This is a genomic window from Rhizobium sp. CG4, assembly GCF_023701965.1.
GTDB lineage: Bacteria > Pseudomonadota > Alphaproteobacteria > Rhizobiales > Rhizobiaceae > Agrobacterium.
This window is the reverse complement of the sequence record NZ_JABAEG010000007.1, coordinates 26,624-84,294: the sequence shown is the minus strand read 5'-3', so window position 1 is coordinate 84,294 and position 57,671 is coordinate 26,624. Positions and strand designations below refer to the sequence as shown.

Here is a 57,671-nt window from a genome sequence, read left to right as displayed (position 1 = left end):
AGGCGTGGAAAGCATGAGCCGTGCGCCTTTTGTGATGCCCAAGGCGGACACGGCGTTTTCCCGTCATGCGGAAATCCATGACACGACGATTGGCTGGCGTTTCATCAATCCATTGATGAAAAAACTGTATGGCGTCGATTCCATGCCCGAAACGGGGGAAAATGTTGCGCAAGATTACCGGATTTCTCGCGAAGATCAGGATGCATTTGCGTTTCGCAGCCAGATGAAAGCCGCGGCTGCACAGGAAAATGGCCGACTTGCCCGAGAAATCATCCCGGTTTTTGTCCCGCAGCGAAAGGGCGATGCCATCATGGTGTCCCAAGATGAGCATCCCCGAGCAACAACGCTTGAAGCCCTTGCCAAACTCGGCACACCTTTCAGGAAGGAAGGGGGAACGGTGACAGCGGGTAATGCCTCCGGGGTCAACGACGGCGCTGCCGCTCTCATACTCGCTTCCGAGCAAGCCGCAAAAAAATATGGTCTGACGCCACGTGCCCGTGTTCTGGCCGGTGCGGCAGCCGGTGTTCCTCCGCGCGTCATGGGCATTGGCCCAGTACCGGCCTCTAAGAAGCTGATGACGATGCTCGGCCTCACACAGGACCGCTTCGATGTCATTGAACTCAACGAAGCTTTCGCATCACAAGGCCTGGCAACGTTAAGAGAGCTCGGCATCGCCGATGATGACCCGCGCGTCAATCCAAATGGCGGCGCGATAGCGCTTGGCCACCCGTTGGGTATGTCGGGCGCCCGCATTGCAGGAACAGCCGCGCTTCAACTTTCTCTGGGCAAGGGAAAGTATGCGCTGGCAACAATGTGCATCGGCGTGGGACAGGGTATTGCGATCGCTTTGGAACGGGTTTGACGAACAAAAGACACGCTCAGGGTTTTGAGAGTTTCGCAGCAAATTTGGCTCCGCTTGTGGTGTGGCTAAAGTCATATTAAGCGAATAGCCGCGTCAACACCTTGGCCATTGGTAAGTTCCATAATGCGGGAAACCGCATCTTCCTTCCCGACCTACGATCGGCGAGCTGACACTTGCATCGATTTGGCTCATCGTCGCAACTTTCTGGTTTATAACCGACTTCTTTAATTTCGAAGTCCTCGCATCAATTGTCTCGCGTCGATGAACCAGTTGGTAACCAAGAACAATTTCGAGCTGCCAAGGTCGCCCAATAAAGCTTTTCGAAAAGCCAAACAGACTTTAAATCCGGATAAAATTCATCTTTAGGTTTTAGAGTTTTACACATGGCACTCGTAGGAATTGATTTGGGAACATCTAATTCCCTCATTTCATATTGGAATGCAGACAGCGCAGAACTTATTCCAAATGCCCTAGGCGACTACCTTACGCCATCCGCAATCAGTATATCCGATGATGGTGAGATCATTGTGGGACAACCAGCACTTGATCGCCTGATAACACACCCCGACAGAAGTGTCGCATCGTTCAAGCGCTGGATGGGAACTGACCATGAGGTGAAACTCAAAGGAAAACAGTGGCGAGCTGAAGAGTTGTCAGCCATGGTTTTGAAAAGCCTGAAGGATGATGCTGAAACATTTCTGAAAGAGAAAGTGACCGATGTCGTAATCTCTGTACCGGCATATTTCAGCGATCCGCAACGTAGGGCAACGTTGAATGCCGCTCATTTGGCCGGACTGGCTGTTTCACGGCTTATAAACGAGCCTACGGCTGCGGCGCTTGCGCACGGTCTGGAAGCTACAGCTGACGGCCAGTTTTTAGTACTTGATCTTGGCGGAGGCACTTTCGATGTGTCGTTGCTGCATAAGTTCGACGGGGTTATGGAGATTTGTGCGTCAACAGGAGATTCCCTTCTGGGTGGCGATGATTTCCGCGATGTTTTATCCAAATTCATTCTCGACAATCATAAACTGGATTTTGTGTCCCTACACTCCGGAGACAAACAGCGCCTTCTAAAGGAGGCTTCTGCTCTAAAAAACGCCCTAACGGATCGTCCGGAATGTGAGTATTGCATTGAACTAGGGCAAACGCTTTTAGAAGGTGTGCTGCTGCGACAGCAGCTTGAGGATGCTTGGAAGCCACTTATAAGTCGGCTACGCCATCCTATAGAACGGGTTATTCACGATGCGGGTGTATCATCGACGTCCATTGATCAGATCGTATTGGTCGGTGGTGCGTCACGCATGCCACTTGTAAGGAATCTTGTAACCCGCCTGTTCGGCCGTTTTCCTTTAACTTATCCAAAACCGGATCACGCTATCGCCCTTGGTGCCGCCATACAGGCAGCTCTTCACGCTCGCGATGGTGCGCTCGACGAAATTATCATGACGGATGTGTGCCCTTTTACATTGGGGATCGCGGCTACAAATACCGATTACAAAATAGACGAGCCTATCATGTCGCCGATAATCGAGAGAAATGCGTCTGTTCCCCAAAGCCGTGAGCAGTTCTACTCCACACTGCATAATCAGCAACAGAGAATAAATGTCGAGGTTTATCAGGGTGAGAACATACGCCCCTCACAGAATATTCTGATCGGCAGGATCGACGTCGCTATACCGCCTGACAGGGCTGGCCATCAGTCGATTGGTGTCCGATTTACCTATGACGTTAATGGCGTGCTCGAAGTGGAAGTACGTGTAATGTCGACTGGTGAAGTGCATCGCAAGATGTTCAATAATCAGTCTGGCCTGTCTGATGCAGAGCTGGAACGTAGATTTGCGGAGCTGAGCAAGATCAAGGTCGCGCCTCGCGAGCAGCAAGAAAATATCGCGCTGATTGCTCGTGCAGAGCGCCTATACGCGGAAACCATTGGGGAAAACCGGCATGAAGTATCGGCAACTCTTATCGAGTTCCTGTCGAGCCTAAATGATCAACATTTGCGAAACGTCGATGAGCTTCGGGCTCGTTTTACTCAGCGGTTGAATATGTTCGAAGCCAGGAGCAGAGGCTTATGACAGCGAGTTGCTGGGCTCTGCTTGAGATCGAGGCGACAAGTGATGAAGGAGTTATTCGGAAAGCATACGCTCGGAGATTGCGCGACTTTCGGCCTGATGAAGATCCTGTCGGCTTTCAGAGGCTTGTCGAAGCTCGGACGTCGGCGATCGCACAGGCTAAATGGCAAAGGATGCGCAACGAAGACACAGCAGACACGTCGCAGGATGAGCATTACAATGATTTCTGTGTTTCATCCGATGTGGATGTCTTAGTTGCGGACGAAGATGTAGTTGAGCCCGGTACCCTGAGAGCTGTACCTCAACAGCGTACGGATTACTCGCCGTTATTTCGTCAACCAACCGGAGAAGTGATCGATCGCACAGCGGATGCGGAGAAGCTCTTCGAGTCGCTGGAACAACTGCTCGCTGAATGTCGTAAAAAAAGAACTAGATTGCAGGAAGATGCAATGTGGTCAGCAAGTCCTTGGACTGAGCTGTTTGATCGTGCTGCCAGCGAGTTGGCTCTAGCCAGCCATGATGCGTTTATTGTAGCTGTTGCTCGCGGAATAACTGGTTTGTTCCCGCCGTATAAAACTAACGAGCTAGATCGTCTGGACGGCTACTGCGCGGGGCAGGGGATTGCAGCCGTCGTCAATGCTATTGAATGCAGCGCTCGCTTTTCCGAGCGTGGCGATTTCCTGTTTCGCGTATGCGATATAAGGTCTGCGCAGATTTACTTCGAGTGGGCACACATTGCGCGCCAGGGAAACGACATCCTGCATCGGAGTGCGGTGGGTCGTGAAGCGTACTTCAAAGGAAAAATACCTGTCTTTCCAATCGGCGAACAGCCTGGCGACGTGGAGGACGTCGACCTCGGGCGGTATCATGAGCGCGCGCTTGAAGACGGCCGCTGGCCTTGGATTTTCAATCCTCTCAGAGCAGTTTCGACTGCTTACACAGTCACACGGTATGTCGATAGAAAGATTGGATTGTCGCTGCTTGTGCTGAGCGTGATGGCAGCATCTTTGCCATTAGTCTCGCAGACAAGTAACTACCTGTTAGCCGGGATAACCAGCTTACTACTGGTCGTGGCTTTGCGTATTCTATTAGCGTTCAGGTCAGAGGAACTCATTCTCAATAGGCTGATTCACAACGTTATTGATGTTGACCGGAAGAAAATCTGGAACAGGGAGAAGCGATGTGTTGGGATCAGTTTACGAATACCGTACAGATTAAGTGGACTTGGCGCTTTCGTCTCAACTATTGAAGTGGGCGCGCTTTTCATCACTTTGTTTTTTGGAGGTATTCAGGTCGCTTGGATCTGGGAAGTGCGGCACTTGTACTCCAGTCCGACCGAGCAGATTATTGCGGATACATTTGTTTCCGCGTTAGAGGGGCCTGCAAAAGGCTTTGGCCTTGATTACTCAAGATTTTTCGGGTTTGTCTCACGTATCCAATCAGACCACCCTGACGGGGTTCCCCTGCGTTCTCTTGGCGTCAATACGACGGCCGGCGCGTTGCAGAATAAACTCTGGCTGCCCAAGCTATTTGTCACACACCAAGGCGTTCTTACCCAAGTAAAAATTTCGCCAATTGAATTGTATCAGCGACGAAACAAGGCCCAGCTCCTCTCGACCAAGCTCTGGTGGAATGAACAACGCGACGAGAAACTGCGGGTCTTGTCGTTGCTTTACCGCGCGAGAGATTCGGCACTCCGAGTGTCCATTGAGGAAATGTTGTTGCTATTTTCCGCGCTCATCAACGAACCTAACAGCGATGAGTCAGCGTTAAGGCAGCAGCTGTTATGGAAAGTAATGCCTCCCCAGCATCACTCAAGTCTATCAGAAGCCGATGAAGAGATGTTCCAGGCGGTAGTGTTGGAACATTTCATGAAACAAGTTGGGACACGTGTGTCGAAGGTGTCCGAACGGGAAATTTTTTCGCAATTTTATTGGTTGATGAACCAGCAAGGCTCTGAACTTTTGGCGTCGCTTGCGCTGCGGAAATATTCTCCTCTAGCGATTACTTCGACCATGGTTCAGAGTTTGGAATACGGCAATTTACCATCGGATCGACTTTTGAAAAAACTGCTTAAAGGGTGGCAGAACGAGGCTTCAGGCCAGATTGTTTTCCCAAACCAGCGCCAAGCTTCTTTCCAAAAATTTCCTCCCTCCGAAATCATCAAGGTTCCGGATATAGATGCGTCGGTTGCTCGTCGGGCTTTCTTTGAGATCGCTTCGTCAATGTTAAGCAAAACAAGTCCCCAGCTTGGTCGAGAACATCTGCTGATTGCCATGGGTCAGGTTCCGCTTCAGCTTCGTCCAAGTGATGCCGATTTCTGGACGACGGCTACTGTTAATCTTCTCAGAGCTATCGCCGGTTCCGCGGAGCCGGGTTATTCGATGCGTATTTATGTTCGCAATGACAGCGAAGAGGTAGAAATCCTTGTGCAGCAACTCATCGCGCAACGCCTGTGACCTCTGCCGCATCTTGAATGGAGATATAGTGCTCAAACCCACAACCAATTGATTTAGTGTCAGCCTCTCTTCCAACTGACTTAGTCAGCCATCGCCGCTGTCGGTGCACGTGGTTTTTTGCCGATCCGTTCCAATCAACTCGAGGCACCAGGTCGCAGCAACTATTCGTCATCGCAATTCGGCGCTCGTAGTGGCAATCTCGCGTATGTCCCACATCAGCGCGTTTCGATTGCCCGGGCTCCATATGGCGTGAAGCTCGGCAATACATTCGTGCTTCAGATCCAGTGCACGAAATACGACATTATCGAAGCAAGCATTTTGGGTGCCAGCGGGTACGATTGCCAGACCGATACCTGCGCTGACCAGTGACAATATTGCCTGCGAATGTGTCATATTCTGCACGATACGCGGTGTGACGCCGTTTTCCGCCATTAGCCGAGCGAGTTTGTCGTGCAGATAACGTGCTGCAGACGAAAACATGATGAAGGGCTCGCCATTGAGGGCATCCAGCGGCGACCGGCGTTTGGCCGCTAGCGGATGGGTGCGGGGAATGGCCAGCATCATGGTTTCGCGCGCGACACAAAGACTTTCAAGGTGGTGCGCGCCGGTTAGCGGACGAGACAAGCCAAGATCAATTTCTCCGCCATTGATAGCCTGAAGCTGTTCGGCCGTTTCCATTTGCACCAGTTCGAGTTCAATTTGGGGAGCAAGAGCGCGGGCCTGACTGATGAAGCCCGGCAAGAAGCTGTAAGTGGCGGCACCAACAAATGCGACCTTGACAGATCCGGCGCTGCCGCGAGCAGCCCTTCTGGTCACCGTGACAGCGGCATTGCCGATTTCCAGGAGTTTCTGGGCCTCGACTAGAAATGTCAGGCCTGCAGGTGTCAGGACGACACGTCTGCTATTCCTTTCAAAAAGTGTAACATCCAGTGTTTGCTCCAGCAACTTGATCTGCCGACTGAGCGGGGGCTGTGTGATGTTCAGACGTCGGGCGGCACGGCTGAAGTTCAGTTCAGAGGCCACCATAACGAATGAACGGACCTGTCCTAAATCAAGCATCTATTCAAATCCGGTATAGATATTCAACAATAATCAACTTGGACTTAAATGGATTGGCGCGTTATCAGTCAAGCATGACAGCTCTACAGAAGCTCGAAATCGGGAGGCGGATAGATGGATATGCATGCTTTAAAGACAGGTCAGCAGGGACTTCAGCCCGCTGGGGACAGTATTGCCTGGATAAAGCTGTCGTCGATCTTCCTGCCTTTGAAAACACCGTTCAGTGACGCCAAGGTTTTAACAGGCAGACAAAAGCCGCTGACGGAAGTAGCATTCCTGTTTGCGGAAATCGAAACGAAACAAGGACATAGCGGGATCGGTTTCAGCTATTCAAAGCGAGCTGGCGGACCTGGGCAATACGAGCACGCCAAGGAAATCGCACATGTCCTGATCGGCGAGGACCCCAATGACATCGGCAAGTTGTGGAACAAGCTTTGCTGGGCAGGTGCCTCAGTCGGCCGAAGCGGACTTGCCGTTCAAGCCATCGCGGCCTTTGATGTGGCCTTGTGGGATCTCAAGGCCAAACGTGCGGGACTGCCTCTGGCGAAGTTGCTGGGAGCGCACCGTGATTCCGTGCAGTGCTACAATACGTCAGGCGGCTTCCTGTCATCGCCGATCGAAGAGGTTATTGACAACGTTGAAATGTCAATTGCGTCAGGTATCGGCGGCATCAAGATCAAGGTTGGTCAGCCCGATATGAGTGCTGATCTGAAGCGCGTTGCTGCAGTGCATGAGCATATTGGTGGGCGGGCAGCGATGATGGTTGATGCAAACCAACAATGGGATCGCCCAAGCGCTATGCGTTTTGGACGCCTTATGGAGCCCTATCTCCTAACCTGGATCGAAGAGCCGCTCGATGCCTATGACGTGGAAGGCCATGCCGCCCTCGCAGCACAACTCGATACGCCCATTGCAACAGGCGAGATGCTGGCAAGCGTTCTCGAGCACATCGCGCTTATCCAAAACAACGCTGTGGATTTTATCCAGCCGGACGCACCCCGTGTCGGTGGTATCACCCAGTTCCTGAAAATTTGCGCGCTGGCGGAGGCCAAGAAACTGCAGCTTGCCCCGCACTTCGCTATGGAAATTCACTTGCATCTGGCAGCAGCCTACGAGCTGGAACCGTGGGTAGAGCATTTCGATTGGCTTGATCCGCTATTTAATGAGCGGCTGGAGATTAAACAGGGGCGTATGCTCGTTCCAACCCGACCGGGGTTGGGCATTACTCTTTCAGAGCAGTCCGGGCATTGGACGCGCGGAACGGCTGAATTTGGCAAACGTCCGTAACCAAGATGCGTCAGGCCGTTCCTCGGGCAACGATGTGGAAGTCTACATTGATCATGGCGTCGACGTCTTTGTCGCCTTCGATCTTTCTGAGGATTGAGCGGGCAGCCTTGGTGCCGATCTCTCGGCGATCAATGCGAACAGTGGTTAGTGGCGGGTGTGTGTGGGGAGCGAAATCGAAATCACCAAAGCCCACTATTCCAAGTTTGTCCGGCATACTGCATCCGCGGGCGTGGGCTTCCGCCAATGCGCCGTGAGCGACCACATCTGAAGAGCAGAACACGCCAAGCGTACCTTCCCCACGATCCAAAAGCTGAGCCATCGCCATTCTTCCGTCACGGAAAGTGGACGGCGAGTTCATTTCGAGTTCGGGCAATTCGACATCAGCAATACCCTTGAGGCGTCCAACAAAACCGTCACGGCGCTGGACAGCGCGAGGATCGTTGGCGCCCACCTGTGCATAACGGTCATACCCCTTGATCAGCAAATGTTCAGCCACCAGAACGCCGACCGCTGCATGAGAAAAACCAACCGCTGTATCGAGTGGCGAGGGTGTGGAATCCCAGATTTCGACAATGGGCAGGCCAGCCCCCGTCAGCATGGCGCGGGTCTCTTTAAGGTGAGTGATGCCGGTCAGAATGATGCCGTCGGGGCGTCGTGCCAGGATCGCACGGGTTAGTTCCAGTTCCCGGCTGGCATCATAACCGGAAAGACCAAGAAGCAGCTGATAGCCGGCGGAAACGAGTTCCGCATTCAGACCTTCGATGGTTTCGGCAAAGATTGTACTCGCAACCGAGGGAACAATGGCAGCGATCAACCGGGTCCGCCTGGACGCCAAACCGCCGGCCAGAAGATTTGGCACATAACCGGTTTTGGCGATCACTCGCTCAATGGCTTCCAGCGTTCGGGGTTTAACGAGGCTAGGCGTGTTGATAGCCCGTGAAACTGTTACTGGCGACACACCTGCCAGCTTGGCGATGTCGGCAAGTGTCACTGGACCGTTTGCAACATTGTTTTTGGTCTTGCCGTGTTCGGTCATCGTGATAGTCCCCATTAAAATGATTTACGCTTTCATTTTATGTATAATCAAGTGGCAATATAAAAAATCTCATAGTTAACGTGTTAATCCGTTGATTCAAAATACTTTAAAAAATACCCCCGCTGGTTGAAGTTCAGGATTTTGATTTTATAATGAAAGCGCTTCCATTCCTTCGTCGGAGGATTTCGAAGGGTGGGTAGGTAACGCTGGCGGGAGGCCAGAAAAGAGGAGGAATTATAATGAACCTCAAACGTTTCATGACGTTGGCGGCCGCTACCGCCATATTGGCTGTAGCTAGCTCACAGTCGAGCCAAGCTGATGACTATCCATCCAAGACCGTTACGGTTGTCGTTCCATTTGCCGCTGGCGGAAATACGGATACCTTTGGCCGTCTGGTTGCCGAGCAACTGGACAAGAGGCTGGGGCAACGTTTTATCGTTGAAAACAAGCCCGGTGCCGGTGGCAATATCGGTCTTGGTGATCTGGCCCGTTCGAAGCCGGATGGCTATACGATTGGCATGGGTACGGTGAGCTCCAACGCCATCAATCAGACGCTCTACAAATCTTTGCCTTATGACAAGGAAAAAGGCTTTGCGCCAATTTCGCTGATTGCGAGCCTGCCCAACGTTCTGGTTGTCAATCCAGACAAGATCAAAGCCAACTCCGTTGAAGAATTGATCACTTTCCTGAAATCCGAGCCGGGAAAGCATACATATGCATCGTCCGGGGTTGGTACATCCATCCACTTGGCTGGCGAGCTTCTGGCAACCAAGGCTGATCTTAAAATCACCCACGTGCCGTACAAGGGCAGCAGCCAGGCCATTCTCGATGTCGTGGCCGGTCACGTGGACATGATGTTTGACAATATCCCGACCGCGGCCCAGCAGGTGAAAGCCGGAAAGGTCAAGGCGCTCGCTGTAACAAGCCTGGAAAAAGCCAGCCTGTTGCCAGATGTGCCGACAATGGCAAGCGTTATTCCGGGATTTGAAGCAACTTCATGGCACGGTCTGTTTGCGCCCGCCGGTACTCCGCCTGAGATTGTTGAAAAACTGAGTAAGGAAGTTCAGGCGATCATTGCAGATCCGGCGATGCAGGAGAAACTTAAAGCCATGGGCGTAACGCCTGTCGGCAATACGTCGGCTGAATTCCAGGCCTTCATCGACAGTGAAACGGTCAAATGGGCCGAGGTTATCAAGGCTGCCAACGTGCCGCTGCAGTGATGTTATCTGCCGGCAGGAGTTGAACGCAGTTCCGGCCGGTACATTTTACACACGCGAGTATCATGCCATGCTGAAGATAAAAAACGGCCGCGACTTCGTCGGCGGCGTAACGATGATTTGTACCGGTCTCCTGTTCATTTGGTTCGGGCGGGATCTACAGGTAGGCAACTCTTTCCAGATGGGGCCTGGCTATTTCCCAACCATGCTGAGCCTGCTGCTGATGGCCCTTGGAACTCTGATCATTGTGCAGTCACTGATAGTTGAGGTGGAAGATGATGGGCCTGAAGCGTGGAACTGGATGGCCTATTTTCTGGTCATTCTCGCGCCCATCGGCTTCGGACTTCTATTGGCCAGACTAGGTCTTGCCGCCACAATGTTCCTGCTCATCGTCGGGGTTGCCACGGCAAGTCGTTATGCGAACTGGCGTCATGCCATCTTACTTGGTTTGTTTCTCTCTGCCTGTTCTGTTCTGCTTTTTACGAAGCTCTTGTCGCTTCCCGTCAGTGCCTTCGGGCCTTGGATTCCTTTCATCGGTGACTTTTTCTAAGGTTTGCCAGCCAGCCGCGCAACCGGATTGGATTACACATGGACATCTTCTCTAACCTCTGGCTCGGTGCCTCAACGGCCTTCATGCCGATGAACTTGTTTTACGGTTTTATCGGCTGTCTTCTCGGGACTGCGATCGGCGTGCTGCCGGGCCTTGGTCCGACCGCCACAATTGCAATGCTGTTGCCGATTACCTTCGGGTTACCGCCGGAATCTGCGCTTATCATGTTGGCGGGCATATTTTACGGCGCGCAATATGGCGGATCGACAACCGCAATTCTGATCAATCTTCCAGGTGAAAGTTCTTCTGTCGTTACCGCCATTGACGGGTATCAGATGGCACGAAATGGCCGTGCGGGTGCCGCGTTGGCAACCGCAGCCCTTGGTTCATTTTTTGCCGGTTCGGTTGCGACCATCCTGCTTGCTGTAGCCGCGCCGCCACTGGCATCCGTTGCGCTCAAATTTGGGCCCGCAGAATATTTCTCGCTGATGGTGCTGGGGCTTGTCGCCTCTGTTGCACTTGCGAGCGGCTCACTGCTGAAGGCCTTTGCCATGATCGTGTTTGGTCTCGTCCTCGGCACCATCGGCACTGACGTGGAAAGCGGTACGCCACGCTACGTGTTTAATGTCCCGGAGCTTTATGACGGCCTGAATTTCGTGGCAGTCAGCATGGGAATTTTTGGAATCTGTGAAATCCTGCGCAATCTGGAAAATGAGCAGGAGCGTTCGGTCGGCGTCAAACGGGTCACAGGACTGATGCTGTCGAAGGATGATTTTCGGCGGATTTGCGCGCCGGTTCTGCGCGGCACCGCACTGGGGTCTTTTCTGGGCGTTCTTCCAGGTGGTGGCGCGATGCTTGCGTCCTTTGCTTCTTATGCGGTGGAGAAACGGATTTCTCCCAACAAAGCCGAATTCGGCAAAGGCGCAATCGAAGGCGTTGCTGCCCCTGAATCTGCAAATAATGCCGGTGCGCAGACATCGTTTATTCCGATGCTTACCCTTGGCATTCCCGGAAACCCTGTCATGGCGCTGATGGTTGGTGCGATGATCATTCAGGGTATCACACCCGGACCGAATGTGATCTCGGATGAACCGGCGCTGTTTTGGGGCATGATTGTCTCAATGTGGTCGGGCAATCTTATGCTCGTCATCCTGAACCTGCCGCTGATCGGGCTTTGGGTGCGCATGTTGACGGTGCCGTATCACTTGCTGTTTCCGGCGATTATCGGTTTCTGCTGTATCGGCGCCTATAGCATCAACAACAGTGTGTTTGATGTCTTTGTCATGGCTGCCTTCAGCGTTATCGGTCTTGCGCTCAGCAAGATGCGCTTTGAACCGGCACCATTGCTCTTGGGTTTTATCCTCGGGCCGATGCTGGAAGAAAATCTGCGGCGAGCCATGCTGATCAGCCAGGGTGATCCGACCATCTTCGTACGCAGCCCTCTTAGTCTGTCATTGCTGGTCTTTGCCGTTGTCGTACTGGCTCTCGTATTGTCGCCGAGCATCAGTCGCAAGCGGGATGAGGCATTCACTGAATAACGGATATTATCGATCCAGCTTGGGTGCCCTGTGGCACGGGAGTATGAAATGGCAGACCGGAAAACCTACAATGGGTTGCGCTCAGCGCGCTGGATGATACCGGACGACCAACGGTCGTTCGGACACCGATCGCGCACCATGCAGATGGGTTACGCGCCGCAAGATTGGGAAGGTCGACCAATCATCGCGATCATCAACACGTGGTCGGATGCGCAGCCCTGTCACATGCATTTCCGCGAGCGCGTTGACTGGGTCAAGCGCGGCGTACTGCAATCCGGAGGTTTTCCGATGGAGTTGCCAGCGCTCTCATTGTCGGAGAATTTCGTGAAACCGACGACAATGCTTTATCGCAACATGCTTGCGATGGAGACAGAGGAATTGCTGCGTTCACATCCGGTCGACGGCGCCGTGTTGATGGGTGGTTGTGACAAGACCACGCCAGGTCTCGTCATGGGCGCCGTATCGATGGGCATTCCGTTTATCTATCTGCCTGCAGGACCGATGTTGCGTGGTAACTATGCAGGCAAGGCACTGGGTTCTGGCACGGACGGTTTCAAATATTGGGATGAGCGGCGCGCCGGAACAATTTCCCAAGAGGAATGGCAGGGCATTGAAGGTGGTATTGCCCGAAGCTATGGCCACTGCATGACAATGGGCACGGCATCAACGATGACCGCGATTGCCGAGGCTATGGGACTTACGCTTCCCGGAGCCTCGTCTATTCCAGCTGCTGACGCCAACCACCAACGCATGTCTGCCGCGTGCGGACGGCGCATTGTCGACATGGTGTGGGAAGACCTCACTCCGGACAAAATAATTACCCCAGCGGCCGTGAACAACTCAGTGACGGTCGCCATGGCAACAGGCTGTTCGACCAATGCGATCATTCATCTGATTGCAATGGCCAGGCGTGCCGGCGTTCCGCTGGAACTGGATGATCTTGATCGTATCGGTCGCACAACACCTGTCATCGCCAATATCCGCCCATCCGGCACGACCTATCTGATGGAAGACTTTTTTTATGCTGGAGGCCTTCGCGCGTTGATGAAACAACTCGGTGACAAGCTTGACCCGAGCGCCATCTGCGTGACGGGCAAGCCTCTGGTGGAAGGGCTGGATACGGTAAAAGTCTGGAATGAGGATGTTATCCGGCCGCTGTCAAATCCTGTTTATCATGAGGGTTCGCTTGCCGTGTTAAAGGGCAATCTGTGCCCGGATGGCGCCGTCATCAAGCCGGCCGCCTGTGATCCTAAGTTTCACAGGCACAAAGGGCCGGCACTTGTCGCCGACAGCTACCCCGAACTGAAGGCTATCATCGATGATCCTGATTATCCGTTGACGCCTGAGACCGTTCTGGTACTGCGCAATGCCGGACCGCAGGGTGGCCCGGGCATGCCGGAATGGGGAATGATACCCATGCCAAAGGCGCTGCTGAAACTCGGTCTGAGAGACATGGTACGCATTTCCGATGCCCGCATGTCCGGCACGAGTTTTGGCGCCTGCGTGTTGCATGCCTCACCTGAAGCATTTGTTGGCGGTCCTCTGGCGCTGTTGAAAAGCGGCGACATTGTCGAACTCGACATTCCCGCTCGCAGTCTCAACATGCTCGTCCCAGAAGCGGAGCTTGTGGCGCGCCGCGCCGCGTGGGCCGCGCCTGAGCCACGGTATGAACGCGGTTACGGCTTTATGTTCACCAAGCACATCGAGCAGGCAGACAAGGGTTGCGATTTCGATTTTCTGAAAACCGAGTTCGGCGCAAAAGTGTCCGAGCCCGCCATCAATTGAGTAACACGTATTTGGAACGAGGATAATATGAACCCCGATACCCGTGAGAAACTGATGGGCGTATCCGTTGCAACGCTTTGCTCGGCGCTCTACAAGCGCGGCTTGAAAAACCAAACTATCCAGGATGTGCGGCCGGTACGACCAAAGGGCCGCAACATGGTCGGCCCGGCATTTACGCTTCGCTATATGCCAGCGCGTGAAGATCGTAATCCGATGTCCGTGTTTCGCGATCCAAAACATCCACAACGCCATGCCATCGAGACCTGCCCGGAAGGTTCGGTACTGGTCATGGATAGCCGCAAAGACCCGCGGGCGGCTTCGGCTGGTGATATTCTGATCACAAGGTTGATGGTGCGTGGCGGGGCAGGTGTCGTTACAGATGGCGGCTTTCGCGATGCAATGACGATTGGGGAACTGGACATTCCAGCCTATCACAACCGACCATCGAGCCCGACCAATCTGACGCTGCATGAGGCAATTGATATCAACGTGCCGATCGGCTGCGGTGACGTGGCCGTTTTTCCAGGAGATATCATGGTGGGTGATGACGACAGCGTTATCGTCATACCCTTTGAAATTGCTGATGAGATTGCTGACGAGGCCGTCGAGATGACGGCCTATGAGGATTTCGTCACGGAACGGGTTAAGGCAGGCCACACAATTATCGGTCTTTATCCGGCAACGGATGAAAGCAACCTGGCCCTGTTTGCTGAATGGCGTCGTATAAATGGCAGATGAAACGCTGCCATTACGTCCAAAGGCTGAGCTAATCTCTGACTGCTCGCAAAGAACGGACAAGATGTGGACGTGACTTACTGGGCGCAACGAAGTTGTGTTGTCCCTAACAAGTGCTGCTGACGCAGACGACCCGGCCTGGTCGTGTCAGGTCCTGACCGTGATGGAAGTCTTATGAAATGTTGGTACTTGGTAGGTTGCCGGAACCGCTGGCGTCAACGGCGAGGGAAATGTGAGGGAACGGGATGTTGATGCCGCGCTGATCGAAAACTTGCTTGATGATTTCGTTGTAGGCTCGCCCAGTTCCCCAATGACTGCCAGCCAACGTCTTGATGCGTGCTCTGACAGTTATGAAGCTGTCGCCGAAAGCGGTGATGCCGTGCATTTCCAGGTCGTCAATCACCTTGTCTTTCCACTCCGTCTGCATCAGCAAATCAAAGGCCTCTTGCATGGCACTTTTGACGGCGCCAATGTCTTCCCTGAGTCCCACACGGATTTCCGCAACATGATAGCCAAAATCCTTCATGAGATTGGAGACAGTGTCGACCGAGGAAAATGGAATGAGGTGAAGTGTGCCATCCAGTGAACGTATGGAAACGGAGCGAATGGTAAGCTTCTCCACGGCGCCGGTCACGTTACCAAGGCTGACGATATCGCCCTCGTTCATGACATTTTCAAGTTGAATGAAGACGCCAGTAATTATGTCCTGCACGAGCTTCTGTGCACCGAAACCAATCGCAAGACCAAGTACGCCAGCGCCCGCCAAGAGTGGTGCGATGTTCACGCCAATTTGTGCCAGTGCAAGCATTGTCACCAGGATCACAAGTGCAATGTTGAAGGCGTTACGAAACAGGGAGAGTAGCGTCTTCTCGCGACTTGTCGGTATCGAACCAAATTCGGGATTGAGCCGGTATTCGATCCATGATGACATAGCCAAATAGGCTAGAAAGCCAAGCAAAAGGATGACCAGTGCGGCAATGGTTGATGTTGTGAAGCGTTGGCCGGTCTCCGATGCCAACCAGCCTAGAAAATCGATCAATCCCCAGGACTGAGCCACCGCGATCAGAACCCCTGCCGACACCAGAGAGCGGACGATCTGCATCATCAGCGGAACGAAGGCTTGTAGCCTCGCCTGAAGCATTGGCAGACGAAGCCGTACGTCGTCCGGCAGTCGAAGGCCAGCATTTGCAAAGCGCGCCACGAACGCGATCACCAAGCCCCCAAAAATGAATGCTAGGATCGATTTGACCGTTGCTGACACCATGAAGGGCAGCGCAATTGCCGGATTGACGAGCCAAACGATAAGAGCCGAGACGACATACGCGATTGCAAGAAGGTGCCATATGCCGGCCAAAAATGCTCCGCTACGACTGATGAAGTCGACTCGACCGTTTGCCGCTCTCGCAGAGAGTGATTGTCTCACCCGGTCACGGTTTTGTAAAATAATGATCACAGCGATGAGCAAAACTGTGAGCATCACCACGACGCGAACCACTTGCGCTGCCGTGTCAGAGGCAAGCGAGGCGATAACGGGTGCCACGAACAAGAACGTATAGCCAATGAGCGAGATTATTCGCGCCAGCCAGAAATACCAATAGGCTGCGGTCGTATCGCATACAGGAGGCAGGCGAAGAGCTGGAAAGCGCGGCTGCAGCATCGTCCGCATGGCGACCTTCAGCAGTTCTACCATGAGAAATGCATTGAGAAGCAGTGTCTGGTTGATGTCCATTCGGCCCGTGCCGCCGCCAACCACCTGAAGGGCGATAATGTAGCCTGCACCCCAAGACAAAGCGACAGCCATAATGTCGATGAGCGTTGATATGGCCGTGAAAAGCACGCGCAAAGACCAGTGTCTGCCATCGGCTCGGCTTGCAAAACGGTGCTGTAGAAAATGAGTTGTCATGCGCAACACGAGATAAGACGCAAACAGCGCTGCCCCGACCAGAAGCGCGTTGAGAACAAACGCCTGAAGAGCGCGATAATTCATGCTGTCTGGTTCGGAGATAATCGTCGCTATGCTGGAGACACCCTCCCAAACGGCCTCTCCTCCAGTGACGATATGCTCTGCCGCCGCTTTTGTTTGTTCTGCAATCTGGCGAGCAATCGTGGGCTCACCGGAATCTGGTGTGGTCGAGGCTTGGGCTGCAGCTTCACTTTTCAGTCGGCTCAACAGTGCGTGACGCGCTTCTTCGTTCTCGAGGATACGGATCAGGTCATCGACACTGCTGGCCTGCTTTGAAACGGCTTCGCTTCCGTTCTGGGCGAATGATGGGGCGGATAGCAGGATCATCGATAGAAAGAGAATGAAACTGGCAACGATATTACGTGCACGCATGCTGGCCTTCGAAGTCTGGGCTGAAATAAAAAGGTTCGCATTGTCGCTGGCCACGGCCCGGACAGCATCACTCCCGCTGCTGACAAGAGTGAGTGTCGTTCCGGGCAGGGTTGCCGAACCTAGTTCAACACGGCCTGGAGAAACTCTCTTGTCCGCACCTCGGTTGGATCGGTGAAGATGTCTTCAGGCGCACCTTCTTCTCGAATTCTCCCGCGGTCGAAAAAACACACGCGGTCGGAGATTTCCCGCGCAAAGCGCATTTCGTGAGTTACCAGCAGCATGGTGAGATCATGTTCATCGGCAAGCTTGCCAATCACATTTAAAACTTCACCGACAAGTTCCGGATCGAGCGCTGACGTTGGTTCATCAAACAGTAATATGCTGGGCCGCATGGCGAGCGCGCGGGCAATTCCCACGCGCTGCTTTTGTCCTCCCGAAAGCTGGCTGGGATATTTGTTGGCCTGATCAGAAAGGCCTACAAGTTCCAGCAGTTCCTCTGCGCGCAACCGGGCGTCAGCTTTTGATAATCCGAGAACCTGGACTGGGGCCTCCGTTATGTTCCGCAGCACCGTCATGTGGGGAAACAGATTAAAGTGCTGAAACACCATACCAAGTTTGCCGCGCATTTTGCGAAGGTGCGCTTCGCTTGCCGCGATCAGTTCGCCACTGGCATTTCGTTCGTGCCACAGAGGCTCCTCATCCACGGTGACGCTTCCCTCATTGATACCTTCCAATGTCATGAGAATTCGCAGGACAGTGGATTTGCCCGAGCCCGAAGGGCCGATGATGGAGACTTTCTCACCCTTGCGGACGTTAAAGTCCAATTTGTTGAGGACGGTGAGGTCACCGAAGCGTTTTACCACCTTGTCGAACTTTACGATTGTATCAGTCATTTCAGGGGAATTCCTCGAGTGGGTAGCGAGGCGTCGACAAGGCGAACCCCGGCAGACGCAATGATGGTCATGATGAGATAAATGAGGCCGACCATCGACAGTGGGATCAGGTAGTCGAACGTGCGGTCTCCAACTATTTTGGCGACGTTCAACATTTCCAGAACGGTTACTACCGAGAGGACGGGAACGTCCTTCATGATGGAAACGAGATAGTTGCCCATGGCCGGAATGATGCGTGGCACCGCTTGCGGCAATACGACGTGGCTGAACGTGCGTCGGGAACTCAGATTAAGCGCACGCGCCGCTTCGCGCTGGTCCCTGCCAACAGCTTCCAAACCAGCGCGATAGACCTCGGCCGTATAGGCACTGTACTGAATGCCAAGGGCCAGAGCACCGGTCATGAATGCCGGCAGAACTATGCCGTGCTCCGGCAGCACATAGTAGAGAAAGAACAACTGCACGAGCAATGGCGTGTCGCGTATGAACTCGGTAACTGCCTTGGCGGGCCAGGAGATGAAACGCGACGGTGCATTCTTGAGAACTGCCCAAACCAGACCAAGCACCAGGGCCACGACAAAACCTAACACAGCTGCCTGGATTGTGACCACAAGGCCATTGAGCAAGATCGGCAGGATGGAAGCCGCAAACGCAGAGGGACTGGACAGGTCCCATTCATAACCGAAGAGCATCGATCAGCTCCTTCCTGTACGCCAGCGGCTCACATAGAGTTCAACACTGCGCATGATCGCCGTGAGGACCAGGGCCATTCCGAAATAGGCAAACAAAAGCATTGTGTAGATCGTCGTGCTGTCCTGGGTGAAATTACGGATCTGTTCGGCGCGAAAAGCCAAGTCGCCGAGGCTTATGAGCGAAACCAGTGCTGTGTCTTTGAGGTTTTGCACTGCAAGATTTCCGAAGGAAGGCATCATTTCCGGCAGCGCCTGGGGTATAATGACTGTCAATAATGTCTGGCGCGGCGTAAAATTGAGCGCTCGCGCAGCTTCACGCTGATCCCGGTGCACGGCCACGATAGCACCACGCACGACTTCGGCTCCGTAGGCGCCTATGTTCAAACCGAGCGCTAAGACACCAGCGAGTATCGGGGGCAGGCGCAAATCAATTCCGATTGCTATACCTGCAAGCGGCAGCGCGAAATATAGCCAGAACAATTGCACCAAGAGCGAGGTGCCGCGAAATATCTCGATATAGGCAATAGATAAAACCCTGACGGTCACAAATCTGCTCAGTTTTCCGATTCCCGCCAGAAATGCGAGGATTGCACCCAGAACGGTGGAATAAGCGGTCAACTGAATTGTAACCCAGGCTCCCTCGAGAAGCGGTCCGAAATATTCGGTCCAATGCATCGAATGATCCTTAGACTAAGATTTTTTGGCCCCGGAAGTTGAGCTTCCGAGGCGCTTTAACAGGATTAATTTGACACAGAGCAGAGTTCCTGTGTGCTGCGTTTGAGTGAGCCATCCAGATCGGATTGAGTGAAACCATAGGAGGTGACGATCTCCGCCCAGTCTTCAGTGTTCTTGATGTCAACAAGCGCCTGATTGACGGCATCACGCAATGTCACGTTGTCTTTTGCAAAGGTAAACCCGCCCCAGCTGCGCACGGCCTCTCCGTCAACGACCGGGTCAGTAAAGTTTTCTGCAAGTTCGACGCCATTATTCTGCTCAGCCAGGTTGCCGACAGTGAGACTTGTCGCGGCATATGCGTCGGCGCGTCCTGTGGATACAGTCGATATGGCATCTGCGTTGGCCGAGATGGTGACAAGATTGGCTTCGTCCACGCCAAGTTTCTGCATCATCTCAAGCTGGTCCGCGCCAGCCATAATTGCCACTTTCAGATCGCCGTTTTTGGCAAAGTCCTCGAAAGCATGAATGTTCTTTGGATTGCCACTGGCGACCAAAAGACCTTCGCCGTAAGACGTGTTCGGATCGGAAAAAAGGACCTGGTTGCATCGGTCTGGCAAGATCGCCATTTCTGCGGCGACCATATCGAAGCGGTTCGCCTGCAAGCCGGGGATAAGAGACGAGAAGTTGGTGGCAACCCATTCAATCTTTTCGACGCCCAGCTTTTCCATGATGACCTTTGCCACATCTGGACCGGCGCCTTTTGCTTCACCTGATGGGTCGACATAGCCATAAGGAATTTCATTTGCGACGGCGATACGCACGGTTCCGCTTTTTTTGATCTCTTCCAGGGTGGCGGCGTTGCCGGGATTAGCCGCCAATGCTGTCGTTGCGGCTAGTGTCAGCAGGGTCAAAACTTGCTGTGAAAATTTGGTCATACACGTCTCCTGATTTCATGCTTGGATGGACAAGTGACAAAGCTGATTTCGTCGCCGCATTTCCATCCCGCGCGGTGCGCGCGTGCCCGTAGTCGACAGGCTGTTCCAATGTGTAAAATCTGAAAAAAGCAGATTTCTGCTTTCGATAACACGCCATTTATTTAGATTAATCGAACTAAATATCAACCACAAAAAAGCCGCAAATTAGACTTCGATTCTCTAAAATATCGTCTAAATGCCTGAATAGACGGACTTTTATCCTCGTATATAATTTTCAATCGTTTCTATTTTTTGATTTTATGCTCGATAATGCTTAGCCTATCTAAGGATGTGGAGGGCATGTAAATGCATTCCTATTGTCTTTGGTTCCCTCTAGAGTTACAGCGCAGTGAACCGACAGGGAAAAACGATGGAAGATCGTACCAAGCTTGCACTGACAGCAATTCGAAAAATCTTGCGCGCGTCTGAGCTTAATTCAAAAGAGCTTATGCTAGAAACGGGCCTGACGCCGTCACAACTTATCTTCATGCAGGTGTTGGACGGGCAGGGTGAACAGACCGCGGGTTATGTTGCTGCTCACATGGGGATCACTCAGGCAACGGCGACTGCTCTGTTGAAAAAGCTGGAAGCCATCGGGATGATCCATCGCCGCCGCGGCGAGCGAGATCGCAGACAAGCTCTCTTGTCGATCACAGATCATGGCCAGAAAATTTTGGCCAAAGCGCCAAATGCGGTGCATGCCGAATTCCAGAAACATTTTTCCCGGCTTAAAGATTGGGAGCAAATGACACTTGTTGCGTCGCTTGAACGGGTTGCAGATATGCTTGACCCGGATCATGACGATCCGGCCGCAGTGTTTGACCATATGGTGCATTTATCTGGCGAACCATAATTCGCTATTCGGCATTGGCCCGTCCCGGTTCCGTGGGCTCGCGCATATGAGGTCTGCTCTACAAAAAATCGGCCAGGCGCGGTAGCGAGCAGGTGTGCGAAGATGTCTTCCGGCCAACAGGCTGGAAATTACGTATTTTTTACGTTGCGAGCAGAAAGGTCACGAAGCGTGACGCGCATGGCTTCGTTGCCATCGTTGTGGATGGTTCTGTACCGATAGTACGAGAACACACACAGGCGTCAAGACAGCCAGTGCTGGCGTGATGGCGCTTGCTGTTGGAGGCTCGTTGCAGCCACTGGAACCCTAAACCTTGCTCCTGCAGGGGCAAGGCCTGACATCAGCGGGGGTGGAGCCAGAAAACCCTTGGGCGCGCCCATCTGGTATCCGCGATGCAACTGTTTTGCCAGGCGCGACAGGGATTATTATCGGCTTCAGTCGCAGATCGCTTCCACCTCGATCTCAACCTCGTAATCCCCGATCAGATTGCCGGCCTCGATCAGTGTATTGGCCGGCAGGACCAATGAAAAGGCACGACCGTGAGCCCGGGAAACTGGTTCCCACTGATTAGCATCGCGCAAGTAGATTCGGGTTCGTACAACATCCTCCATACTGCCGCCCAGCGCGGAGATGGATGCTGCGATCTTATCAAGAATGTAGGTGGCCTGTGCGCCAGCATTTTTGGGCGCAACACATCGGTCCGCGCCATGGGTCGCTGTTGTGCCGGAGACGAGTATGCGACTGCCAATCCGGACCGCGCGGCTATATCCAGCGATGGGCTCCCAGATGCTGCCCGACGATACACGGGAACGACCAGGTCGGCCGGGGACAGGGACTGCGGTATAGATAGACGGGATGGCGTCCAGATGGTGACTGAGATCGCCAGATGCCGTTAGGAACGGTGGCTTGCGGTATTCATCGCCGCAGTCACCAGGAATGGGATGTGTTTTTGCAAAAGCTGCGTTAAGGGCCGCATGGTCCTCACCATCCAGCGCGAAGGAAAATACCTTCAGATTATCGTCACGATGCTCGTTTTCTCCGATCCGCGCGCCGACGATGGCCGCGGCGACAGCATTATGTTCGAGGACCCACCGGCTGGCGACATTGGAGATCGAGACACTGTGTTTGACCGCGATACCGGAGGCCGCCCGCAAAATGCCTTGAAACGCGTCCCACCCGCCGGCGGTGTCAATGAAGCGCTTATACTTCGAGCGGCTCCAGTCGGGGATGTTGACGGGTTCGGGCCGGTCGAGCCATTTTTCGGAGAGAAAACCGCCGCAAAGTGTGCCATAGGCCAGCAGCTTGACACCGCTTTTGGCGCAGAGATCGGACAACGCTCCGGCCGCCCGGCGATCAACGAGAGAGAACGAGACCTGATTGGTGGCGATCTCGATACCATCGGCCAAGGCCAACGACAGATGTCCGGCGTCGAAATTGGTCAGTCCTAACGCGCCGATCAGGCCCTCTTCGCGAAGGCGCTGCATTTCGTGAAGGGCGTCGAGCCATGCGGGGTGCTCAAAACTCCACCAGTGAAACTGAAGCAGATCGATACTGTCGACCCCTAGTCGGCTCAGGCGTTCCTCAACGCCGCGTCGCACGACATCCGCAGTCATCGGGCCGGGCTCGGGGCACCACTTGGTAAAAGCGACTGGTCTGGCGTTGCTGTCATAACGCGCCAAAAGACGTCCGGTAATCACTTCGGCCGAGCCATAATGATCTGCCATATCGAATGTGTCGAAGCCGTCGCGCGTGTAGGCTTGAAGTGCATCGGCGCCCTTGTCCGGGTCGATTACCGTGCCGTTCTTTTCGATATCGGCAACCTGCCAGAGCCCGCAGACAAGACGGCTGATTGAGAGGTCCTTGGTGATCGCGATGCGATCGGGCCGCTTTGCCATGGGTCTATTCCTTAGATTTTGCCGCGCGCTTGCGCGTGAGAGATGCAATTGTGTTCGACGCGCCGAGAATGCCGCGAGGGCGCAGGAGCAGGATTAGGCAAAGACCTACCCCGATCATGACAATCTGCAGTGATGCAGCGCGCGCCTGCTGCTCCGGCGGGACGAAAGCGGAAACAGTTGCGGCCGACAGCGCCCAGAGGCCCCAAACGATCACCGCGCCAAGAATGGCGCCGCGATTGTTGCCGGAGCCACCGACTATCAGCATTGCCCAGACCTGGAAGGTCAAGATCGGTAGATAGTTGTCGGGTGCGATGAAGCCGATGAAATGCCCTTGTGCGGCACCCGCCAGCCCCATGATGGCGCCGCCGATGGTAAAGGCCTGCAGCCGGAAGCGCATCGGGCGCTTGCCCAGCGCCTGCGCGGCAGCTTCATCCTCTCGGATAGCCCTTAGCACGCGCCCCCACGGGCTTTTGGCCAGATGCTGGAGGGCGAGGTACAGTGCCAATACGACGGCGGCCATCAGCGCGAGATTAGAAAGGCCAAAGGCAAGCGGATCGCCGGCCAGATCGCCAAACGGACGCGGAATGAAACCGATACCGAAAGCGCCGCCTGTGAGCGGCTGCAGGTTGAGCACGCAAAGCTGCACTGTGACGGCCACACCGAAAGTGGCGATTGCCAGATAATCGGACCGAAGCCGGATGGTAAGCGCTCCGACCAGCCAGGCGGCTAGGCCTGCGAAAAGCGCGCCTCCGATCCAGCCGATGGGGATTGGCAGGTCGAAGCCGCCGACACGACCGGCAGCATCAGGTGTGGTCAGCAGGGCCGAGACATAGGCGCCGATGGCCACAAAAGCGGCTATGCCGACGTTGAACAAACCCGTCTGGCCCCACTGCACGTTGAGACCGAGGCACATGATGGCATAGGTCAGTGCCATCGTGAGGAAGAAGGCGGCATAGGCAATCAGGTCCAGGCTCATGTCGCCCTCCCGAACAGTCCGCGTGGACGCAGAAGAAGGACCGCAACAAGGATCACGAAGGAGACCGCAGCGCGCCATTCCGCGCCGATCATTTGCACGGCCGCAGCCTCTGAAAGCCCGACGATCAATCCTGCGATCATGGCACCGGGTACGCTACCGATGCCGCCGAGGATCGCGGCGGCAAACAATGGTAGCAACAGGTCATGACCCAGATAGGGCCGTATCTGAACCAGCAGCCCGGTCATGACGCCCGCGATGCAGGCGAGCGCTGCACCAACGAACCACACCCAGCGAATTACCCGGCGCACATCGACGCCGGCAATTCCCGCTAGTGCGGGGTTTTCGCTGACAGCCCGCATCGAGCGGCCAACATCAGTTCGGGTCATCAGCAGGTGGATGGCGATGACGGCAACGAGAGAGACGCCCATTGATAGAAGTTGATCGGGCGTTGCGCGCAGTCTGCCAATGAGCGGAACGGCGATTTGCAGTGCCTTGGTGTAATAGGCGGGTTTCGAGGTGAATATGAACTCAAGCAGGCTGCGCAGGGCAAGCGAGGCGCCAAAACTTGCCATCACCAGAATGATAACGGCGCTGCCGCGCGCTCGCAGGCGGCCGAACAATACCGCGTCCACGGCGAGTGCCAAAGCACCTGTGAGGATGATTGCGAGCACGGTTGAAAGCGGCAGAGACCAGCCGAAGGAGAAGGGCCCGACAGGCTTTGTCAGAGTGGAGAAGAGCAGGCCGAGGCCGCCGCTCACTGCGAGCGCCAGATATGCCCCCCAGGAGAGAAGCTCGCCATGGGCAAAATTGGCAAAGCGCAGGATCGAGTAGGTCAGCGTGACGCCGATGGCGCCCAGGCCAATCATTGCGCCGGCAATCAGGCCATCCATCAGGAATTGTGGGTTCATGGCTGCGGCACCTCATGTTGCTGCGATGTGCCGAGATAGAGCTTGGCGATCAGAGGATCGCCAAGTAGGCTTGATGCATTTCCTTCATGGCGGATTTTACCTTCGACCAGAATGACGGCGCGGTTGGCAATCGAAAGGGCAGCCTTGACGTTCTGCTCAACCAGAATGACGGTGACGCCGTCGGAATTGATTTCCTGCAGCATCGCAAAGACTTCCGCGACGATCTTCGGCGACAGACCGGCCGATGGTTCGTCGAGAATGAGGACTGGAGGATCAACGATCAGCGCTCTGGCTACCGCAAGCATCTGGCGCTGTCCGCCGGAAAGCGCCCCCGCCAGCCGCGATGGTTTTGTCATCAGATCGGGAAAGCGATGGTAAAGAGCAGCGATTTTTTCAGCGCGGATGGGCTTTGGCAGGACGGCGGCAGCAAGCTGGAGATTTTCGTGAATGGTAAGCGTTGCGAAGATGTTTTCCGTTTGGGGTACGAAGGCGAGGCCCTTTCCGATCTTGCGGTGGGTAGTAACGCGCGTGATGTCGCTCTCCCCCAGGAAGACGCTGCCGGAATGCACAGGGACGACACCGGCAATCGCCTTGACGAATGTCGACTTGCCGGCTCCATTGGGTCCGAGAAGCACCAGCAGCTCCCCGGGCGCGACTGACAGGTCTACACCACGCACGATCGGCAGGTCTGGTTCATACCCTGCGACGAGCGCTTGGGTGCGAAGCGCGGGCGCCGTCATGCTGCTATCCCGAGATAGGCATTGATCACGTCGGCATTGGCAGCCACTTCGGCAGGCGTGCCTTCGGCCAGAGGTTTGCCGAGCGACATGGCAACAACGCGAGAGCATAGCCGCGAAACCATGTCCATGTTGTGCTCGATCAGCAGTATGGACTTGCCCTGCCTGTTGAGATCGATGACCCGCTCCATGATGGTTTCGAGCAGGGCCGGGTTGACGCCCGCTGCAGGTTCGTCAAGCAGGATTGCCTGCGGGTCGGCCATCAGGATGCGGGCCAGTTCCAAAAGCTTGCGCTGGCCACCTGAGAGCACTTTTGCCGGTTGGGCCTCGAGGCCTGACAGCGTAACAAACTCCAGCAGGCCCCGTGCTTTTTCGATCGCTAGCTTCTCCTGGTTTCGGACATGACCGAACCGCAGGAAATTCGCGAAAAGCCGCTCGCCGTCCTGGGCTTGCGCGCCGGTCATAACGTTTTCCAGCACAGTCATTTCGAGGAAGGGCTTTGGGATCTGGAAGGTGCGCCCGACACCGCGCCTGATGCGCTGTTCAGGGCTCTCTTGGGAGACGTCGAGGCCACCAATCCAGATTTCTCCCGATGTCGGCCGTAGACTGCCAGCAATCAGATTGAAAAGCGTTGTCTTACCGGCTCCATTTGGACCGATCAGTCCCAACATTTCGCCAGCTGCGAGTTTTAGCGACATGCCCTCGACGGCCGTATGGCCTTCGAAACGCTTCACGAGGTCGCGTGCATCGATCACGGCCCGCAGATCGGGAGCATTGGTCACGGGGGCTGATGACGCGGAAGAGTGCATGAACGAAAGAAGTCTCTTGATTTGATCGGTGATGTTTGATCAAACTTTACCTCATGAAGAAAATCAACCCACAAAAAGTTGTTTCAGGCGATGCAAATGGGACGGTAATCGAGATGAGTATTGTTTCTGAGGCCAGCAGCTTTGATCGCGGTGATGCACTTGCGCCGGTTGGTCGCGAGACGCTGCAAGATCGCGTCTACACGCAGCTGCGCAATTCGCTGATCAATGGCATGTTCGATGCTGGCGACATCTTGCGCATTGTCGATCTTGCTGAGCGGTTGCAGACCAGCACCATGCCAGTGCGCGAGGCGCTGGGTCGGCTCGTGTCCGAGCAGGCGCTTGAATCTTTGCCAAACCGGTCGGTGCGCGTACCGCTTATCACTCGCAGTCGCCTCGATGACCTAGCCCGGGCACGCATTCTGATTGAGGGACAAATGGTCGCTCTCGCATTGCCATACTTGACAGCCGACGACTTCGCCGTCCTCAAGCAGATCAATGTCGACTGCGATCTGGCTTTCGAGCAGCACGGCAAGGATATCGGCCACGTCACCTCTGCGCTGAACCAGCGCTTTCACTTCCACATCTATCAGGCCGCACGCTCGCCGGTGCTAATCCCGATCGTTGAAAGCCTCTGGCTTCAGTCGGGGGCGATCATCCGCAAGGCGGCGCATATCCATGATGAACAGGGCGGACTGGCGGCGACCAACCACCACTGGTCCATGATCGATGCCATGGAACGACGCGATGTTGAAGGGGCGACGCAATCGCTCACCAACGACATCAGCCGATCTTTCGATCTGATCCGAGGGCGACTGGAAGACGAGGTAGGGAAAGGGCACAACCATGGCTGATCCTTTGGATGATGGTTTCGACCTTTTCGACCTGCGCATCGATGTGGTCTTTCCCGAAGGCGGGGCCGTCTATTGTGGAGCAAAGCCCGGTGATCACTTCGAACTGCATGGCGAGATGCTGCACCTGCCGCCCGGTCAGGGCATCTCCATTTACTCGCTGGCATCCGTTTTGCCCCTGCTGGCCGCAAAGCAGCGTGCGACCCATCGCAACGACTGGATGACGACGGATACCGAAATCGCTTGTCCCGATCCGAATTGTTCCACCCGGTTAAGGATCACCCGTACGGGTCTCCGCCGTTTCAGCCACGCCGCGACGACAGCGGTTCCCTTGATAGCAGAATAGGCCAGTAGACATGCAACGCATCACCATCGCCCCCGGTTACGAAATATCGCGCGTCATCCGTGGCGGCTGGCAGCTGGCGGGCGGTCATGGCGCGGTTGATACCGAAAGTGCGATCGATGACATGATCGCCTTTGCCGATGCAGGCATCACCACATTTGATTGCGCCGACATCTATACTGGCGTTGAAGAGCTGATTGGCCGCTTCCGTCTGGCCTATGGTAACCAGCGCGGCACCGAAGCTTTGTCGCGCATCCGGGTGCATACCAAGTTCGTTCCTGATTTGGCAGTCTTGCCAGTCATCACAAAGGCATATGTCGAGGGCGTCATAGATACTTCGCGCAAGCGCCTCAATCTCGATTGCCTTGATCTCGTCCAGTTCCACTGGTGGGCGTACGATATTCCAGGCTGGCAGGAGACAGCTGGCTGGCTGAAGGAACTGCAGCAGGCCGGCAAGATCGGCAAGGTCAGTGCTACCAATTTCGATACCGATCATATCGAGGCGATCGTTGCATCTGGCGTGTCGTTCACTTCACTTCAGCTGCAATATTCGTTGCTCGATCTTCGCCCGGAAAAGCGAATGGTGGAGCTCGCTGCCGATAAGGACTTTTCGCTGTTCTGCTACGGCACGGTGGCCGGCGGCTTTCTAGGTGATCGTTGGCTCGGCCAGCCAGAGCCCGAACATCCGCTCGAAAACCGTTCGCTCACCAAATACAAGCTGATTATCGACGATTTCGGCGGCTGGGAGCTGTTTCAGGCGCTGCTGTCGACACTCCGCAAGATCGCTGATCGGCATGATGTGGATATCGCGACCATAGCCAGTGCAGCCATGCTGACCAAGCCCGGCGTGGCCGCTGTGATTGTTGGTGCGCGCAACCGCGACCACCTGCCATCCAATCTCGCCATCGCAAATGTCAAACTCACCGACACAGACCTGGCAGAGATCGAGTTGATCCTGCGACAAGGCAAAGAGCTCGAGGGTGACGTCTATACGTTGGAGCGGGACCGGGAGGGCCGTCACGGCAGCATCATGAAATACAATCTCAATAAAGGGGAATAAAAATGGGAACGAAATTTCTGCTTTCAGCCATTGTTGCAGCACTGGCGACGTCCACGGCACCAGCGTTCGCAGCCGATTGCGATATCACCGTTGGCCTCGTCATGGAGTTGACGGGGCCTGCTGGCGAATACGGTCAGGCAGGGGCGAAATCTGTCGAGATGGCTTTCCGTGACTTCAACGATGCCGGTGGCATCGATGGCTGCAAGGTGGTGGCCGATACGCGAGACAGCCAGAGCCAGGGCAACGTCGCCGTTGATCAGGCAACGCAGCTTGTCAACATCAAGAAGGTGCCGGTGATCATCGGGGGTATCATCTCGTCGGTGTCGATCCCGATTTTGACCTCGGTCACAGCTCCGGCCAAGGTCGTGCAGGTTTCGCCTGCCTCGTCCTCACCGACGCTCACCGAGCTTGGCCGACAAGGCAAGACCAATGGTGTGTTTTTCCGCACAATCACCTCTGACGCGCTGCAGGGCACTGCGGCTGCCAAGTATGCGATGGATCAAGGTCTGAAGAAGATCGCCATTATCAACGTCAACAACGATTTCGGCGTCAACATGGTGAAAGAGTTCACCACTGCCTACACGAAACTCGGCGGCACCATCACCTCTACGACGCCTTACAACGAAAAGCAGTCGAGCTATGCTTCTGAAGCCAGTGCTGCGATGGCGGGCGAGCCGGATGCGCTTTATCTTGTCAGCACGCCGGTTGATGGGGCAACGATTGCACGCGCCTGGATTTCCGGTGGCGGCAAGCAGACCTTTCTCTTAAACGACGGCATGAATTCCAAGGACTTCGTTGAAAGCGTGGGCGCGCAATATCTCGAAAATGCCTACGGCACGTCTTCTGGCACAAGCCCTACGGCATCGACGGAGTATTTCAACAGCAATTACGAAGCCTTCTCTGGCGGTATATCCCCATCTGCTCCTGCAGCTGATCGTTCCTATGATGCTGGGGCGATCGTGGCGCTGGCTATTGCCAAGGCAGGAAAGTCGGATGCCGCTGCCATCAAGGCTGCGGTGGCGGAGGTTGTGGCCGATGGAGGGACACCGATTCATGCCGGCAAGGAGGAATTTGCCAAGGCGCTGCAGCTTATAAAAGACGGCAAGCCGATAAAGTATGAGGGCGTTATCGGTCCCGTCAGCTTCGACCAGTATGGCGATATCACAGGCCCGTTCCGCCTTTGGAAAATCACCAATGGCGAAGTGACGACAGTCGGAGAGTTGAGCGCAGAAGAGGTCACAAAGATCAAAGCGTCGAATTGATCACTTGGGCGGGCTTGGCATAATTGTTTCAAGCCCGCACTCAAACCACCTCTCGACTGGCACCAGCACCTCGTCTGCACGACGTCTCTCGAGAGTTTGCCAACTTGAAGCCAAAGTCCGCGCGACACGCAACAGAACTGCGGTTTGATCAACGGTACTCGCGCTTGGGTCAGCGCAATCGCATAAGAAGACGGTGTGCTTTACAAGTAAATATGCCACCCCAGTCGGACGTCTGGCATTCGCGGCTGCGCGCATGGATTGCTTTGGCGGGGGTATCCACAGCGAATCTGCGCTGAAGGGACGAGTGACCCCTGGCTAAGTTGTAGGCGTTCCGGTTTGTGCCGAAGAAAAGTGAACGCCGTGACAAACTGCGTTTGTAATCGGGAACAATTTTTCCGCAAAGGCATTTGCGCCTGCAAGATAATCGGGCCGTCGATACCATGCGTGAACTTCTCACAAGCTTGCTTCTTGTCTCCTGCCTTCTTCCAATGACTGCTGGCGCTATGAAGGTGTCATCTCATATAATGCAGTTTTCGAAACCGCATGCTTTTACAAATCTTGACGATGAACCGCTTTGGACATCGCAGGTAAGGCGCGTTGATCTCACCGACCAATCATATGAGCGACTCCCAGCTCGCCTTTCTTCTTTTGCTATGATCGCCGACGCAAAACCTGCTGGCAACGCAAAAGCTGTCAATCGCTTTTCCATACCTGTACAATTGGCAAACGAAGGCGAGTTATCGAGTGCGCCGCCGGTCAAAGCGCAGAATGTAGATCCCGGAGGATGGTGCAGTTCGCGCTATCGCTCTTACGATTCTGGCAGCAATACCTACCAGCCATACGGGGGAGGACCTCGCCGCACCTGCGTACCTCCGGCCGAAATGCAGGCACCTGAGCACCTAGCAGGTGTTCAAAATACAATAGATCTGGACGCAAATGCCCAGTGGTGTATGGAGCGATATAGTTCCTATCGGGTTGAGGACAACACATACCAGCCTTTTACAGGAACTCGGAAACAGTGTCTTGGGCCCGGGTCGCAGTCCGCCAGCAACGCTTTAGGCAACTCTTCCGTTGCACAGTTCTGACAGCCTTCCTATTCAACAAGGTTTTACGCAGGGACCAGTCGCTAAGAGCGAAATGCTGATCGTAGGGTGGGCATCAGCCTCCTGTACAAGTGGCAATGCCTGCTTTCCGAGGTGACATCGACCGGGTGTTTTAGTGCCGCCATTTCTGCGGTCAGCTGTGAAAAACGTTCCGCTGCCACCCATGCTCTACAGCACCATCCAAGAGGGCGCGCTATTTCGACTGTAGCGTATTGCCTGTATATCGAAACAAACAATGCATGTGAGCAGCCGATCATCCAGTCTCGACGACAACGAAGGACTGGCTCATGAAATCTATCGGATACAAAACACGCATCTGCGTGGCTGGGGCTGGCGCTATTGGCATTACGCTTGCGGCCAGATTGATCATTGGTGGACATAACGTTGGACTGATCGCCAAACAAGAAAGCGTTGATTTCATTCGCGAGAATGGTTTGCGCCTTGACGACACTGAAGGGCGTCACGAACTTGAGGTAGATATAGGGGTCGCGGCAGATTTTCACAGAACCGACCTTCTTTTCCTTTGCTCGAAGTCGCATGATCTACCTGCCCTTGCGCAGTCAATTGCTCATCTGATTGGGCCTGATACGACGGTGGTACCCGTGATCAATGGGATACCCTGGTGGTATTTCGATGGGATAGATGGCGCGCGCGAAGGAAAGACCATATTTTCTGTCGATCCGCAAAACGTCCTGAAGAAGATAATCCCTTCTCATCAAGTTATTGGCACCACCACGGTCATGACGGCTCAGCGTATTGATCGGGGCTCGGCGGTCACATTCAATCCACTGCAGATGACGATAGGTGAGCTGAACAACCGGAGAAGTTGGCGGCTGGAAGCTATCGCCGAGATCCTGCGGCAATCTGGAATTACAACGAATATCGCGCCGCGAATACGAGATTCTGTCTGGACCAAAGTGACGAGAAATCTGATTTCCAACCCACTTACCGCGATAACTGGTGCCACATTAAGAGAAAATTTTGGAGATCCCTATCTTTCAGACATCAGCCGCAAAATGCTCTATGAAGTCCTCCCTGTTGTCAGCGCGTACGAAGCTAAACTCGAGGTCGAACCGGAGGCCATACTTGAGATGGGGAAAAGCATGGGCGATGTAAAAACGTCGATGTTGCAGGACTACGAACGGGGTCAACGTCTCGAATTATCAAGCATTTGCGACGCCGTTCTTGAGTTGGCGGCCCTGGAGCGAATTTCGATGCCCGTTGTTCAGACGATTTCCAACGTTGCGCGTTTCCGCAACGTTCAGCACGGTAGAGTCACCGCTGCACAACCTGTCGCAGCACTGAATGGTGGGTCTGGGCAACTGGAACTCTCGCACAATCCATAAGATCCTCTGCAGCCGCCACGCTCCTTTTATTGTCGGTGTGTGGCTGTTTGTCAGCAGCAGGCGATCGGGCAGGTTGGGAGCGCCTTCAAATTGAGCGGAACGATAGGTATGTTTTGGGCGGATTTATTCGCTAAAAGACTATGCTCCATTTCGTTTAAACCCGTCAGGGAAAACAAGACGCTCTCAAAATGAGACGCAAAAATAATCCCTTCATTTTATCCAGTTTGGAAGAAGAAATGGCGGGGCCGGTTGTGACCGTGCCTCGCCAATGTTTTCAAGCCACTGCGAATTTCGTCCAGCCCGGTACTTCTGCGATCGTCTTCAAAACGGCAGACGCGATCTGGTAAGGGCAACCCTGCGAGTTCGGGCGGCGGTCTTCCAGGTAACCACGGTAACCGTTGTTGACGAAGGAGTGTGGAACGCGGATCGACGCGCCACGATCAGCAATACCGTAGGAGAACTTGTTCCATGGCGCTGTTTCGTGCTTGCCGGTCAGACGCAGGTGGTTGTCTGGGCCATATACGTCGATATGCTCCTGCCAGTTCTTGGAGAACGCAGCCATGAGGGCTTCGAAATATTCCTTGCCGCCAACTTCGCGCATGAACTTGGTAGAGAAGTTGCAGTGCATGCCCGAACCGTTCCAGTCGGTGTCGCCGAGCGGCTTGCAATGGAATTCGACGTCGATGCCGTACTTTTCGCAAAGGCGCAGAAGCAGGTAACGAGCGATCCAGATCTGGTCAGCGGCCTTCTTGGAGCCCTTGCCGAAGACCTGGAATTCCCACTGACCCTTGGCCACTTCGGCGTTGATGCCTTCGTGGTTGATGCCTGCTTCGAGGCAGAGGTCGAGGTGCTCTTCAACGATTTCGCGGGCGAGGGAGCCGACATTCTTGTAGCCAACGCCAGTGTAGTATGGGCCCTGCGGAGCTGGGTAGCCCTGCTCAGGGAAGCCGAGCGGGCGGCCGTCTTGGTAGAAGAAATATTCCTGCTCGAAGCCGAACCATGCATCTTCGTCGTCGAGGATGGTCGCGCGGCTGTTGGATGCGTGTGGCGTAACGCCATCTGGCATCATGACTTCGCACATGACGAGCGCGCCGTTGGTACGGGCTGGATCAGGATAAATGGCAACTGGCTTCAGAACGCAATCCGAGCTGTGGCCTTCGGCCTGCTGGGTGGAGGAGCCGTCAAAGCCCCAAAGCGGAAGCTGCTCGAGTGTCGGGAATTCGTCGAATTCCTTGACCTGCGTTTTGCCACGCAGGTTTGCTACCGGCTTGTAACCATCGAGCCAGATGTACTCGAGTTTAAACTTAGTCATTGCGAACCTCCTTTGTTGAGGAGTGCTTTGTGATGATTATTTGCTTCAGGCAGATTTCTTGCCGAGCAATCAAGGTTTCAGACGTAATTTTCTTGGCAAGAACGCTCGACCCTGAGGCTCCATGACGAGCATCGTTCGCGCTGCTCCGCGACATGCAGATAAAATCATTTGGTATGCAGGCGCATCGCGCGGGCATTAAATCCAGGTGGGGCACAACGCAGAATGCAAGGCCGCGTTTCATTTGAAGCCCGTCTCGGGCTTTTGTGAAATCGACCATGTCTGAAGATTGGAGATGCTTCGACGTCGCCAACGTATGCGGCATAAAAGGCACGCGCTGTAGGCGTGTCGTTCCACCAACCATGTATGCGCGCCCACAGCAAGCTGTGCAAACCGTTCCTTTACAGCGAATTGAACGCCGGTTTCGTCAGCCAGTGTGTTGTTCAGCACGGGACGCGCTTGTTCCGCTTTCGATCATGGAGGCAACTTTTAGTGGCGCGGATCATCAACTGAACAGATCGGAACCTCTCATGCATAAACGCTTAGTCCATTTTACATTTGTTGCCTTGCTGCTGGGCGCTTCAACATTACACGCAGGTGAAAACTTCCCGGTTATTTCCACGCCTTGCCCGTTTGGTGAGTGCCAAGCATCGATCTCATTTACATATCTCGGCGACTTCGTCATTCCCACTGGCAGCATGGAATATGGAATTGAGTTTGGGGGAATATCGGGCATTGAGTTTGATGCGGCCAGTGGCCGTTACATTGCCATAAGTGATGATCGTTCCGAAAAAGGTCCGGCCCGTTTCTATGAGCTTGACATCGACGTCAGCCATGATGGTTTGAAAGGTGTCCGTGTAAACAAACATGTTGCGTTTTTGAACGCTGAAGGGGACGCTTTTTCCAAAGCGGAGGTGGATCCCGAGGCAATTCGGATCAGCCCGGATGGAATTTACTGGTCCAGCGAAGGAGGTGCCAATCCAATGAGCCCTCCATCCGTTCAGGTTGCCTCAAGAAGTGGGGAATTTATCCGGCAGTTTTCGCTTCCTGCGCAGTTTTTTCCGACCGCCGACAAAGCCCATGGAGTGCGGGAAAATCTTTCGTTCGAAAATTTGGCAGTTGCCCCGTCAGGAGATGTATTTGTTGGAACTGAGGCTGCACTTTTTCAGGATGGTGACGTGGCAAGCCTGACAAAGGGCAGCCTTGCGCGAATTATCAGATACGATGGCTCAACCGGCACACCCAAGGCCCAATACATCTATCCGGTATCGCCTATCCCTCAGGCGCCGGACAGTGCAGACGGAGCAAACGACAACGGTGCCTCAGACATGATAGCGCTCAATGATCGTTATCTTCTGGTCGTCGAACGCAATTTCTCTCAAGGTTTTGGAAATAATATCAAGGTCTTCATGATCGATGTTGAAGGGGCGACTGATGTGTCAAACATCACTTCACTTGCTCATGCCGCCGAGCGAGTTGTACCCGTTCGCAAATCCCAGGTGCTTGACCTGCGCGCAATCGGTTTGACACCCGATAATATTGAGGGCATCGCTGTTGGTAAGGCGATGGATGGGAGTGATGTTCTGATCCTGGCGGCTGACAACAATTTCTCCAAGCGCCAGAAAAGCCAGTTTTTTGTCTTCAAAATCGATCTGCCTAAGATGGGCGGGTAGGCGAATTTGCGCAAGCTTCGTAGCTGAATTGATCATAACGGCCGATGCATGAATAGATTATCCCGGATCGCAATATCCGGGATAATCCCAGGTGAATTCCAATATCATGACATGCGATAGCTCACAGTGGCGGCAAATGGTGTTCGGTGTAGATAGGCCTAGTGTCCATCACGCCCACGACGCACGATATATTCAATATCGCAACGGCCTACTCCAATGTCGCGAAGCATATGGTCATCCAGTTCTGCAAGATGGTTTGCCGCATTTCGCAACCTCCACCTGCGCTCGACGCCAGCAATCATTTGCCCGAGTGGCCAGAATAATTTGGAATTTTGAGTTCTCATCACGCTCTCCCGCGCATTAAAAATAATCTGAATGCACAAATGATTTGCGCCAGACGATCAATATTTAGGCGAGACGTGCTGCTCACTCGTTTCACGAGCTGTATATTTGATTGCATTTGTAGGAAGGGCTCCAGCATGGAAATCGCACAGTGCAGGTCGCACTCCGGGTCTGCGGACGTGGGCCATGCCGCCTGTATGATCAAGAAAACACTGCCGTGACAGCCTGGCATTTGAAAATGTGTTTTGGTGGCGCTGTAGCCGATGTAACGCCACCTGCGCTGCGGCCACGGAGCAGGATAATCCTATCTCATGCGCACTGGATGACTGCGGGCAGCGTGGCGCCACCCTGTTTCAGCTGTAGTCATATCCAGGTTTTTCAAAATCCCGTTTCCGCAATGGGGAGAGAAAAACTGCTTCTTGGCAATTAATCCTAATGCGATGGAGCAAAAGCTGGCTGTAAAGAAAATAGTATCGTCACTGGACAGTGTCCTACGCCAGGTCTCTCTGCCTGTGTCAGGAGACGACGACAGCATAGGCCGGCTCGTCAGAAATATGTGTGACACAATGTGTGCTGCGGGAGGATCGGGATTGTCTGCTATCCAGATCGGTATTCTCAAGCGGGTAATTATCGTCGATCCAACTGGCAGTGGCCCGCGGCAATCTCAGCCCTTCGTGAACCCGCAGATCATTGAGACCGCTGGTGATATGGTCACCGCGCGCGAAGCCTGCCTGTCCATCCCTGGGGTAATAATAAATGTTACGCGACCAAGTAAAGTGAGGGTCCGATATTCTCTCCTCACCGGAGAGCAGCGCGAAATCATTGCAGAGGGCGATTTGGGGAGAGGAATTCAACACGAGATTGATCACCTCAACGGAATACTAATTCTGGATCACAGAGAATGAACAACGGCGTGACCGGTCGCCGAATGTCTCGTTGTCACCGCAACTGTCTAAATGACATGTCGCCGGGTCAAATCAACGGCTGCTCATCTGGCGTGAAATCCACATGCAAAAAAGTGTGCAGCTCTTGTTCGATATCGATATATGGAGGCTCGATACTGTTGCCTTCAACGGTCGTCCTGTATGGCATTTTGACGAGCGTTTTTTGCGACCGGTGGTTTTTCCCTATGCACACGGTCGTATTTGAACATAGTTTTAAATGACGGTTTCGGCTGGTTCGCCGAGGGTTTTGATGCCTTTGCCCGTGACTGTGTCGGGTAGGTGAGGCTGAAGGGAAAAGGCTCGAAAGCCGAGGTAGGTGCAGCGGTAATGGTAGTCAGTACGACCGTCAGAGCAGTTAACTTCATTGTGACTCCGGTAATGATTTGTAATATCGAGATTGTCGGGAGGAACATTTTGCTCCTCAAAAAAAACAGCACCGTTTCAGAATTCAACCGAACGGATTACGCTTGTAACACCCGCTTTTTCACACTGTTCTTTTAGCAGATGTTTTGTCGCTCAGTTGATCGCGGACCAGAGTGACAGGCACTGTGCAACCAGCCATGGCCGCAGTCATGCCTCGATCGCAAGAACTTAGTGACCAGGCACGACGGGACGTGTGGCTGGAGAACAGCGATATATGTGTCCGACGAGGCTCTCGCCGGACTTGGGAGTTCATGGAATAGCGGCACTCATAAGAGGGAGCCTAGTCCATTCAGACTGGCCAGCTCACGCAGAAACAGCTTGGGACCCGGATGAAAACATGCCCATTGAAGACAGGAATGTCCTCAAGCCGAAGCTTCGGCAGCCGTTGCGAAAGGACATGCAGGCATTCTTCCAGTTCGATGCGTGCTAAATGATCTGCTACGCATCGATGCGGGCCCGCACCGAAGGCCAAATGCTCTCGAGTGGAATCCGCACGTCTGATGTCGAATATGTCTGGGCGATGGTAAACTGTCTCGTCCCTCAGTGCAGATAATGTTGAGAGTATTACCAGGGCCTGCGCAGGAAGTGTTTCTCCCTGCAATTCAATTTTCTCCGTAGTCAGCCGCACCAGTCCCGCGATCCCCGGCTGGTAACGCATTGCTTCATCAACGGCTGCAGGGATGAGGTCTGGATCATCACACACCGAATTCCACTGGCTTCGATTTAAAAGGAGAAGGGAGGTTTGAGCGACAATGGACGCTCGAACAGACTCCGTTCCTCCTATGATCAGTTGAATGATCTGGATGGCAGCTTCAAGCGGCGGCACGCCTTCGGCAAAACAGGCGCTTTTGAACGCGGCAATGAATGCCTGATCGTCGGCGCCATTTGGCTCTGCGATTTTTTGCATCAGGAAGTCGCGTAGGAAATCCATTGCTTCTGACGATCTTTTGATATCTGCTTCGCTGGATGAAGGGCTGAAGAAACGACTGAGTTCGCGAATGTTGACCATGAAAGAACTACGTTTCTGGTCGGACACTCCCAGTAGGCCGGCCAAGGCGAGGATAGGAATTTGGTCGGCGAAATGGCTGACGAACTCGACCTGTCCGTCCTCATATACTGCGTCGATCAAACTTTCAGTGGCGTCGCGGACATGCGCTCGCAATTGCGTTGCCACAAACATCGATAATGAGCGCGATATGAGCGAGCGACGTCTTTCATGGTGTGCACCATTCGCCGTCAACATTCCGTGACTGAAAAACTGGTGCAGACTTCCTTCAGACACCCCTCTGGAGTCGGGAACGGCCGTCTCTGTTGAAACGAGGCGCGGATCATTGCTCAACCGAATAACATCGGCATGGTGCAGCACAAAGAAGCCGCCACCTTCATATTCAACGATACGATGATTAGGCCTCTGCCGGGCAAATGCTTTGTGAGGGTCTGCGTCAAGTTCCGCTACGGTCAGCATAATATCTCCATGTGTGATGTAATTCATCCTGAGGTGTCACGAATAATACTTATAGTATCATATTTATCAAATTTGCCGATATTACTAATTTATTTTTTGTGTTTCAAATGTAACCCGGGTCGGCCAGTTGCCAGGTAAGCTTGGCGAAGACTGAGCAAGGACTGACGGTCTCGACAGACGCCCATGAGGCTGCATGCTTTATCCACGCGAAAAAAAAGCCTGGTTGCCCAGGCTTAAGTTCGAGGTATAACCTCTAGGGGAACAGGATCACTGGATGTCTATACAGATCACCTGATGCTCAATTACGTTTGCGAGGCGCTTGAAGCAAACGTTTAGTAGCTTCAAGTGTAACCTTCCTGTTGTATATGTAAGAGTCGTCTTGCCGACGCTTCAGTCTTCGATGCGCTGCTGCCACCAAAATGGGGCGAGGGTGCATGAGAATGCCAGTTGCGGGCAAGCTGATCAGCGTTAATAGGTGCTTTGAGCCGCTTAAATACATGCCCTATAAGGCAATGTTGAAAATGGACCGATCTCAGCCAGCCCATTTATTGTAGGGGATCATAGGCTTGGACGAGGTGACATAACAGAATAAATGTTATCGAAAGGTGGTGGGCTGACAATCGCGGAACCACCGTTTTCTGTCGGCTCACTCGTGGCTGACAAATAGCTGTCTTTCGCTAAACTGATGAGCCCAAATGCCTTGTCGTTGTGTCCCTGTGAAAAAACGATTAGCATCCTGGCAATATTGTCTGACAGATTGCACCATGCATGTGGTGCGCCACGCTTTACCGTTGCAGAGTTCCCCGCTGACAATACAAGGTTCTGGTCGCCATTTGTGAGGTGAATACTGCCTTCAAGAACAATGAAGTGCTCCTCCTCGTTGGCATGAGTGTGAACGGGTACACCGTTACGGGACTCCGCAGTAACTTCGATCATCGTGTAAAGGCCTTCGGTCATCGCGACAGAGGTACGGATTGTAAATCGTTCACCGGGCGTCACCTCCCACCACTCACCATCATCGCCAGGGCGTTTGGATACCATTTTTAAGGACGCATGCATTCGATTTTCCTTTCGAGTATTGCATGACACTGCGTCACGCTCATTCCGGTGTTGAAATGTCGGCATTGCGTTCCGGTTACAAAACTTGCCCATAACGTTTCCATTGAAACCGGTTGCCAAGGCATGTGACCGTTGACTGTGGCCGCGAATGTACTGTTCCGGCCTCAGCGACACCGTGTCGGGTGTCCTTGAATGTAGTGTCGATTGCTGCCGCTACAGGTCAGGCGACCATTCGAAAAATAATGCGTGAGTGCCGCTTTTGTTTGAAATCGTTTCCTGAGAACCTTTGGCTGGAGCGGCAACGCGAACCAATTCACACAGTTCTCGAAAAAAGGAGTTGACTGAGATGGCGATGTCTGGTTTTATATAGTTATCGCGATAATAGTTATCGCATAACAACGGAGTGATGCAGATGACCGACAACAAATTCCTCACAGCTGCCGCCGCTATCGCTATCGCCGCCGCAGGACATGCAACTTCAGTATCAGCAGCCCAGCCCGTCAAGAATGTCGTCCTCGTCCACGGTGCATTCGCAGACGGTTCGGGATGGCGCGGCGTTTACGATCAGCTCACCCAGCGTGGCTACAAGGTAACGATTGTCCAGAACCCCCTGACTTCTCTTGACGACGATGTTGCCGCGACAAACCGCGCACTCGACCGTCAGGACGGCCCAACCATTCTTGTCGGTCACTCCTGGGGCGGTACCGTCATCACGGAGGCAGGCATTCACGCCAATGTCGCTGGCCTGGTGTATGTGTCGGCCCTGTCTCCAGATGCTGGTGAAACGACCGGCCAGCAATATGAGGGTTTTGCCCCAGCCTCCGAATTTGTGATCGACAAGGCCGATGACGGCTTCGGTTTTGTCAGCCCCGAGAAATTCAAAGCCGGGTTTGCCCATGATGTCAGTGATGAAGATGCTGCCTTCATGCGAGACTCCCAGGTTCCTATCAATCTGGAGGTGTTTGGCACAAAGCTCAAAAATGCTGCCTGGCGCACCAAGCCCAGCTGGGCTGTCATTGCCACGGAAGACAAGGCCTTTGATCAGGCGATGCTCATTCACATGGCTGAGCGGATCAAGGCGAAGATCACCAAGGTCTCAGCCAGCCATGCGCTGTTCATGACACAGCCAAAGGTTGTCGCAGACACGATCGATGAGGCCGCCAAGACAATCCAGAACAAAGCCAACTGACAACAACAAAGCAAACTGACAACAGAAACATCAAGCGAGTGCAAAAATGCACTCGCTTGAAAACACCAATGCAACATTTTTCAGACTGACGCGCTCCACGATCCATGATCTGCCACCGCTAAACTGAGAGCTCGAGCCAAGTTCAGCATAATGAACTCATGTCAAATGCAATGAGATTCAGGCGTCCTTGTAATGATCAAAAAGTAATGCCGGATCAGAAGGGTGGCCCCTCTCACCTAAGGATCTACATTTGACATATTATTCGATGATGCCAACTCCGCCAGTCCTTACCTACGCCGAACTTAACTCCCGACCCCACCAAATCTTTGCAGAATATCGTGCAAACATGCCGTTCCTGAAGCGGGAGGATGGAGCATATCTACTTTTACGCGGGGAAGATGTTCAACGTTTCGTCAAGGACCCACGCACCAAACAGATTGAAACTGAATATTTGAGCGCTCGTGGAATAACCGGCGGACCGATTCTGGAGTTTCTGTCGAAAAGCATGTTGTTTTCGAACGGTGACGTACATCGCCGACGACGTCAGCCAATGACCAAGTGTTTCTCTTTCCGAATGATGGAGGCCCTACGGCCCAAAGTACGAGTTTTGGCAGGAAATCTGCTATCCAAACATTTGCGCGAAGATGGATTGAAATTGCGCGATGAATTTGCGGCTCAAATACCGGCTATCACAATTGCTGCGATACTTGGGATTCCCGCGTCGGATGTCCAGCATTTCACCGCATTGGTTTATCAGGTGTCCAGGGTGCTGACCACGTCTTGGACTGACCAGGACGTACCGGAAATGGAATCAGCAACTGCCATTTTCATATCGTATTGCGAAGAGTTGATCGCGGAACGCCGCAAGTCGCCGAACGACGATTTTATTTCCGAATACGTTGCTAACGTGGATAGAGAGGGCGAGCTTTCACCTTCTGAGGCAGTCATGCAACTCGCTAGCGTGATCTTGGGTGGAACAGATACCACACGTGCGGCAATCGTTATTCAAACCGGATTGCTGCTAGGACAATCCGACATCTGGCTGCGATTGAAAGAGGATCGCCGCCTTATTGTACCTGCTGTCGCAGAGTGCTTGCGACTGGAGCCCGCTGTGGGATCGATCCCACGCCTCGCAGTGGAGGATATAGAAATTGCCGGCCACGTAATACCGCGTGGAAGCATGCTTATCTTGTCCACCATGTCAGCTCTGCGTGATCCCTGCGTCTTTCCTGAGCCGGATGTGTTTTCACTCGAGCGCAATCGACCACGATGGCATCCTGTTTATGGCGACGGCGAGCATCGTTGCCTTGGACAAGCCTTAGCGCAAATAGAACTGGAAGAAGCATTGGGTGCCTTACTCGATTGCATGCAGGAGTTGCGCTTGGGGGATGCGTCGTTGCGCGTCACTGGACATGCAGGCATCAGAAACGTCGACGAATTGATCGTCAGCCCCGCTTAAAGCGTATCGCTATAAAGTTGAGTAGGATCAACACTGTGAAGACAGGCGCACTTTCTGCAAGTGCGCCTGTCCTGTTTTCAAGGACGTCCAGAATACACCTTTAAAAGACGGCGCCTCGCGTCAAATCAAGCGCAAATTGTTCGGCGGCACATGCGATTACGTCTGTAATCGAGTTGTCTGATATCGCAATCTTGCAACAAATACAGATCGGCAATGTCAAGCGATCAAAACCGCTTGGAGCGCCCTATTGATGAACACGAACTCTCGCAACGAAGCACTGTACGGTCGCAGATCTATTTGGTCTCACTGTGCAAAACGACTGACGCAGACTCTTACAGCACCACTGTCTTGGTGGAATTTTCAGCGCAAAATTCGCCGTCAAATCGAGCAGTTGCGGTTACTCGATGACCATATTCTTCGCGACTTGGGCATGAGCCGTCAAGAAATTAGCTGTCTCGGCCTGCCTTTAGAGGATGCCGGGAAAGTGAGGCGTGTTGACCACCCTTGGCTGGCTGAACGGCAAAATAGAGCGAGGCGCTCTTTTTCAGAAGACGATTTCTCCGGTGTCGGCCACGAGACGGGCTTGGTTGGGTCGGTTCGTACTAACGAGCGTGCTGGAAGTCATAGCGACCAGCATTTAGACCCCGCTCACGTGTCTCGTCCGTCTCTCTGTTTCCGTTTCTTTTCCCTTTTTGGCCCGGCGGCCTGTCTGGTTTATCCCGTGTCTGTCTCTGCGCGAGATGCAGATGGACGGGGTGGCGAAAATCCCTCCATTTCGCGGCGACAAGGTCGTGAATAGGCGGTTGTCCGATTTATCCGTCCCAATCGGCTAGCGTCCAGCCAGCCACAACGCCTCACTGGCTGTGTTTTTCGACCAGCACTTTGATCCATATGACAAGAGATATCAAACCGATGAAATTACCCAGCTTCTTCACCTTTTTCAGCTCTTGCGCCAGCGTGTGCGTGCTAACGACATGTTTTGCGGGGATTGCTGGAGCGACAGACAAACTAAACCAACAGTTGGTGAGCCGTGGTTACTATCTCTCTCAGCTTGGTAATTGCGAGCACTGTCATACGCCCGGGCATTTTCTAGGCAAACGTGATCAAAGCAAAACACTGTCTGGGTCCGACGTTGGTTTCTGGGACCCCAATCTCGGCACCGTGATCGGCCCTAACATAACACCTGATGATGAGACGGGAATCGGCACCTGGACCCCACAGGACATTAGACTGGCCCTTACAACAGGGGAGCGTCCCGATGGCCGACTTCTGTCTCCGGTCATGCCGTGGGCTGATTTAGCTCAACTGCAAGAACCCGATATTCTCGCGCTTGTGGAATATCTGAAATCTCTCAAGCCGGTGAAAAACAAGGTGCCCGGGCCATTTGGCCGCGCGGAGGCAGTTCCCGTTCCCACGCTACGGTTGGTGCCTCCTGATAAAGTAAAGCAGCAGTAGTGATCTGCGAAGTGAGACCAACACGTGTGACTGGCCGGCTTAGTTTAGTCCAACTCAAGTCTGCCAAACACGCGTGTCCGCGCCTTGGGTCAACTCGCGTGGATGTCATCCTTCAGGACGGGGGTAAGCACACTGAGCCTTATCGTATTTCAAGAGATCCATGGCTTTCAGTTGTAACCAGATTTTCGGAATCCGAAACAGCGAAGCCAAGCCTTCATCGTACAACTTCCTCCAATGAAAAGAAGTTCAGACGGATTACCCGCATAACAATTCAACGCATGAGAGCAGGCTGACATGTTTGATACCGTAATTCAGAACGTAGATACCTCGCATGGCAATCTTGTCGCCGAGATGACACTTGGCAAGGGTTTGGACGTCGTCCTGATCCACGGCAACTCTTCTTGCCGCAGGGTTTTTCACCGACAGTTAAATTGCCACCTTGGCCGAGACCATCGTTTGATCTGCATAGATTTGCCCGGGCACGGTCAGTCTGATGACGCTGAGGTCAAGGAGAGAACATATCCGTTACCCGGCCTCGCAGACGCGTGCATTGAACTTCTTGAAAAGCTGGATCTTAAAAGACCCGTCCTTGTTGGCTGGTCTTTAGGCGGACACGTTGCAATCGAAGTAGCAGCGCGTTCGTACCCACTCCGCGGGCTGTTTCTCACAGGTACGCCACCAGTAGGGCCCGATATATCGGAAGGTTTCAGCGGCGGTCTGCTGAAGGGTCTGGCATCTCGGGGAAAGTTCACCGAACTGGAGGCGATGCAGTTCGTGAACAGAGTTTTCGGCGATGAAGCAACGTACCAACTGGAGCAGGCGGCGATGAGAACAGATTTCAGTTTCCGGACAATCCTGTTCTCCGCTGCGCGAATTACGGAGAAAAGCAATCAGCGCGCCATTGTGAGTTCGACAACCATTCCCACAGCCATTGTCAATGGCGCTGACGATCCGATCATTAACCTGGATTACGTTGATAGCGTGCCTTATTCAAAACTATGGAAGGGTACGTGCTTTCGTATTCCGCGGGCCGGGCATGCCCCGTTTCTCCAGAACAGCGAAGAGTTTAATGGCTATCTGGAAAGATTTCTCGAAGACATCTGAGCTGTCTTAGCCGACTGCAAGATCAGCAAACATATCCACATTGATAGGGTTCGCGATCCCAGCGGCGTGACGCCAAGCGCCTGCGTAACGGCGGCTCGGCTTAAGCTTGATTGTGCGCCCCAGGACAATTCCTGACTTCACCCCCACAGCACTACCTGAATACCAAACCTTTATTTCAAAGGAGAAATCCGCATGCAAGATTACCGCGAAGAAGCCAGCTCAAAACCTCACAGCAGCCATCTCCATCTGGTAAGCGTTCGATCTGAAGATGAACTGCGCAGGCCGCGGTTTCGGACGGAAGTTAACGATCCGCACTATACACAAACCGCTGAGAGCATCATCGCCATACTGGGTGAACCGTCGTTTAAACCAACTGAGCCAATTGTGATGTCTCAGCATGTTGATGAAACTGCAACAACGGCTTCAGGCAGTGAGACGGCAGTTGAAAACAGTGTAGAAGACGTTTGGTTCAATGGCATTTTTCCCCTAATCCTCTTGCTCGCTCTCAGCATAATTCACATTACCATCTTTTCCGTTCTCCTGCAGTCTGCACCACTCTATCCGGACTGGTATCCTTGAGCGGTGACGTGACGATCTGTTGAGCGCAGGGCGGGGATCGTACAACCTCAACGGCACAGCCGAATGAGTGAAAAGCCGGTTAACGGGCGTACCTAGCTGTTAACCTGTCCAGTGAGGTCCATCGGGGACCTGTTGGATGTCGTGGGCTGGGCGGAGTTACAACAGCGCATACTCTCAATCATAGACAGCTACATATTCAGCTCTGATTGAACTGGCGTGCAGATTATGGTCATAACCATAAATGTGAATGGAGACTACGTCTTCTTCACTATTGTTCGCCATCAAATGTATATTGGGTCCGCTGGGCAATAAACAGTCAATGAAGCCGGACCTGCGGACGACGCGTTCAGTTTCCTTCACCTTCAGATAATCGAGAGATACGTAGCGTACCTCGGTGAGCGATCCTGCAACGACGCCAAAGCAGCAGGAGCAATGATGATCATGAATGGGCGTGCTGGAACCAGGGGACCATGTCATCGCCCAGATGCTTATCTTTCCGTCCCCGAATAACAGGTTGCGTGCGTAACCGCCGCCCACTGTTTTAAGCTCAATGCCATTCAGAAGGCCAGGTTGTTCAATAATCATTTGCAGCGTTTGCCTTGAGGATTCGAGGTATTGGTTCAACAAAGCGTTTGATCGAGCTCCTAATCCACCCAAAAGTGTCTGCATGGTAGGGGCATGTACAAGATTTGAATTCACGGGCATGAAAATTCTCCATTTATGGGCAAAATGCGAGATATTTATTCTAAATAAAATTGATATGAGAGCATTTATATCCAGATCTTTCTGGCTGGCTCAACATGAATTGCCCTACAATTGTAATGATCAATACGCCCGCTGCTGGATGAAGCGGTGCCCCTTTGATGCGCGAATGTTTACCCGGCGCGTCGCAGTCTCATATTTCAAGTGTAATGATTTTTCACCTCACCGACATAATGCTGAAGTTCAAAAGTCTGAAACGCATTGCGGCCTTGCGGTCGTGAATCACACGTGATGCGACATGCATTTCTAGCCCATCGTATAATTAAGGCTTGAGAACCCATGGTGTTGAAATCCGTAAAATGGCTGTCCGGCCTATCAACAGATACCAGTAAAGACAGTCCGCAAATTCCGTCCTCGCGTAAAGCCAGAATAACTAGGGCTTGCATCGTGGTCATCACATTTGGAACTGTGGCTTTTTTGGACGAGGCCGTCGTGATGGCCGCTCGAGAAACGCCAGCAATCGTTAAGGTTTTTTTTCAGGATCTGACTGAATTTACCGAACCGACAAACCTATTGTCCGCAATCGCGACGTTACTCGTTCTCACAACGCTTTTCGCATTCGTCGTGAGACGTAGTTTGGCTTCAGCATTTGCAAAACTTCTTGGTTTTGTTCTAGTCAGCGGCGTATTTGCACTGTTAGTCGCCATCATTGCGAAAGTATCCATTGGCAGGGCTCGTCCAACGACGTTGGCAGTGCCCGATATGTTTTTCTTCAGCCCATTTTCTGTTTCGCGGGCCTTTGAATCGTTTCCATCCGCCCAAGCTGCCCTTTCTGGCGCCGTTTGTTACTGCATCGTCTCGAGGTTGCCCGGGTGGCGGGGAGCTGCTGTCGGGATGATGGTCGTTATTGCCTTGTCACGTGTTGTTACTGAACAACATTGGCCCACCGACGTACTCGGCGGCTGTATCTTAGGTTGGCTGTGCGCGGCGATCATTTCGCCGCTCTTTTTCAAGCACCCGTCGCTCACCCATAAACCCCAATCAGACATGCATAGATGACGTAAAAAATGAATAAATTGATACTTGTGAAATAATTGAAATTTGATATCCTTACTTGCAGCTTAGGAGGCTAGTCCGTCTTGGGTGATGAGCCTGATTGTCATTTCAAAGTTGAGCCGTAGGGAGCGAAACGCTGTATGGATGAAGTACGCCGTCGCTTCCCGGAAAAACGGTACGTCCAACCTCTGGCGATGGCGGCTGTAATATCGTGCAGTGTTGTCACGACATTTGCGGCGAGCCTAGAGCCTTATCCGGGCCATCAGGAGGCTTTGGCGCCGCTGCCGCCTCCGCCGGTTCTTGATGCAAGTAAGATTTCGCTTGGCCGACGTCTCTTTCACGATCCTGTTCTGTCGGGGCAGAATGCGATGTCATGCAGTACCTGTCACAATCTGCAAACAGGTGGCACGATCCGTCTTTCCAGAACGGTTGGATACCAGGGGAAAGTGCACCAGTTCAACGCTCCCACGATATTTAACGTAGGCAACAATTACCGGTTGGGTTGGCGGGGCAGGTTTACGTCTTTAGCGGCGCAGAACGAGACCATTCTTCATGATCCAAATCTGATGGCGATTGAATGGCCTGATTTGCTTTCAAGGCTCAATGGGCAAAAAAGTTACATCGAGGTTTTTACGGCGCAATATGGACGGCAGGCAGACCGCGAAAACGTTCTAGATGCTCTGGTGGCATACCAGCTGTCACTCGTTACCCCGGATTCGTCGTTTGATCAGTACCTTGAAGGTAATCAACAGGCTCTTTCTCCTATCCAGAAACAGGGCCTGAAATTGTTTATGGAGTATGGCTGCGTGTCTTGTCATCAAGGCTCCAACGTCGGTGGCAACATGTTCCAGATATTTGGCGTTTTCGGGGATCCGGATGCGCGCTCCTTGCATGAGCCTGAAGATCTGGAAAAGCGGCTCCAGCGCCACGATAAAGAAGAAAACGTCTTTCGCGTGCCAAGTCTGCGCAACGTGGAGGTCACCGGGCCTTACTTTCATGATGGTCGAACCGAAACGTTGAGGGAGGCGATCGCAATCATGGGGGAGAGCCAGTTAGGTCGCCAGCTCAACGACGAAGATATTGCAGCTTTAGAAGCTTTCCTGAAAAGTTTGACCGGGGTTTATAATGGTAAGCGTCTCTCGACGGCTGTCACTGACGAGTCTCGGTGAAATCCTCCCAATCGGGATCCTGACGATATCGGCAATCATTCTGGCGCTTGTAGTAGCAGGCAGAGATCCCGGCCGTGCTGTCCATGAAGCCGTTATGCAGAACTTGAGGGCAGTTGATGTCAATCATGCGTCTTTGCAGCGCGACGTGCTGCGCGCCAGAGCAGGATTATTGCCGTCATATGACGCGCTCGTCCATTCTGTTTCAAATCTCAGGCGTACCATTAGCGAACTTACCGAGCTTCTGAAAACCCCGCCCTTCAATGATGACGACGAATTACACCAGCTGCTGACGGACTTGGCAAAAGGCATAGATTCAGATGAGGTCTTGGTTGAAGGGTTCAAGACACGCAACGCTCTTTTGCAAAACTCGATTAGTGTGTTTGGCCAGACACTGACGACTTTACACGAATCCGACAACGAGGTGGTTAAACGTGCGCTGGCTCGTGCAAGCGACCTTGGAAACCTCATGATGCGGTTTTCAACAAGGCCTGACGAAAGCCTCCAGTCCCTGATCCAGGCAAGGCTGTCCCACTTGCCCGAATTCGACACCGCAGCTCCGGTCTTGAAAAGTTTTGGCACCGTGATTGTGCACGCAAAGATGATCCTGGCCGTGTTGCCGCGGGTTGACTCCAAGATCGCAGCTATTCAGGCATCGCCAACACCACTGCGTGCGGAAAAACTTCAGTCAAAGTACGTTAGCATTGCGGCCGATGCGTCGTCGCGAGCGTCTACCAGCCGCATTATGCTGGGGATCATAGCGTCCTTTCTGTCTGTCTATATTTGTGTTCTTGTCTATCGACTTCGTGCACAAACGACCCGTCTGAAGCGACGACTGCACTATGAGCAAGTCATAGCGGATATCAAAGACGATATGGTTGATTGCTGTCCTACAAGATTCCCTGACTTCATGGATCGCGCTCTGGCCCGTATCTCAACCATATTTGGTGCTCATCGCGCCAGTTTTGCCATCTACAACTCCGATCGGTCCGAACTGAGAGACGCACACCAGTTTCCAGACAGCAGTGAAAGCAGGGCTATCCTGAAGGATTTCACCCGCAATCATATTCGCCAGAAAGGCGCTCCGACATTTCGCTTCTACGACAAGACTTCCTGCTGCCATTCTATGAGATTGGGCAACCTCTTTGATGTCCGCGACAGGAACATTTGCCATCTGGTTGTTGGCGCTGAAGTGGGTGAACAGGACATTGCGGTACTTGTTCTTGCGCTCGACAATGCACGCGCGCACTTCACGACAGATGAGATGCACCTGTTGCTGGCGACATTAAAGACCTTCATGGAATTCATCGAGACAATTAAGGGACGGCAGGAGCGCGACGGGCTCGAAACGCGGCTGCAGCACGCACAACGCCTTGAGGCCGTCGGGACTTTGGCTGGAGGCATTGCGCACGAATTCAACAACGTCCTCGGTGCTATCCTCGGATACGGTGAGATGGCAGTTCAGCTTCTTAGAAAACCGTCAGCGACACGCAATTATGTCGAGGAAATACTCAAGAGCGGGGCGCGGGCGAAACATATCGTGGATCAGATTTTGACTTTCAGCCGCAAGCGCGAGCGGATTGTCAAACCATTTGACGTTGCTGATGCCATTGCCGACATCCTGCCTCTCCTGCAGGTTACCTTGGGCAACAAGGTTGTGCTGGACTGGTACCTTTGCCAAACGTCAGCCGTTATCGAAGGCAATCCGGTGGAGATCCACCAGTTGGCTATGAACTTGTGCAAAAATGCCAGTCAGGCATCGGCTCGTGGGCAAAGAGTGAAAATCGAGGTTCAAACTTTTGATGTCGCTCGCACAAAGGCTTTGTCCCATGGCGAAATTGCGCCAGGTGCATATGTCTGCCTTTCGGTCAAAGATGAGGGGCCTGGTATCCCAGAACATGTAATGCCCCATATATTTGAGCCATTTTTTACGACGAATTCCAGTTCTGGTGGTTCGGGTCTTGGCCTTTCTGCCGTCCACGGAATAGTCAGTGCTTTGGGTGGTTGCATCAACGTGGAAAGTGAAAGCGCCAAAGGCACAGAGTTTTCGCTTTATTTTCCGTCCACAGTCAAAGCGCCGCTACCGATAGACAGTTTCTTTAATGAGCGCGCGGTGCCGACCGGAAATGGGGAGCAGGTGATTATTGTTGAGGAGGACAAGATGCTGCGGGAACTCTATGAGGAGAAGGTCGCCGCATTAGGCTACGAGCCGATTGGTTACACCGACATGGTCGATTTGCGCAGGGAGCTTGATCGCGGTATGCGTGCCGATCTCGCTATTTTCAATCAAAAATGCGTTATCGCCAAGGCTGATCTTGGTCATATGGAAACTCTGTTTGGGCAGGGGAGAATGTTGTTGCTGGGCGACAGAACCCTCGAACTTACCCCGGAACTTTCTCACCTGCGATCGCGGATATTGAAAACCCCGTTCAGTTCCGCTTCGTTGGCAAATGCCATTTTCGACAGTCTGACCCGTCCCATATGACACGGTACTTAATATTGTCTGGCAGCCATGGTCATCAATGACTGAGCCTTAAAGCCTGTGCCGCTCAAACTGGCTTTCAACAAAACACATCCTCTTCGTCGCATGGTGTTTCATGGATTTATGAAGCCACGGAAGGATATATTTTGGTCCTTTCAGTGGCTTAGCTATTGCCCTTATAGTTGCCTGTCGATGCTTCGAACAAAAACATTACTAAATGTCTGCTTCTTGGATGGGCATTTATTTGCGGTCCCCTAACATCAGTTAGCTTTGGCTACCCCCTCGAAAAAAGCGCCAAACTCAAAAATCAGCCATCAGTTAACAGGCCATCGCTCACAGTCTCGGTCTCAACGGTCCTTGGCTGGGACCTCTTTGCAATGTTGCATTTGCAATCCTTCACCAGCTTCCGGACATGAACACGAAACTCGGGGCTATTCATAGGGAGAGCACATACCCCGCCCAAAAATATCGCTGCGGAACGCAAAACTAGGACAATTAATAACTTCAAGGGCGCTTTACAAAATGATAAAATTGATACAAATGATATTTACGGTAATTTCAACCTTCGATAGACGTAGCTTTTTGATAGGTCAAAAAAGGAAACTCAAAGTGTATGATTTGCTGAAACGCCTCTCGGGCCACTGCCATCAAATGGCTTGCGGGTCTGCAAGGGAGGAAGATCTGATAGTGGGTACGTCCCCGTCAAAACAATCCGTCCCGAACCGAAGACCCATGGACTGCAACGTTTTAGGTCGAGACGAGCAATTAGCCGTCATTTGCCTTGCGGAGATTGGAGCCGCGCCGTGAAACACATATTGGTGATAGACGACGATTCCGCCATGCGCAGCTTGTTGAAGGACTACCTGTCGCAACACGCCTTTAGGGTAACTGTTCTCAGCGGAAGCCAGGACCTTGCCAGAGTTCTGAGCACGGACCCGATTGACCTAATCATCGTCGATCTGAATTTGGGAAACGAAGACGGTCTCGACATTGTTCGAAAGCTATCAAGCACGTCTGATTATCCGATTATAATCATAAGCGGAGATAGGCTTGAAGAGGCCGACAAAGTCGTTGGGCTGGAACTGGGAGCTGTCGACTACATCACTAAGCCCTTCGGCACGCGGGAGTTGTTGGCACGCGTTCGCTCATCATTACGAGAAAAACCTGCCATAGAAGTCAAGAAAGACAAGAAGATATATTCATTTAACGAATGGGAGCTCAACATCAAGCTTCGTAAGCTGATGTATTGCGGCGAACAAGAAGTGAAACTGACGGCAGGTGAGTTCAACCTTTTAACAGCTTTTCTGCGATCGCCGCGTCAGGTCCTGTCACGTGAGCAGCTCCTTTCGGCAAGCCGAATTTACAATGAAGAAGTGTTCGATAGGAGTATCGACGTTCTGATCCTGAGATTACGCCGAAAGCTGGAGAAGGATCCTTCACAGCCAGCATTAATCAAGACGGAAAGGGGCGCCGGTTACATGTTTGATGCGGACGTAACCGCGACGTACAGAGGCGCGGCCAGCAGGATGGTCGGCAGAGCTTAGGTTGTCGCTCCGTGCAGTGTCATGAAGCGATCAAGGACAAGGGTGTCCTCGAAATACGGCGCGCGGCTATCTCCGCGCGTCCCGACAAACTGTTACACCCGAAACAGAAACATGCATATCTGAAACAACCGCGAAAGCATTCCTGCCTAAGAAAGCTGATGCAAACCTCATAGTTCGGGTAGGTTAAATCGCACTAGCATTCTCAATGCTTCAGTCTGGCCCGACTTAACCCTATCTGTTTATTTAGGAGCAGGGCATTGGCTAAACTAGTTGCCACACTGGCATCCACTCACCACCCATTTTATCTTAGAGCGACCACAGCGCCTGCTGAGGAGCAGATGCCTCAGGCGCCGGAATGGAGACTCAAAGTTGAAGCGTATCGCGAGACTTTGGCACGCGCGCAGCCTGATATCCTCGTCATGGTCGGATCTGACCATTTTCATCAGATTTTTCTGGATAATTGTCCCCAATTTCTGATCGGGAAGGCTCCAAGGTATGACGCGACATTTTATAACGAAGAGCGCGAATTTGGCCTGCCGAAATACATGTTGCAGGGCGATGAGGCTATGTCGGCGTTCATGCACACGTCATTGCTTGATCAGAACTTTGACTTTGCATTCTCCAATGAATTGAAAATCGACCACTCGATCGTTTGCCCGATCATTACTTTACGGCCCCAAAACGACCTGCCCATTGTGCCAATTTACACCAATATCTTTGCACCACCCTTGCCGTCAGTCAGACGGTTTTATGACCTTGGCCTGGCTATTCGCCGAGCGATTGAGGGCTTTCCATCTTCGAAAAGGGTCGCAGCAATCGGTACCGGCCATCTTTCCCTAGAGTTGGGCGGACCTCGTCAATTCATGGAGACGGGACCGGATCCGGTATTTGACCGGCAAGCTATTGAGTGGCTTCGTACTGGTGATGTCGAAGCAATACTTCGAAATGTCAGCCACGAGAGTATGGAAAAAAGCGGAAACGCGACGCACGGTTTTCTAAATTTTATACTGATGCTGGGGGTCGCTGGTGCGGAATGTGCTGATTACGTCGACAATCTCGATCTGTTTCACACAATGGAAGCATATTTTACCTGGTATCCAAAGGAGCCTGCCGCGTGAGCAAATATTTCGTCAACAAGTTTCTCTTCATGGTGGACCGAGATCCCGCATTGTTGCGGCAGTATACCATCGATCCACATGGCCTTGTCGCACGTTGGGAACAAACGATCGGTGCGACTCTGCTGTCAAATTCAGCAGAGGAATCGACAATTATGAGCTTGACGGTAGATGAGCGCAATGCGCTCACTGCACATGACTTCGTGGCTTTGTTTGAGATGGGAGCACATTTCTTTCTCAATCTCACTCTTTTCATAGGCATCTACGACGAGCCATATGCCGCTAGGTCAGGACCGCTATCATTTCATCGGGAATTTGCGGGTAAGCTGGCGCATTGGCAGGGCCACTCCTACCCATCCGTGGCCACGTAAGCGCTGCCGACGTGTGTGTCCTCTCAGATGGCAGAATACGCGTTTTGCTCTTCACGTTGTTGGGCGCGAACGCGAATTAAGTTGGTAGTTGCCTCGGCGATAGTTGTCAGCGCTTCGAACTCAGAAGGGGCCAAGGTACGCGGTACAACGTCGATGACGCATATTGAGCCAAGCGCAAAGTCGAATTTGTCGCGAACGGGAGCGCCCGCGTAAAATCGAAAGCCAAATGGCGCTGCAAGCGCCGGATTGCCCTCGAATATCTCAACTCTCGACAGGTCTTCTATCACCGTAAATTTGTTTGCCATGAGCGTACTGTTACAGAATGCCCAGTCTCGAGGGGTCTGTTCTCCTTCAAACCCTATTCGCGATTTGAACCACTGTGCGTCCTTGGTGATCAAAGTGAACATTGCGACAGGAGCATGTGTGACGTCGGCTGCCAGGCGTACAAGGCGATCAAAGCTCGTGTCGGGTGGCGATTGAAGCAACTCGGACTGCTTCACTGCCTCCAGACGCGCACGTTCATTCCAGGGCGTCGGAAAGCCGGCGGACAAATTATCAGCTGGCTTGGTCGATCGCAGATAATCCACGACCGCTGCGCTCATCTGCGAGACGTCGCTCGACATCTTCACTTGTACGCGCCGGGACATCCGCGTCGCTGGATGATTAACGTCGGCTTCGGTTGCACTGACGATAAGCGTTTGTCTGTAGCGAACATCGTTGCCGAGCGCGGTTATGAGCCGCTTTCGATCAGGTTCATCTGCGTTTTCAACGATAATCAGCATAGGAGGGATGACCGCGATCAACTTGGACAAGGCCTCGACATCTTCCACGACATCCAGGAGCAAGCCTGATCCTGGAAGGCCGGTCAGCTGCCAGTGGGCACCGCGACCTTGAGCTGCGACAACCACACCCCGGGCTGAAACGCGAATATCATCGGAATGGGGATCATCAATCAGATCCAGAACTGCCTGTCGGGGAATTCGTCTGTGTCCGCCTGGTGTTTTCCAAGACGGCAATTGACCGCTTTCCACCCATAACTGGGCAGTTCGCACAGAAACACCTAATAACTCCGCGGCGTCCGCCGTAGTCAGAATATCTTTCACGCACTTACCCACTAATTGAACATTAGATATAGTAAAATATGGAAAATATGCAAGAAGTGTTGGAATTGGCAATCTATTCCATTTGTAATCAACACACCCATCGCTGATACGAAAGCGAAACCTCACCTCGCCAACCTGCAGGCTTCTAAAGCGGCCTATAGGCGGGAGATTTGTCATGAAGTTGAGTGTTTCTTCAGGAACCATTTCGCGGCTTAGCCCGCTGTACTCTGCGCTTCTCAAGGGCGCCAGCAGAGCGTTTTCGTTTCTCAAACAAATCGTCGGTATCGGTAGTGTAGCCTACTACTTTTCTCCTTATTACCCGTGGCCTGACGAGGGCGATTTTCTGCATTTGCAAGTCGACGGCCGCCTGACGGACGGTGAAGACAAGGTGGCCCCATTAGAGCCAGATCACACCGACTGACCACCCGGCTCGAATGTGCTGGTGGCGAACGTGCGACCAGCATGGCGGTCTATCATTATTCAAGACATAGGATTTTCAAGATGCTGCTTGCGCACGGTATTGGTGAGATGGGTGATGACGTGATTGCCTGGCGGCGTCATCTCCACCAGAACCCGGAACTTCTCTACGACGTCCATGCGACTGCCCGTTTCATCACTGACAAACTCTCGCAATTCGGTTGCGATGTGATTGAGACTGGTATCGGCGAAACCGGGGTTGTGGGCCTAGTCAAAGGAACGTTGGGCGAGGGGCCGGTCATCGGGTTGCGGGCAGATATGGATGCCCTGCCGATCCTTGAGCGAAGCGGCAAATCCTGGGCGTCGAAGATATCCGGTCGTGCGCATTCCTGCGGGCACGATGGTCACATGGCCATGCTCCTTGGAGCCACTCGATACCTCAGTGGAACGCGCAATTTCCGAGGTGCAGTGGCTGTTATCTTTCAGCCAGCGGAGGAAGGTGGGGCTGGGGCGCTTGCCATGGTCAAGGACGGGCTCATGGAGAGGTTTGACATAGAACGTGTGTTTGGGATGCATAACGAGCCCATGCTTCCTGTTGGATATTTTGCAATCCGGGCAGGAGCAATTCTGGCTGCTGCCGACACTTTCGATATCGTTGTTCACGGTCGTGGCGGGCATGCTGGTCAACCACATCTTTCAATTGATCCCATTGTGGTCGCCTCCCACCTTGTCATCGCGCTCCAGACTATCGTGTCGCGCGAAACCGAACCATCCGATGCGCTGGTGATTACGGTCGCATCCATTCAAGGGGGGAATGCCCATAACGTCATCCCGAACACAGTGAGATTGACTGGGACCGTGAGAACGTTGAGCGCTGGAATGCGCGCATTTGCGGAAAGGAGGCTGAAGGATGTGACGCGGTTAACGACAAGCATCTTTGGGGCCACAGCAGACGTCTCTTATAACCATGGTTATCCCGTAACATTCAACCATGAGAAGGAGACCGAGATCGCTCTAGAGGTGGCAAAACTGGTCGTTGGCGAAAAGGCGGTAGCGTCTGACATCAAGCCCCGCATGGCAGCAGAAGACTTCGCCTATATGCTGGAAAGCAGACCGGGTGCTTTCATAATCATAGGAAACGGCGATACGCCAGGATTACATAATCCCGCCTATGATTTTAACGATGACGCCATCCCATTCGGCGTGAGTTACTGGGTTCGTCTCGTTGAGACAATTCTCTCCCAACGATGAATGACCGCGTGGTGGCGCAGCACAATATTCCGCTGACTTTCGAGGCAGGTGGCTTGGCGCACGCGTATGCCCATGTTTGATTGAATAGATGGCATTACTGCGAACACCACCCAACTATTTGGAAAGCCGCGGTTTTCCTTAGTCGTTGACGACAAAACAAAAATAAGGTGCAGCGGTAACACCATAACCAGCCGCACTTGCGAGCGCCAATAAACCCATCTCGAAAAAAAGGAGTTGACTGAGATGGCGATGTCTGGTTTTATATAGTTATCGCGATAATAGTTATCGCATAACAACGGAGTGATGCAGATGACCGACAACAAATTCCTCACAGCTGCCGCCGCTATCGCTATCGCCGCCGCAGGACATGCAACTTCAGTATCAGCAGCCCAGCCCGTCAAGAATGTCGTCCTCGTCCACGGTGCATTCGCAGACGGTTCGGGATGGCGCGGCGTTTACGATCAGCTCACCCAGCGTGGCTACAAGGTAACGATTGTCCAGAACCCCCTGACTTCTCTTGACGACGATGTTGCCGCGACAAACCGCGCACTCGACCGTCAGGACGGCCCAACCATTCTTGTCGGTCACTCCTGGGGCGGTACCGTCATCACGGAGGCAGGCATTCACGCCAATGTCGCTGGCCTGGTGTATGTGTCGGCCCTGTCTCCAGATGCTGGTGAAACGACCGGCCAGCAATATGAGGGTTTTGCCCCAGCCTCCGAATTTGTGATCGACAAGGCCGATGACGGCTTCGGTTTTGTCAGCCCCGAGAAATTCAAAGCCGGGTTTGCCCATGATGTCAGTGATGAAGATGCTGCCTTCATGCGAGACTCCCAGGTTCCTATCAATCTGGAGGTGTTTGGCACAAAGCTCAAAAATGCTGCCTGGCGCACCAAGCCCAGCTGGGCTGTCATTGCCACGGAAGACAAGGCCTTTGATCAGGCGATGCTCATTCACATGGCTGAGCGGATCAAGGCGAAGATCACCAAGGTCTCAGCCAGCCATGCGCTGTTCATGACACAGCCAAAGGTTGTCGCAGACACGATCGATGAGGCCGCCAAGACAATCCAGAACAAAGCCAACTGACAACAACAAAGCAAACTGACAACAGAAACATCAAGCGAGTGCAAAAATGCACTCGCTTGAAAACACCAATGCAT

General features: G+C 53.2%; 51 protein-coding genes (1 of these 51 cut by a window edge). 33 read left to right on the top strand and 18 right to left on the bottom strand.

Features of this window, described 5'->3' with window-relative positions; all coding sequences use genetic code 11:
* The 3 genes from pcaF to HGO37_RS18890 all read left to right on the top strand — a co-directional run.
* Positions 1 to 862, top strand: partial view of a 3-oxoadipyl-CoA thiolase gene (gene pcaF / locus HGO37_RS18900; RefSeq protein ID WP_250984678.1) — the 3' portion only. The gene continues 344 nt to the left of window position 1, outside the view; only the last 862 of its 1,206 coding nucleotides appear in the window; its start codon lies beyond the left edge, outside the window; it ends in the stop codon at positions 860 to 862.
* 383 nt (positions 863 to 1,245) lie between these two features.
* Positions 1,246 to 2,937 (top strand): Hsp70 family protein, encoded by a 1,692-nt coding sequence (locus tag HGO37_RS18895; RefSeq protein ID WP_250984677.1) that lies wholly within the window; start codon positions 1,246 to 1,248, stop codon positions 2,935 to 2,937.
* On the top strand, positions 2,934 to 5,393 hold the full coding sequence (locus tag HGO37_RS18890) for a hypothetical protein (RefSeq protein ID WP_250984676.1): 2,460 nt from the start codon (positions 2,934 to 2,936) through the stop codon (positions 5,391 to 5,393). The genes HGO37_RS18895 and HGO37_RS18890 overlap by 4 nt, the downstream gene beginning before the upstream one ends.
* A gap of 168 nt (positions 5,394 to 5,561) precedes the next feature.
* Here the strand turns inward: HGO37_RS18890 and HGO37_RS18885 are convergent, their stop codons facing one another.
* Entirely contained in the window at positions 5,562 to 6,452 is an 891-nt protein-coding gene (locus HGO37_RS18885; protein ID WP_250984675.1) for a LysR family transcriptional regulator, read from the bottom strand.
* A gap of 114 nt (positions 6,453 to 6,566) precedes the next feature.
* Between HGO37_RS18885 and HGO37_RS18880 the strand changes: the two genes are divergently transcribed.
* Positions 6,567 to 7,739 carry an L-talarate/galactarate dehydratase gene (locus HGO37_RS18880; RefSeq protein ID WP_285200848.1) on the top strand — a complete coding sequence of 391 codons (1,173 nt, stop codon included), beginning with the start codon at positions 6,567 to 6,569 and terminating at the stop codon, positions 7,737 to 7,739.
* 10 nt (positions 7,740 to 7,749) lie between these two features.
* Here HGO37_RS18880 and HGO37_RS18875 read toward each other — a convergent pair whose 3' ends face one another.
* Positions 7,750 to 8,775: a LacI family DNA-binding transcriptional regulator gene (locus tag HGO37_RS18875; protein WP_250984674.1), complete on the bottom strand. Its 1,026-nt coding sequence runs from the start codon at positions 8,773 to 8,775 to the stop codon at positions 7,750 to 7,752.
* A 239-nt stretch (positions 8,776 to 9,014) separates the two neighbouring features.
* Between HGO37_RS18875 and HGO37_RS18870 the strand changes: the two genes are divergently transcribed.
* The 5 genes from HGO37_RS18870 (at position 9,015) to HGO37_RS18850 (ending at position 14,603) form a co-directional block, all read left to right on the top strand.
* Positions 9,015 to 9,995, top strand: a complete 981-nt coding sequence (locus HGO37_RS18870) for a Bug family tripartite tricarboxylate transporter substrate binding protein (protein WP_250984673.1) — start codon at positions 9,015 to 9,017, stop codon at positions 9,993 to 9,995.
* A gap of 67 nt (positions 9,996 to 10,062) precedes the next feature.
* On the top strand, positions 10,063 to 10,542 hold the full coding sequence (locus tag HGO37_RS18865) for a tripartite tricarboxylate transporter TctB family protein (RefSeq protein ID WP_250984672.1): 480 nt from the start codon (positions 10,063 to 10,065) through the stop codon (positions 10,540 to 10,542).
* A gap of 38 nt (positions 10,543 to 10,580) precedes the next feature.
* Positions 10,581 to 12,080, top strand: a complete 1,500-nt coding sequence (locus tag HGO37_RS18860) for a tripartite tricarboxylate transporter permease (RefSeq protein ID WP_192490131.1) — start codon at positions 10,581 to 10,583, stop codon at positions 12,078 to 12,080.
* A 48-nt stretch (positions 12,081 to 12,128) separates the two neighbouring features.
* On the top strand, positions 12,129 to 13,865 hold the full coding sequence (gene araD, locus HGO37_RS18855; protein ID WP_250984671.1) for an L-arabinonate dehydratase: 1,737 nt from the start codon (positions 12,129 to 12,131) through the stop codon (positions 13,863 to 13,865).
* 27 nt (positions 13,866 to 13,892) lie between these two features.
* Positions 13,893 to 14,603: a ribonuclease activity regulator RraA gene (locus tag HGO37_RS18850; RefSeq protein WP_250984670.1), complete on the top strand. Its 711-nt coding sequence runs from the start codon at positions 13,893 to 13,895 to the stop codon at positions 14,601 to 14,603.
* Positions 14,604 to 14,772: 169 nt separating this feature from the next.
* On the opposite strand, the gene HGO37_RS18845 is transcribed toward HGO37_RS18850, so the two are convergent.
* From HGO37_RS18845 to ehuB, 5 genes are all read right to left on the bottom strand, one after another.
* Positions 14,773 to 16,935: a mechanosensitive ion channel domain-containing protein gene (locus HGO37_RS18845; RefSeq protein WP_250984669.1), complete on the bottom strand. Its 2,163-nt coding sequence runs from the start codon at positions 16,933 to 16,935 to the stop codon at positions 14,773 to 14,775.
* A 119-nt stretch (positions 16,936 to 17,054) separates the two neighbouring features.
* Complete coding sequence (gene ehuA, locus HGO37_RS18840) at positions 17,055 to 17,828, bottom strand: ectoine/hydroxyectoine ABC transporter ATP-binding protein EhuA (protein WP_250984668.1); 774 nt, start codon at positions 17,826 to 17,828, stop codon at positions 17,055 to 17,057.
* Positions 17,825 to 18,517, bottom strand: a complete 693-nt coding sequence (gene ehuD, locus HGO37_RS18835) for an ectoine/hydroxyectoine ABC transporter permease subunit EhuD (RefSeq protein ID WP_250984667.1) — start codon at positions 18,515 to 18,517, stop codon at positions 17,825 to 17,827. The genes ehuA and ehuD overlap by 4 nt, the downstream gene beginning before the upstream one ends.
* A 3-nt stretch (positions 18,518 to 18,520) precedes the next feature.
* A complete protein-coding gene (gene ehuC, locus HGO37_RS18830) occupies positions 18,521 to 19,192 on the bottom strand; it encodes an ectoine/hydroxyectoine ABC transporter permease subunit EhuC (RefSeq protein WP_250984666.1) in 672 nt (223 codons plus the stop codon).
* Positions 19,193 to 19,257: 65 nt separating this feature from the next.
* On the bottom strand, positions 19,258 to 20,127 hold the full coding sequence (gene ehuB, locus HGO37_RS18825; protein ID WP_250984665.1) for an ectoine/hydroxyectoine ABC transporter substrate-binding protein EhuB: 870 nt from the start codon (positions 20,125 to 20,127) through the stop codon (positions 19,258 to 19,260).
* A 409-nt stretch (positions 20,128 to 20,536) separates the two neighbouring features.
* On the opposite strand from ehuB, the gene HGO37_RS18820 reads away from it, so the two are divergent.
* The gene (locus HGO37_RS18820) at positions 20,537 to 21,019 is read left to right on the top strand and encodes a MarR family winged helix-turn-helix transcriptional regulator (protein ID WP_192490138.1); all 483 of its coding nucleotides are present in this window, start codon (positions 20,537 to 20,539) and stop codon (positions 21,017 to 21,019) included.
* 431 nt (positions 21,020 to 21,450) lie between these two features.
* Here HGO37_RS18820 and HGO37_RS18815 read toward each other — a convergent pair whose 3' ends face one another.
* Genes HGO37_RS18815 through HGO37_RS18795 form a run of 5 tightly spaced genes read right to left on the bottom strand, consistent with a single transcriptional unit; the run spans position 21,451 to position 26,341 of the window.
* Positions 21,451 to 22,911, bottom strand: coding sequence for an aldo/keto reductase (locus tag HGO37_RS18815; protein ID WP_192490139.1), 1,461 nt, complete (start codon positions 22,909 to 22,911; stop codon positions 21,451 to 21,453).
* A 4-nt stretch (positions 22,912 to 22,915) separates the two neighbouring features.
* Positions 22,916 to 23,887 carry a branched-chain amino acid ABC transporter permease gene (locus HGO37_RS18810; RefSeq protein ID WP_250984664.1) on the bottom strand — a complete coding sequence of 324 codons (972 nt, stop codon included), beginning with the start codon at positions 23,885 to 23,887 and terminating at the stop codon, positions 22,916 to 22,918.
* Positions 23,884 to 24,795: a branched-chain amino acid ABC transporter permease gene (locus HGO37_RS18805; RefSeq protein ID WP_250984663.1), complete on the bottom strand. Its 912-nt coding sequence runs from the start codon at positions 24,793 to 24,795 to the stop codon at positions 23,884 to 23,886. Before HGO37_RS18805 ends, HGO37_RS18810 begins: the two co-directional genes overlap by 4 nt.
* Positions 24,792 to 25,535, bottom strand: a complete 744-nt coding sequence (locus tag HGO37_RS18800; protein ID WP_250984662.1) for an ABC transporter ATP-binding protein — start codon at positions 25,533 to 25,535, stop codon at positions 24,792 to 24,794. The genes HGO37_RS18805 and HGO37_RS18800 overlap by 4 nt, the downstream gene beginning before the upstream one ends.
* Positions 25,532 to 26,341, bottom strand: coding sequence for an ABC transporter ATP-binding protein (locus tag HGO37_RS18795; protein WP_250984661.1), 810 nt, complete (start codon positions 26,339 to 26,341; stop codon positions 25,532 to 25,534). The genes HGO37_RS18800 and HGO37_RS18795 overlap by 4 nt, the downstream gene beginning before the upstream one ends.
* Positions 26,342 to 26,454: 113 nt before the next feature.
* Here HGO37_RS18795 and HGO37_RS18790 point away from each other — a divergent pair, with 113 nt between their 5' ends.
* From HGO37_RS18790 to HGO37_RS18770, 6 genes are all read left to right on the top strand, one after another.
* Positions 26,455 to 27,192 (top strand): GntR family transcriptional regulator, encoded by a 738-nt coding sequence (locus HGO37_RS18790; RefSeq protein WP_250984660.1) that lies wholly within the window; start codon positions 26,455 to 26,457, stop codon positions 27,190 to 27,192.
* The gene (locus HGO37_RS18785; RefSeq protein WP_250984659.1) at positions 27,185 to 27,535 is read left to right on the top strand and encodes a TIGR04076 family protein; all 351 of its coding nucleotides are present in this window, start codon (positions 27,185 to 27,187) and stop codon (positions 27,533 to 27,535) included. The genes HGO37_RS18790 and HGO37_RS18785 overlap by 8 nt, the downstream gene beginning before the upstream one ends.
* Positions 27,536 to 27,545: 10 nt before the next feature.
* Positions 27,546 to 28,592, top strand: a complete 1,047-nt coding sequence (locus tag HGO37_RS18780; RefSeq protein ID WP_250984658.1) for an aldo/keto reductase — start codon at positions 27,546 to 27,548, stop codon at positions 28,590 to 28,592.
* A gap of 2 nt (positions 28,593 to 28,594) precedes the next feature.
* A complete protein-coding gene (locus tag HGO37_RS18775) occupies positions 28,595 to 29,854 on the top strand; it encodes an ABC transporter substrate-binding protein (RefSeq protein ID WP_250984657.1) in 1,260 nt (419 codons plus the stop codon).
* Between the two features lie 440 nt (positions 29,855 to 30,294).
* Positions 30,295 to 30,939 carry a BA14K family protein gene (locus HGO37_RS26540; protein WP_352230584.1) on the top strand — a complete coding sequence of 215 codons (645 nt, stop codon included), beginning with the start codon at positions 30,295 to 30,297 and terminating at the stop codon, positions 30,937 to 30,939.
* 305 nt (positions 30,940 to 31,244) lie between these two features.
* Positions 31,245 to 32,303, top strand: coding sequence for a ketopantoate reductase family protein (locus tag HGO37_RS18770; protein ID WP_250984656.1), 1,059 nt, complete (start codon positions 31,245 to 31,247; stop codon positions 32,301 to 32,303).
* Between the two features lie 274 nt (positions 32,304 to 32,577).
* Here the strand turns inward: HGO37_RS18770 and HGO37_RS18765 are convergent, their stop codons facing one another.
* Positions 32,578 to 33,615, bottom strand: a complete 1,038-nt coding sequence (locus HGO37_RS18765) for a glutamine synthetase beta-grasp domain-containing protein (protein ID WP_250984655.1) — start codon at positions 33,613 to 33,615, stop codon at positions 32,578 to 32,580.
* Positions 33,616 to 34,142: 527 nt separating this feature from the next.
* On the opposite strand from HGO37_RS18765, the gene HGO37_RS18760 reads away from it, so the two are divergent.
* Positions 34,143 to 35,285 carry an esterase-like activity of phytase family protein gene (locus HGO37_RS18760; RefSeq protein ID WP_250984871.1) on the top strand — a complete coding sequence of 381 codons (1,143 nt, stop codon included), beginning with the start codon at positions 34,143 to 34,145 and terminating at the stop codon, positions 35,283 to 35,285.
* Positions 35,286 to 35,443: 158 nt separating this feature from the next.
* Here the strand turns inward: HGO37_RS18760 and HGO37_RS26535 are convergent, their stop codons facing one another.
* On the bottom strand, positions 35,444 to 35,587 hold the full coding sequence (locus tag HGO37_RS26535) for a DUF1127 domain-containing protein (RefSeq protein ID WP_352230588.1): 144 nt from the start codon (positions 35,585 to 35,587) through the stop codon (positions 35,444 to 35,446).
* Positions 35,588 to 36,067: 480 nt separating this feature from the next.
* Between HGO37_RS26535 and def the strand changes: the two genes are divergently transcribed.
* A complete protein-coding gene (gene def, locus HGO37_RS18755) occupies positions 36,068 to 36,532 on the top strand; it encodes a peptide deformylase (protein ID WP_250984870.1) in 465 nt (154 codons plus the stop codon).
* 751 nt (positions 36,533 to 37,283) lie between these two features.
* Here def and HGO37_RS18750 read toward each other — a convergent pair.
* Together HGO37_RS18750 and HGO37_RS18745 are read right to left on the bottom strand one after the other, a co-directional pair.
* Complete coding sequence (locus tag HGO37_RS18750) at positions 37,284 to 38,459, bottom strand: cytochrome P450 (RefSeq protein ID WP_250984654.1); 1,176 nt, start codon at positions 38,457 to 38,459, stop codon at positions 37,284 to 37,286.
* Between the two features lie 558 nt (positions 38,460 to 39,017).
* A complete protein-coding gene (locus HGO37_RS18745; protein ID WP_250984653.1) occupies positions 39,018 to 39,518 on the bottom strand; it encodes a cupin domain-containing protein in 501 nt (166 codons plus the stop codon).
* Between the two features lie 412 nt (positions 39,519 to 39,930).
* Here HGO37_RS18745 and HGO37_RS18740 point away from each other — a divergent pair, with 412 nt between their 5' ends.
* From HGO37_RS18740 to HGO37_RS18720, 6 genes are all read left to right on the top strand, one after another.
* Positions 39,931 to 40,707, top strand: a complete 777-nt coding sequence (locus HGO37_RS18740) for an alpha/beta fold hydrolase (protein WP_192490156.1) — start codon at positions 39,931 to 39,933, stop codon at positions 40,705 to 40,707.
* A 250-nt stretch (positions 40,708 to 40,957) separates the two neighbouring features.
* Positions 40,958 to 42,166, top strand: coding sequence for a cytochrome P450 (locus HGO37_RS18735; RefSeq protein ID WP_250984652.1), 1,209 nt, complete (start codon positions 40,958 to 40,960; stop codon positions 42,164 to 42,166).
* 250 nt (positions 42,167 to 42,416) lie between these two features.
* Positions 42,417 to 42,965, top strand: coding sequence for a DUF1127 domain-containing protein (locus HGO37_RS26530; RefSeq protein WP_352230583.1), 549 nt, complete (start codon positions 42,417 to 42,419; stop codon positions 42,963 to 42,965).
* Between the two features lie 92 nt (positions 42,966 to 43,057).
* Positions 43,058 to 43,621 carry a cytochrome c gene (locus HGO37_RS18730; RefSeq protein ID WP_250984651.1) on the top strand — a complete coding sequence of 188 codons (564 nt, stop codon included), beginning with the start codon at positions 43,058 to 43,060 and terminating at the stop codon, positions 43,619 to 43,621.
* Between the two features lie 294 nt (positions 43,622 to 43,915).
* Positions 43,916 to 44,725: an alpha/beta fold hydrolase gene (locus tag HGO37_RS18725; RefSeq protein ID WP_250984650.1), complete on the top strand. Its 810-nt coding sequence runs from the start codon at positions 43,916 to 43,918 to the stop codon at positions 44,723 to 44,725.
* 192 nt (positions 44,726 to 44,917) lie between these two features.
* Entirely contained in the window at positions 44,918 to 45,304 is a 387-nt protein-coding gene (locus HGO37_RS18720) for a hypothetical protein (protein WP_250984649.1), read from the top strand.
* Positions 45,305 to 45,478: 174 nt separating this feature from the next.
* Here HGO37_RS18720 and HGO37_RS18715 read toward each other — a convergent pair whose 3' ends face one another.
* The gene (locus tag HGO37_RS18715) at positions 45,479 to 46,009 is read right to left on the bottom strand and encodes a cysteine dioxygenase (protein WP_250984648.1); all 531 of its coding nucleotides are present in this window, start codon (positions 46,007 to 46,009) and stop codon (positions 45,479 to 45,481) included.
* 336 nt (positions 46,010 to 46,345) lie between these two features.
* On the opposite strand from HGO37_RS18715, the gene HGO37_RS18710 reads away from it, so the two are divergent.
* The 6 genes from HGO37_RS18710 to HGO37_RS18685 all read left to right on the top strand — a co-directional run bounded on the left by HGO37_RS18710 (position 46,346) and on the right by HGO37_RS18685 (position 53,740).
* Complete coding sequence (locus HGO37_RS18710; RefSeq protein WP_250984647.1) at positions 46,346 to 47,065, top strand: phosphatase PAP2 family protein; 720 nt, start codon at positions 46,346 to 46,348, stop codon at positions 47,063 to 47,065.
* A gap of 137 nt (positions 47,066 to 47,202) precedes the next feature.
* Positions 47,203 to 48,231: a cytochrome-c peroxidase gene (locus tag HGO37_RS18705; protein WP_250984646.1), complete on the top strand. Its 1,029-nt coding sequence runs from the start codon at positions 47,203 to 47,205 to the stop codon at positions 48,229 to 48,231.
* Positions 48,188 to 50,713, top strand: coding sequence for a two-component system VirA-like sensor kinase (locus HGO37_RS18700; protein ID WP_250984645.1), 2,526 nt, complete (start codon positions 48,188 to 48,190; stop codon positions 50,711 to 50,713). The genes HGO37_RS18705 and HGO37_RS18700 overlap by 44 nt, the downstream gene beginning before the upstream one ends.
* Before the next feature lie 800 nt (positions 50,714 to 51,513).
* Complete coding sequence (locus HGO37_RS18695; RefSeq protein ID WP_352230582.1) at positions 51,514 to 52,254, top strand: response regulator; 741 nt, start codon at positions 51,514 to 51,516, stop codon at positions 52,252 to 52,254.
* Between the two features lie 257 nt (positions 52,255 to 52,511).
* Positions 52,512 to 53,372: a DODA-type extradiol aromatic ring-opening family dioxygenase gene (locus HGO37_RS18690; protein WP_250984644.1), complete on the top strand. Its 861-nt coding sequence runs from the start codon at positions 52,512 to 52,514 to the stop codon at positions 53,370 to 53,372.
* A complete protein-coding gene (locus HGO37_RS18685; protein WP_250984643.1) occupies positions 53,369 to 53,740 on the top strand; it encodes a hypothetical protein in 372 nt (123 codons plus the stop codon). The genes HGO37_RS18690 and HGO37_RS18685 overlap by 4 nt, the downstream gene beginning before the upstream one ends.
* Positions 53,741 to 53,763: 23 nt before the next feature.
* Here the strand turns inward: HGO37_RS18685 and HGO37_RS18680 are convergent, their stop codons facing one another.
* Complete coding sequence (locus tag HGO37_RS18680) at positions 53,764 to 54,843, bottom strand: helix-turn-helix domain-containing protein (RefSeq protein ID WP_192490168.1); 1,080 nt, start codon at positions 54,841 to 54,843, stop codon at positions 53,764 to 53,766.
* 175 nt (positions 54,844 to 55,018) lie between these two features.
* On the opposite strand from HGO37_RS18680, the gene HGO37_RS18675 reads away from it, so the two are divergent.
* The 3 genes from HGO37_RS18675 (at position 55,019) to HGO37_RS18665 (ending at position 57,597) form a co-directional block, all read left to right on the top strand.
* Positions 55,019 to 55,264 (top strand): hypothetical protein, encoded by a 246-nt coding sequence (locus HGO37_RS18675; RefSeq protein ID WP_250984642.1) that lies wholly within the window; start codon positions 55,019 to 55,021, stop codon positions 55,262 to 55,264.
* A gap of 80 nt (positions 55,265 to 55,344) precedes the next feature.
* On the top strand, positions 55,345 to 56,511 hold the full coding sequence (locus HGO37_RS18670; protein WP_250984641.1) for a M20 aminoacylase family protein: 1,167 nt from the start codon (positions 55,345 to 55,347) through the stop codon (positions 56,509 to 56,511).
* A gap of 309 nt (positions 56,512 to 56,820) precedes the next feature.
* Entirely contained in the window at positions 56,821 to 57,597 is a 777-nt protein-coding gene (locus tag HGO37_RS18665) for an alpha/beta fold hydrolase (RefSeq protein WP_192490156.1), read from the top strand.
* Positions 57,598 to 57,671 lie beyond the last annotated feature (74 nt).

Coding starts and splice junctions, on each gene's coding strand:
- HGO37_RS18765 (WP_250984655.1), bottom strand. CDS start 33,615: ATGACTAAGTTTAAACTCGAGTACATCTGGCTCGATGGTTACAAGCCG.
- HGO37_RS18790 (WP_250984660.1), top strand. CDS start 26,455: ATGAGTATTGTTTCTGAGGCCAGCAGCTTTGATCGCGGTGATGCACTT.
- HGO37_RS18795 (WP_250984661.1), bottom strand. CDS start 26,341: ATGCACTCTTCCGCGTCATCAGCCCCCGTGACCAATGCTCCCGATCTG.
- HGO37_RS18675 (WP_250984642.1), top strand. CDS start 55,019: ATGAAGTTGAGTGTTTCTTCAGGAACCATTTCGCGGCTTAGCCCGCTG.
- HGO37_RS18890 (WP_250984676.1), top strand. CDS start 2,934: ATGACAGCGAGTTGCTGGGCTCTGCTTGAGATCGAGGCGACAAGTGAT.
- HGO37_RS26530 (WP_352230583.1), top strand. CDS start 42,417: ATGAACACGAACTCTCGCAACGAAGCACTGTACGGTCGCAGATCTATT.
- HGO37_RS18780 (WP_250984658.1), top strand. CDS start 27,546: ATGCAACGCATCACCATCGCCCCCGGTTACGAAATATCGCGCGTCATC.
- HGO37_RS18750 (WP_250984654.1), bottom strand. CDS start 38,459: ATGCTGACCGTAGCGGAACTTGACGCAGACCCTCACAAAGCATTTGCC.
- HGO37_RS18895 (WP_250984677.1), top strand. CDS start 1,246: ATGGCACTCGTAGGAATTGATTTGGGAACATCTAATTCCCTCATTTCA.
- ehuD (WP_250984667.1), bottom strand. CDS start 18,517: ATGCTCTTCGGTTATGAATGGGACCTGTCCAGTCCCTCTGCGTTTGCG.
- HGO37_RS26540 (WP_352230584.1), top strand. CDS start 30,295: ATGCGTGAACTTCTCACAAGCTTGCTTCTTGTCTCCTGCCTTCTTCCA.
- HGO37_RS18865 (WP_250984672.1), top strand. CDS start 10,063: ATGCTGAAGATAAAAAACGGCCGCGACTTCGTCGGCGGCGTAACGATG.
- HGO37_RS18770 (WP_250984656.1), top strand. CDS start 31,245: ATGAAATCTATCGGATACAAAACACGCATCTGCGTGGCTGGGGCTGGC.
- HGO37_RS18700 (WP_250984645.1), top strand. CDS start 48,188: ATGGTAAGCGTCTCTCGACGGCTGTCACTGACGAGTCTCGGTGAAATC.
- HGO37_RS18670 (WP_250984641.1), top strand. CDS start 55,345: ATGCTGCTTGCGCACGGTATTGGTGAGATGGGTGATGACGTGATTGCC.
- ehuA (WP_250984668.1), bottom strand. CDS start 17,828: ATGACTGATACAATCGTAAAGTTCGACAAGGTGGTAAAACGCTTCGGT.
- HGO37_RS18885 (WP_250984675.1), bottom strand. CDS start 6,452: ATGCTTGATTTAGGACAGGTCCGTTCATTCGTTATGGTGGCCTCTGAA.
- HGO37_RS18815 (WP_192490139.1), bottom strand. CDS start 22,911: ATGGCAAAGCGGCCCGATCGCATCGCGATCACCAAGGACCTCTCAATC.
- HGO37_RS18760 (WP_250984871.1), top strand. CDS start 34,143: ATGCATAAACGCTTAGTCCATTTTACATTTGTTGCCTTGCTGCTGGGC.
- HGO37_RS18720 (WP_250984649.1), top strand. CDS start 44,918: ATGCAAGATTACCGCGAAGAAGCCAGCTCAAAACCTCACAGCAGCCAT.
- HGO37_RS18860 (WP_192490131.1), top strand. CDS start 10,581: ATGGACATCTTCTCTAACCTCTGGCTCGGTGCCTCAACGGCCTTCATG.
- def (WP_250984870.1), top strand. CDS start 36,068: ATGGAGCAAAAGCTGGCTGTAAAGAAAATAGTATCGTCACTGGACAGT.
- HGO37_RS18800 (WP_250984662.1), bottom strand. CDS start 25,535: ATGACGGCGCCCGCGCTTCGCACCCAAGCGCTCGTCGCAGGGTATGAA.
- HGO37_RS18725 (WP_250984650.1), top strand. CDS start 43,916: ATGTTTGATACCGTAATTCAGAACGTAGATACCTCGCATGGCAATCTT.
- araD (WP_250984671.1), top strand. CDS start 12,129: ATGGCAGACCGGAAAACCTACAATGGGTTGCGCTCAGCGCGCTGGATG.
- HGO37_RS18850 (WP_250984670.1), top strand. CDS start 13,893: ATGAACCCCGATACCCGTGAGAAACTGATGGGCGTATCCGTTGCAACG.
- HGO37_RS18805 (WP_250984663.1), bottom strand. CDS start 24,795: ATGAACCCACAATTCCTGATGGATGGCCTGATTGCCGGCGCAATGATT.
- HGO37_RS18740 (WP_192490156.1), top strand. CDS start 39,931: ATGACCGACAACAAATTCCTCACAGCTGCCGCCGCTATCGCTATCGCC.
- ehuB (WP_250984665.1), bottom strand. CDS start 20,127: ATGACCAAATTTTCACAGCAAGTTTTGACCCTGCTGACACTAGCCGCA.
- HGO37_RS18665 (WP_192490156.1), top strand. CDS start 56,821: ATGACCGACAACAAATTCCTCACAGCTGCCGCCGCTATCGCTATCGCC.
- HGO37_RS26535 (WP_352230588.1), bottom strand. CDS start 35,587: ATGATTGCTGGCGTCGAGCGCAGGTGGAGGTTGCGAAATGCGGCAAAC.
- HGO37_RS18845 (WP_250984669.1), bottom strand. CDS start 16,935: ATGCGTGCACGTAATATCGTTGCCAGTTTCATTCTCTTTCTATCGATG.
- HGO37_RS18730 (WP_250984651.1), top strand. CDS start 43,058: ATGACAAGAGATATCAAACCGATGAAATTACCCAGCTTCTTCACCTTT.
- HGO37_RS18745 (WP_250984653.1), bottom strand. CDS start 39,518: ATGCATGCGTCCTTAAAAATGGTATCCAAACGCCCTGGCGATGATGGT.
- HGO37_RS18705 (WP_250984646.1), top strand. CDS start 47,203: ATGGATGAAGTACGCCGTCGCTTCCCGGAAAAACGGTACGTCCAACCT.
- HGO37_RS18880 (WP_285200848.1), top strand. CDS start 6,567: ATGGATATGCATGCTTTAAAGACAGGTCAGCAGGGACTTCAGCCCGCT.
- HGO37_RS18785 (WP_250984659.1), top strand. CDS start 27,185: ATGGCTGATCCTTTGGATGATGGTTTCGACCTTTTCGACCTGCGCATC.
- HGO37_RS18775 (WP_250984657.1), top strand. CDS start 28,595: ATGGGAACGAAATTTCTGCTTTCAGCCATTGTTGCAGCACTGGCGACG.
- HGO37_RS18715 (WP_250984648.1), bottom strand. CDS start 46,009: ATGCCCGTGAATTCAAATCTTGTACATGCCCCTACCATGCAGACACTT.
- HGO37_RS18820 (WP_192490138.1), top strand. CDS start 20,537: ATGGAAGATCGTACCAAGCTTGCACTGACAGCAATTCGAAAAATCTTG.
- HGO37_RS18875 (WP_250984674.1), bottom strand. CDS start 8,775: ATGACCGAACACGGCAAGACCAAAAACAATGTTGCAAACGGTCCAGTG.
- HGO37_RS18810 (WP_250984664.1), bottom strand. CDS start 23,887: ATGAGCCTGGACCTGATTGCCTATGCCGCCTTCTTCCTCACGATGGCA.
- HGO37_RS18870 (WP_250984673.1), top strand. CDS start 9,015: ATGAACCTCAAACGTTTCATGACGTTGGCGGCCGCTACCGCCATATTG.
- HGO37_RS18710 (WP_250984647.1), top strand. CDS start 46,346: ATGGTGTTGAAATCCGTAAAATGGCTGTCCGGCCTATCAACAGATACC.
- ehuC (WP_250984666.1), bottom strand. CDS start 19,192: ATGCATTGGACCGAATATTTCGGACCGCTTCTCGAGGGAGCCTGGGTT.